The sequence below is a fragment of the Streptomyces sp. NPDC013187 genome, from assembly GCF_042899705.1.
Lineage (GTDB): Bacteria > Actinomycetota > Actinomycetes > Streptomycetales > Streptomycetaceae > Streptomyces > Streptomyces hawaiiensis_A.
In genome coordinates, this window is the sequence record NZ_JBIBAF010000005.1 from 98,772 (window position 1) to 153,979 (window position 55,208).

A 55,208-nucleotide genomic window follows, 5' to 3' on the forward strand; every position below is an offset into this window, starting at 1 on the left:
AAGCGGCTGGCCCAGGGCATGGTGGACGCGCAGCAGTCGGAGATCTCCCTGATGGCCGACATGCTCAAGGAACGCGGCGCGGCGCCGCGCCCGTAGGGGCACCGGGGGCGGGGCGCGTAAGCCTCAAATCGCCCCGCCCGGCTGCTTCTTGGGCTCTTCTTGGCCTGCGTAGGGCGGTTCTTGGCCTGCGTAGGGCGGTTCTTGGGCTGCGCCATTCCCTGGCATGAACGGTTCATCGCGAGAGTGGCGACCGTCGAGTGATCCACTCGCGACGAACCGCACAGGGGGTTCCATGAGATCCAATCGCGCCACGGTGCGCGCCGGGGTGAGCTTGGCGGCGACACTGCCGATGCTCGCCGGTGCGCTGGCGCTCGGCATACCCGCGGCCCACGCCGCCGACCACCCGCTCCGCGACCTGCTGGCCGGGACCCGGCCCGCGTGGGCCACGGCCAAGGCGGACAAGGGCGCCACCTCCGACGCCACCCGGGTCTCGGCCCGGGTCTACCTCGCCGGCAAGGACGCCGCCGGCCTCGCCGCCTACGCGAAGGCCGTCTCCGACCCGGGCTCGGCCTCGTACGGCAAGTACCTGACGGCCAAGCAGGCGCAGGCCCGCTTCGGCGCGACCCCGGCCCAGGTGGCGGCCGTGAAGTCCTGGCTGACCGCCGCCGGCCTGAAGGTCACCGGCGTCACGCGGCACTACGTCTCCGTCAGCGGTGACGCGGCCGCCGTCGAGAAGGCGTTCGGTACCCGGCTGCACAACTTCGCCAAGGGCTCCAAGACCTACCGCGCCCCGGCGAGCACCGCCTCCGTGCCGCAGAGCCTGGCCGACGCCGTCCTGACCGTGACCGGGCTGGACAACGCGCCGCACATGGCCACGCACGACGATCAACTGCCGCCGCCGGACACCGTGTTCCGCAACGCCGGGCCGTTCTCCTCCTACTACGGCTCCAATACCGCGAGCACGCTCCCGAGCGCGTACGGCAAGAAGATCCCGTACGTGATCAAGGGCTACACGGGCAAGCAGCTGCGGGCCGCCTACGGCGCGGGCACGCGCACCGGCAAGGGTGTCCGGGTCGCCATCACGGACGCGTACGCCTCCCCGACGATCGCCTACGACGCCGGCACCTACGCCAAGCGCAACGGCGACGCGGCGTGGAAGACGGGCCAGCTGCACCAGGCCCTGCCGAAGAAGTACACGAACACGAAGGACTGCTCGGCCTCCGGCTGGTACGGCGAGGAGACCCTGGACGTCGAAGCCGTGCACGCGGTCGCACCGGCCGCGGACGTCACCTACGTCGGCGCCGCCTCCTGCATGGACGACGACCTGCTCGACGCGCTCGGCAAGGTCGTCGACAAGCACCTGGCCGACATCGTCTCCAACTCCTGGGGCGAGGTCGAGGCCGCGCAGACCCCCGACCTCGCGGCCGCCTACGACCAGGTCTTCCAGCTGGGCGCGGTCGAGGGCATCGGCTTCTACTTCTCCTCCGGCGACGACGGCGACGAGGTCGCGAGCTCCGGGACGAAGCAGGTCGACTCCCCGGCCGACTCGGCGTGGGTGACCGCCGTCGGCGGCACCTCGCTGGCCGTCGGCAAGAACGACGCGTACCTCTGGGAGACCGGCTGGGGCACCGACAAGGCGAACCTGTCGGCCGACGGCAAGAGCTGGACCGACTTCCCCGGCGCCTTCACCTCCGGCGCGGGCGGCGGCACCAGCAAGACCGTCGCCGAGCCCTCCTACCAGCAGGGCGTGGTGCCGGACGCGCTGGCGAAGGCCAACAGCGCGGGCGGCAACCGGGTCGTCCCGGACATCGCGGCGATCGCCGACCCGAACACCGGCTTCCTGGTCGGGCAGACGCAGACCTCGCCCGACGGCAAGACGCAGGCGTACAGCGAGTACCGCATCGGCGGCACCTCGCTCGCGGCCCCGACGATCGCGGCCATCCAGGCCCTGGCGCAGGAGGCCCGCGGCGGCAAGGCGATCGGTTTCGCCAACCCGGCGATCTACGCCAAGGCCGGCTCCAAGGCCTACCACGACGTCACCGACGACCCGACGGGCTCCGGCCTCGCCGTCGCCCGGGTCGACTTCGTGAACGGCTACGACGCCACCGGCGGTCTGTCCACGTCCGTGCGCAGCCTCGGCAAGGACAGCTCGCTCGCGGCCGTGAAGGGTTACGACGACGTCACCGGCGTGGGCTCCCCCGCGAACGGCTACGTCGAGTCGTACCGGCTTCGCTGACCTCCGTCGGCCTCCGCCGACCTCCGCAAGGGGACATGGGGTGGTGTGGGGTGACCCACACCACCCCATTGTGTCGCTCTGACGATTACACTGGACGGCGTGCCTCAACTACGTCTCGCCCTGAACCAGATCGACGCCGGCGTGGGCGACCTCGCCGGTAACACCGAGTCGATCGTCCGCTGGACCCGGCACTCCGCCGAACAGGGAGCGCATCTCGTCGCGTTCCCGGAGATGGTGCTGACCGGGTATCCCGTCGAGGACCTGGCGCTCAGGTCGTCCTTCGTCGAGGCCTCCCGGGTGGCGCTGCGCGCTCTCGCCGCGCGCCTGGCCGAGGAGGGTTTCGGAGAGCTGCCGGTGATCGTCGGCTACCTCGACCGCAGCGCGACCGCCCAGCCGAAGTACGGACAGCCGGCCGGCGCGCCGCAGAACGCCGGGGCGGTGCTCCACCGCGGTGAGGTGGTGCTGAACTTCGCCAAGCACCACCTGCCGAACTACGGCGTCTTCGACGAGTTCCGCTACTTCGTGCCCGGCGACAGCATGCCCATCCTCCGGGTGCACGGCGTGGACGTCGCCCTGGCCATCTGCGAGGACCTCTGGCAGGACGGCGGCCGCGTCCCCGCCGCCCGTTCGGCGCAGGCCGGCCTGCTGGTGTCCATCAACGCCTCCCCCTATGAGCGCAACAAGGACGACACGCGCCTGGAGCTGGTCCGCAAGCGGGCCCAGGAGGCCGGCTGCACCACGGCGTACCTGGCCATGATCGGCGGCCAGGACGAGCTGGTGTTCGACGGCGACTCGATCGTGGTCGACAAGGACGGCGAGGTCGTGGCGCGCGCCCCGCAGTTCTCCGAGGGCTGTGTGGTCCTGGACCTCGACCTGCCGGCGGCGTCTCCCGACGCCCCCACGGGCGTGGTCGACGACGGTCTGCGCATCGACCGCGTGGTGCTCTCGGAGGAGCCGCTGCCCGCGTACGAGCCCGAGCTCACGGGGGGTTACGCGGACCGCCTGGACGACGACGAGGAGGTCTACTCGGCGCTGGTCGTGGGCCTGCGGGCGTACGTCGCGAAGAACGGCTTCTCGTCGGTCCTGATCGGCCTGTCCGGCGGTATCGACTCGGCGCTGGTCGCGGCGATCGCGTGCGACGCGGTGGGCGCGCGGAACGTGTACGGCGTGTCGATGCCCTCGAAGTACTCCTCGGACCACTCCAAGGACGACGCGGCCGAACTGGCCCGTCGCACAGGCCTGAACTACCGGACCGTGGCCATCGAGCCGATGTTCGACGCGTACATGGGCGCACTGGGCCTGACGGGTCTGGCCGAGGAGAACCTCCAGTCGCGCCTGCGCGGCACGCTGCTCATGGCGATCTCCAACCAGGAGGGCCACATCGTCCTGGCCCCTGGCAACAAGTCGGAGCTGGCGGTCGGCTACTCGACGCTCTACGGCGACTCCGTCGGGGCGTACGGCCCGATCAAGGATGTGTACAAGACGTCGGTCTTCCGCCTCGCCGAGTGGCGCAACCGGGCCGCCCGGGAGCGTGGCCAGACCCCGCCGATCCCGGAGAACTCGATCTCCAAGCCCCCGAGCGCGGAACTGCGCCCGGGCCAGGTGGACACGGACTCGCTGCCCGACTACCCGGTGCTGGACGCGCTCCTGGAGCTGTACGTCGACCGGGACCGGGGCGCGGACGAGATCGTGGCGGCCGGCTTCGACGCGGAGCTGGTCGCGAAGACGCTGCGGATGGTCGACACGGCCGAGTACAAGCGGCGCCAGTACCCGCCGGGCACGAAGATCTCCCCGAAGGGCTTCGGAAAGGACCGCCGGCTGCCGATCACGAACGGGTGGCGGGAGTCGCTCTGACGGACCAGGGTCGGGAGGGACGGCCACCGGCCCGGCATCCCGAGTCCGGCGGTCTCCGGCGCCTCACGGTGCGGGAGACCGCCGCGCTCGCCGGGACCCGACTTCGACCTGCACCCGGGAGCACGCCATGAGGATCCATCTGACCAGTGTCTTCGTCGACGACCAGGCCAAAGCCCTCCGCTTCTACACCGAGGTCCTCGGCTTCGTGAAGAAGTACGACGTCCCGGTGGGCGAGACGGACCGCTGGCTGACCGTCGTCTCCCACGAGGATCCCGGCGGCACGGAGCTGCTGCTGGAGCCCGCCGGCCACCCGGCCGTCAAGCCCTACCGCGACGCGCTCGCAGCCGACGGCATCCCGGTCGCCCAGTTCGCCGTCGACGACGTCCGCGCCGAGTACGAGCGTCTCAGCGGCCTCGGCGTCCGCTTCACCCAGGAGCCCCTGGACATGGGCCCTGTCACCACGGCCGTCCTCGACGACACCTGCGGCAACCTGATCCAGATCGCGACCCAGCCGCAGGAGTAGGGCGGCTGCGCGCCCGGCGGTTTCGCCGAACTCGGTCTACGGCCCACGCACTGACAGGTGGTCACGTAGCGTCGGCCCGACCGAAGAGGGGGTTGATCATGAGTGAGCGCGTTGTTCCGGCGCGTGTCCTGGCCGCCGAACGCATCGCCGTCGAGGCGGGATTCACCAAGAGCTGCATCCGGGAGGTCGGCAGGCTGCTGAGGACGGCCGCCGCCGCCAAGCCCGGCGGGATCGTCGCCGAGAGCGGCACCGGGTCGGGGGTGGGGACCGCCTGGCTGCACAGCGGTCTCGGGGAGGGCGCGCGGCTCGTCACCGTGGAACGGGACGAGGAGCTGGCCCGTCGCGCGGCCGGGGTGTTCGCCGACGACAGTCGCGTCAGCGTGCTGACCGGGGACTGGCGGCTGCTCGAACGGCACGCGCCGTTCGACGTGTTCTTCTGCGACGGCGGCGGCAAGCGGGACGATCCGCACAGGGTCGTCGAGCTGCTCGCCCCCGGCGGGATTCTCGTCCTGGACGACTTCACCCCGTCGGCCGAGTGGCCGCCCCGGTTCGAGGGCGCGGTGGACGAGCTGCGCCTGTTCTACCTCACCCATCCGGACCTGGACGCGACCGAGGTCCTCACCACGCCGACCGGTTCGGCGGTCGTCGCGGCGCGGCGGGCGTCCCGGTAGACGACGAGCGGCGGTCTGTGGGTCTTGTCCCCTGGGCCGCCGCCTGTCGAACAACGGCAGCCCGTGGGGTCGCCCCACGGGCTGCCGTGCGCCGGAAGCCGTCAGTTGTGCACCGGTTCCGCCTCCTGCGGGACGTGGCTCGCCACGATCCGCTCGCGTCCGGTGGCCGGAACCCGGCGCCGGTCCACCGCGTAGGCCAGCGACGCCACGGCGAGTCCGAGAACGGCGAGGGCCACACCGGCCAGGGCCGGGGACGTGACGCCGAAGCCCGCGGCCAGGGCGAGGCCGCCGATCCAGGCGCCGCCGGCGTTGGCCAGGTTGAAGGCGGCCTGGTTGGCCGAGGAGGCCAGGGACGGGGCCGAGGAGGCCTTCTCCATGACCATGAGCTGGAGCGGGGAGCCGGTGGCGAAGGCCGCCATGCCGAGCAGGATCACGGCGACGGCGGCCGTGGCCTCCGTGCGCATCAGCAGCGGGAACAGCGCCAGGACCGCCACCAGCGAGGCGAGGCAGCCGAACAGCGTGCCGCGCAGGGAGTGGTCGGCCAGGCGGCCGCCCAGCAGGTTGCCGGCGGTCGCTCCCACGCCGAACAGCGCCAGCAGCAGGGTGACGCTGGCGTCGGCGTAGCCGGCGGCGTCCGTGAGCATCGGCGTGATGTAGCTGTAGGCCGAGAAGAGGGCACCGAAGCCCGCGACGGTCGTACCGAGCGACAGCCAGACCGGCAGGGAGCTCAGGGCGGCGAGCTCGCCGCGCAGCCCCTTGGCGGTGGTGTGCTCGTGGTCCCGCGGGATGAGGAGCGCGAGCGCTGCGATGGCCACCAGGCCGATGGCGCTGACGCCGAGGAAGGTCGCCCTCCAGCCGAGGTTCTGTCCCATGAGGGTGGCGACCGGCACGCCCAGGACGTTCGCGACCGTCAGGCCGAGGAACATCAGCGAGACCGAGCGGGCCTTGCGTTCGGGGGCGACCATGTTCGTCGCGACGACGGCGCCCACGCCGAAGAAGGCACCGTGCGGCAGGCCGCTCAGAAAGCGGGCGGCCAGCAGCCAGCCGTTGTCCGGCGCGAGGGCCGACAGGGCGTTGCCCACGACGAACAGGCCCATCAGGCCGGTCAGAACCGTGCGCCGGGACATCTTGGCGGTGACCGCGGCCAGCAGCGGGGCGCCGATGACGACGCCCAGCGCGTACGCCGACACCAGATGGCCGGCGCTGGGTATCGAGATGTTCAGGTCGTCCGCGACGTCGGGCAGCAGCCCCATCATCACGAACTCGGTCGTACCGATGCCGAAGGCGCCCACGGCAAGGGCGAGCAGGGCCAGGGGCATGAAGGAGCCTTTCGAGACTTGCTTGGAGATCCGTACGCGTATGTTCAAGTACGGAACAAAGTCTCGCAGGCGCACTATTCCACGCGGTGTCGCCGAGGTTGCGGATTTCTGACGGAACTGTCCTGACCAGCGGTTTTCAGGAACCGCTTGTGGTGACACTCACACGGGCGGCGACCGGCAGATGGTCACTGCCCGTCTGCGGAAGGGTCCATGAGCTATCCGGCTTCAGGCCCCGGACCATGATCTGGTCGATGCGCGCCATCGGGAACGACGCGGGCCAGCTGAAGCCGAAGCCGTTGCCGGCCGCGCCCTGCGTGGAACGCATCTGCGAGGTGACGGCGTTGAGCGCGCGGTCGTTCATCGTGCCGTTCAGGTCGCCGAGCAGGACCACGTTCTTCAGCGGTTCACGGGCGATGGCCTCGCCGAGGTAGTCGGCGCTCCGGTCGCGCTGCCGGGCCGTGAAGCCGGCCTCCATCTTCACGCGCACCGACGGCAGATGGGCGACGTAGACCGCGACCTGTCCGGCCGGGGCGGTCACGGTGGCGCGCATCGCGCGGGTCCAGCCCATGTCGAGGTCGACGTCCCGCACACCGGTCAGCGGGTACTTGCTCCACACCCCGACCGTGCCCTGCACCGAGTGGTAGCGGTACGTCGGCGCCAGCGCCTTCTCGTACGTGGGGACCGCGGCCGGCGTCAGCTCCTCCAGGGCCAGCACGTCCGCGCCGGAGGCGGCCACGTCACGGGCGGTACCGGCCGGGTCGGGGTTGTCGGCGTTGACGTTGTGCGTGACCACTGTGAGGTCGCCGCCGGTCGCGGTCTTGTCGCTGAGCTGGCCGCCGAAGAGGTTCAGCCAGACCACGGACGGCAGCAGCACCGCGATCAGCGCGGTCGCGGACCTGCGGACCAGGGCGAGGACGAGCAGCACCGGGACGACGAGGCCCAGCCAGGGCAGGAACGTCTCGGTGAGGCTGCCCAGGTTGCCGATCGTGTTCGGGATGCGCGAGTGCAGCACCATGACCAGGGCCAGCACCACCGCGCCCGCGGCGACGAACAGTCCGCGCCGCCAGATCCGCGGGTCGCCCCGCCAGGAGCCCGCCAGCCGGTCGAACAGGCGCCGAAGCCGGGCTCCCCGGTGCTCGGGCCCCGAGCCGCCGTTGTCCGTCTCCGTCATGTACGCCTGCTGCGCCATACCGTCGCCTCACTGCCTGCCGTGCACACCATCGCCCCCGTGTCCTTACGACCCTAGGGGATGATCCGTTCCGTTCCCGCCGTCCCTCGACGGCCGTACGGGGGCCATGACGTCCGAGCCCCCGAGGAGAGTTCCGGTCCCGCCCGCCGAAAGCGCCGTCTGTGACGAAACGCGCACACTCACCCGGGCCGGTGGGAGCCGGAACTGACGGGGCGTAGGCCTTCGAGGAGGGTGTCGACGACCTGGTCGGCGAGGTCGTCGGGGAGGTCGGCGTCGGTGTGCAGCACGGCGCGGAGGAGCATCGGGCCGACGAATATGTCGTTCAGCAGTTCGAGGTCGAGATCCGTGCGCAGTTCGCCGTTCTCCTGGCCTCGGCGCAGGACCTCCAGGCCGAGCCGGCGGCGCGGGGCGACGACGGTGGCGTGGTACGCCGCCCAGAGTTTCGGGCTGCTCTTCATCTGGGCCTGGACGCTGTGCAGGATCGCCGAGGAGCGGTTGGCCAGGCCGCGCCGGCGCACCTGCTCCAGCAGGACCACGAGGTCGTCGCGCATGGAGGTGCCCGGGAGCGGCGGGTCCTGGGGCTCGGCGGCGCGCACGACATCGACGAAGAGTTCCTCCTTGCCGCTCCAGCGGCGGTAGATGGTGGCCTTGCCGACGCCCGCGGTGCGGGCGATGCGCTCGATGGACAGCTCCGCGAGCGGGACGCCCTCCTCCAGGAGCTTCATCACACTTTCGATGATGGCGCGCTCGACGGCCTCGCTTCTGGGACGTCCCCTCGCGGGACCGTCGTGCGGGGGGTGCCGTTCGGCGAGGCTCACGTCGCTGCTTCCTTTCCTGACCCGGCGGCCGTTCCGTGCCGCGCGGGAGGTGAATTCTCCCGCAGGCCTACGACCTGGTGTGCGACAACTCCTGTTCCTCCTCGGCCCCCTGGGCCGCCGCCGGCTTGCCCGGCAGGAACAGCGCCACCACGACCGCGCCGAGCACGGCGACGCCCGCGCCGCACAGGGCGGTGATGTGCATGGCGTGCAGGAACGCGTCGTGGGCCGGGGCGACCAGGGACTCGCCCCGCGGGCCCAGCTTGTCCGCGATGCCGAGCGTGGCCTCGATGGACTCCCCCGCGGTGTGCCGCAGCGCAGGGGGGAGGGCGCCGAGCTTGTCCTCGATGCCCGTGCGGTACGCCGTGGACAGCACCGAGCCGAGGACGGCGATGCCGAGGGCGCCGCCGACCTGCCGGAAGGTGTTGCTGAGCGCGGAGGCGGAGCCGGCCTTCTCGCGGGGCAGCGCCTGCATGACGACGACGCTGACCGGCGTCATGATGTGCGCCATGCCGGTGCCCATCAGGAAGAAGATCACTTCCAGGATCCAGATGGGGGTGTCGGCGTCCAGGGCGGCGAAGGCGGCCAGCATGGCCGCGATGACGAGCAGACCGGCCGTGGTCGTGGCCTTGTTGCCGATGCGGTCGACCACCAGCCGGGCGCGCGGCGCGAAGATCAGCTGGGCGGCGGCCAGCGGCAGCATGAGCAGACCGGTCTGCAGCGGCGAGTAGCCGCGCACGCTCTGGGTGTAGAAGACGGAGAAGAAGGTCACGCCCATCAGGGCGAAGAAGACCAGCGCGATGGCGGCGATGGCGGCCGAGAAGACCTTGTCCCCGAAGTACGTGACGTCTATCGACGGATGGTCGCTGCGCTTCTCGAACACGACGAACGCGACGAGTACGGCGAGACCGGCGCCGATGGTCGACAGCACGGTGGCGTCGGTGAAGTCGGCGAGCTGGCCGCCCTCGATGATGCCGTAGACGAGCAGGACCAGGCCGACGACGGACAGCACCACGCCGACGGGGTCGACCCGGCCGGGGTTCGGGTCGCGCGAGTCGGGCACCAGCCAAAGCATCAGCGCGAGTGCGAGCAGCACGATCGGCACGTTGATGAGGAAGACCGAGCCCCACCAGAAGTGGTCGAGCAGCACGCCGCCGGTGATCGGGCCGATGGCGATGGCGAGTCCGACGCCGCCCGCCCAGATGCCGATGGCCTTCGGCTGCTCCTCGCGCTCGAAGACGTTCATGAGGACGGCGAGGGTGGCGGGCATCACGAACGCGGCGCCCAGGCCCATCACCGCACGGAAGGTGATCAGCTCGCCCGGTGAACCGGAGAAGGCGGCGAGCGCCGAGCCGATGCCGAACACGGCGAGGCCGCCGAGCAGCACCTTCTTGCGGCCCAGCCGGTCGCCGAGCAGCCCGGCGGTGAACAGCAGGCCCGCGAAGACGAGGGTGTAGGCGTTGATCGCCCACTCCAGCTCGCTCTGCGTGGCGCCCAGGCCGGTGGGGGCCGGGGTGGAGATCGTCTTGATGGCGACGTTCAGGATCGAGTTGTCGAGTACGACGATCAGCAGGCTCAGCATCAGCACGCCGAGGATCGCCCAGCGGCGCCGGTGCACCGCTTCCGGTACGCGCGGGCCGGTGGGGGCGGCCGGTTCGGCAGGAGTAGTCATGGCACCGAGCCTAGAAGCATTACGATACGAGACCGTCTCGTATTGGAATTCTCTTACCGGGATCTTACGCGGCATCCGCGTCCGGGCCCCCGGTCGACGCGCGGACGGAACTCACAGGGGCTCCCCTAGCCCTCGATGGCACGAGGTGCCACCATGGACGTGGTCCGGGGACGCCGTCAGGGCGCCTCGAGATGACGTGTTAGGAGCCGTGCAATGACGCAGCTTCCGGCTGCCCAGACAGCTCAGAAGAAGTCCGCCGACGGCGGCAGGGCGCTGTACGGGGGCAAGGGCACCCGCCGTATCACCGTGCGCGACATCGCCGCCGCCAAGGAGCGCGGCGAGAAGTGGCCGATGCTCACCGCGTACGACGCCATGACCGCGTCCGTCTTCGACGAGGCCGGGATCCCGGTGATGCTCGTCGGCGACTCGGCGGGCAACTGCCACCTCGGGTACGAGACGACCGTACCCGTCACTCTCGACGAGATGACGATGCTGTCGGCGGCGGTCGTACGGGGCACCTCCCGTGCCCTGATCGTCGGCGACCTGCCCTTCGGCTCCTACCAGGAGGGTCCGGTGCAGGCGCTGCGCTCGGCGACCCGGCTGGTGAAGGAGGCGGGCGTGCAGGCCGTGAAGCTGGAGGGGGGCGAGCGGTCGCACGAACAGATCCGGCTGCTCGTCGAGTCCGGCATCCCGGTCATGGCCCACATCGGGCTGACCCCGCAGTCGGTCAACGCCATGGGCTACCGCGTGCAGGGGCGGGGTGAGGAGGCGGCCCAGCAGCTGCTGCGGGACGCCAAGTCCGTGCAGGACGCGGGGGCGTTCGCGGTGGTGCTGGAGCTGGTTCCCGCGGAGCTGGCCGCCGAGGTGACGCGGGTGCTGCACATCCCGACCGTCGGCATCGGGGCGGGCCCCGAGACCGACGCGCAGGTGCTGGTGTGGACCGACATGCTCGGTCTGACCGGCGGGCGGGTGCCGAAGTTCGTGAAGCAGTACGCCAACCTGCGTGAGGTCATGGGCGACGCGGTGGAGGCGTTCGCCGACGAGGTCGTCGGTGGAACGTTCCCGCAGGAGGAGAACTCCGTCCACTAGGAAGTCACAGAGAGTCACAGAAAGCCACAGCGGTACCACGGACAGCCCGTCGATCTTCCCCCAGTCGACGGGCTGTCCCCTTTCTCCGGGACCACCGACACAGGTGTCGGCGGCTTGTCGGTGGTTTGTCGGTGGGGCCTGAGAGCGTCTGTCTCATGACGCGAATCGACACGCAGACCAGCGGCGCCGCTGTGACCGTGCGGGGGCTGGTGAAGCACTACGGGGAGACCAAGGCTCTGGACGGGGTCGACCTGGAGGTGCGGGAGGGCACCGTGATGGGGGTGCTCGGGCCGAACGGGGCCGGGAAGACGACCCTCGTGCGGATCCTGTCCACCCTGCTGGCGCCCGACTCCGGGCAGGCCACGGTGGCCGGGTACGACGCCGTACGGCAGCCGCGGCAACTACGGCGGGTGATAGGACTCACGGGCCAGTACGCGTCCGTGGACGAGAAGCTCTCGGGCTGGGAGAACCTGTACATGATCGGGCGGCTGCTCGATCTGCCCCGCAAGGAGGCCCGGGCCCGTGCCGACGGGCTGCTGGAGCGCTTCTCGCTGACCGAGGCGGCCAAGCGGCCGGCGGCGACGTACTCCGGGGGGATGCGGCGGCGGCTGGACCTGGCCGCGTCGATGATCGGCCGGCCGGCCGTGCTCTTCCTCGACGAGCCGACCACCGGCCTCGACCCCCGCACCCGCAACGAGGTGTGGGACGAGGTGAAGCGCATGGTCGGCGAAGGGGTCACCGTGCTGCTCACCACCCAGTACATGGAGGAGGCCGAGCAGCTCGCCTCCGAGCTGACGGTCGTCGACCGCGGCCAGGTCATCGCGGGGGGTGCGATCGAGGCGCTGAAGGCGAAGGTCGGCGGCCGGGCGCTGCGGATCCGCCCGGCCGACCCCGCCCACCTGCGGCCGCTCGCCGGCGCGCTGGACGAGCTGGGGATCACCGGGCTCGCCACCACGACCGTCGACACCGAACGGGGTGACGTCCTCGTGCCGATCCTCAGCGACGAGCAGCTGACGGCCGTGGTCGGCGCGGTCACCGCGCGCGGTATCACGCTCTCCTCCCTCACCACCGAACTGCCCAGCCTGGACGAGGTGTTCCTGTCCCTCACCGGCCACCGTGCCAGTGCCCCGCAGGACGCCGTGCCCGCCGAAGACCTTCAGGAGGCCGCCGTATGAGCGCCGTCACCGTGAACGACGCCGCCGCGGACGCCCGTATCCCGCTGCGCGGCCATCTGCGCCACACCGGGGCCCTGATCCGCCGCAACCTGCTGTGGATCCGCAAGGACCCGGAGTCGATGGCCGACGCACTGCTGATGCCGGTCATCTTCACCCTGCTGTTCGTGTTCGTCTTCGGCGGCTCGATCGGGCAGGCGCTGGGCGGCGGGCAGGACCGGTACGTGCAGTACGTGATCCCGGGCATGATCGCGATGATGAGCATGACGCTGTCCCAGGGCGTCGGCACCGGCTTCAGCCAGGACTTCAACTCCGGTGTCATGGACCGCTTCCGGTCCCTGCCCATCGGGCGCGGTTCGGTGCTGTTCGCGAAGATCTCGGTGGAGCTGCTGCGGATGCTGTTCGCGACCGCCGTGCTGATGATCGTCGCCGTGGCCGTCGGGTTCGAGATCACGAACTGGCCGGGGCTGTTCGCGACCGTGGCCCTGTCCACGGCGTTCGCCTCGTCGATCATGTGGGTGTTCCTCACCCTGGGCGTGATCCTGAAGAACGCGCAGTCCGTGCAGGCGATGGGCTTCCTGGTGCTCTTCCCGCTGCAGTTCGGCTCGTCGATCTTCGCGCCGACCACGTCGATGCCGGGCTGGCTGCAGGCCTTCACCGACTACAACCCGCTGTCCACGCTCGCGGACGCCGCGCGCGGTCTGATGGTGGGCGGACCCGTCGCCCACGACCTGTGGGTGACGCTCGGCTGGTCGGTGGCCATCACGGCCGTGATGGCGCCGATCGCGATCCACAAGTTCCGCACGAAGAGCTGACCGGACGCGCCCGGTACGCGTCACAGTAGGGCGGCGGCCTCCTCGGGGGAGAGGCCGCCGCCCTGCGCGTACGCGGTCTCGTACGCCCGGTCGCCGAGGACCGCACGCGCCCTTCGTTCCGCCCGCTCGCGGGCCTCGCGCTCCTGCCGTGGGGAGACGTGGCCGGGCGGCAGCAGGGCGTCGGCGGCGCCGAGGCAGCGGGCCGCGTCCGCGGCGCGGCGCCCGCCCTCGTGGGCGGCCAGGGCTCCGGCCCCGACGGTCAGGTACACGGCGCGCATATAGGGTGCGATGGCCGCCGACAGCGGGTCGGCGGCACGCTCCAGTGCCCTGCGGACCCGCTCCAGGCACTCGTCGTAGCGTTCCTCGACGGCGTCCAGCCAGGCCTCCGCGCCGAGGATGAACGCGTCGAAGACGACGAAGTCGGCGATCCGGAAGTCCTGGCGCAGCCGCCGCAGTTGCTCGCGGGCCTCGGCGAAGCGGCCCGTCGTGCCGAGCCGGCCGGCGAGGAACAGCCGGGCGGCGGGCATGGCCTCGCTGTGCGAGTCCTCGCGCTGGGCGATCACCTCGCGCAGCAGCCGCTCACCCCGCTCGCCGTCACCCGCCTCCAGCAGCGCGCTGCCCAGCCGGGCGCTGAGCACCGCCGCCTGGGCGCGGGCGCCGAGGCGCTCGGCGTGGGCGATGGCCGCCTCGTAGTCGGCGGCGGCCAGGGCGTAGTGGCCCTTGCGTTCGTGGGCCTCGGCGCGGGCGGAGAGCGCCTCCGCGGTGCCCCAGGCGTCACCGAGGCGCCGGAAGATCTCCAGCGCCTCGTCGGCGTCCCGGGCGGCGTCGCCCGCCCAGTCGGAGCGGTTGGCGGTGAAGTTGGCCCGCATCTGCAGGCCGGAGGCCAGCTCCCAGTCGAAGCCGGGGGTGTCGCGGCAGGTCTGGATGAAGACGTCCATGATGACGCGCAGCCGGTCCATGTCGCCGGTCAGCATCACGGCGAAGAACCAGAGCAGGCCGGGCATCCGGCAGTTCTGCGGAAGACCGGGCTCGTAGGTGGCGGCGATGGTCCGCAGCTTCTGCTGGGACCGGTCGTTCTGCCAGGCGTCCAGCTCGGTGTCCATGCAGGCCAGATGGGCGAGGTGGATGCCGCGCCGGGCCTCCCACAGCACCTCGCCGGTCATCGGGGGCGGGGCGTCGGTGCAGCGCTCCCACACCGCGGTGGCGGGACGGACGGGCTCGGTGAAGGGGTCGGGGCCGAGCGCCATGACCTCGCGGCACCAGGTGCGGGCCTCGACGCGCAGGTCGCGCATCTGCCAGTACCAGACGAGGGACAGCACCAGGCACAGGGCCTCCTGCTCGTCGCGCAGGACCACGGCGTGGCGCAGGGCGATCCGCAGGTTCTCGTACTCGCGCTCCAGCCGGTGGACGGCGGCGAGCTGGCCGGCGCCGCGCAGCAACGGGTCCGTGGTGCGGGCGAGTTCGCGGAAGTACGTCAGGTGGGCGCGCTCGGCGTCGGCGCGCTGCCCCGACTCGTCCAGCCGTTCGGCGGCGTACTCGGCGACCGTCTCCAGGAGCCGGTAGCGCATCTCCCCGTCGGCGCAATCGCCGGGCGGGGCGGCCACGACCAGGGAGCGGTCGACGAGGGAGGCGAGCGCCTCCAGGGCGGCCGGTCCGCACACCGCCTCGGCGGCGGGCAGGTCACAGCCGCCGGCGAACACCGACAGCCGCCGCAGGACGTCCCGTTCGTCCTCGTCGAGCAGGTCCCAGGACCAGTCGACGACGGCTCTGAGGGTCTGCTGGCGGGGCAGGACCGTGCGACTGCCGGAGGTGAGGAGACGGAAGCGGTCGTCGAGCCGGTCGGCGATCTGGCGGGGGGTGAGCATCCGCAGGCGGGCGGCGGCCAGTTCGATGGCCAGCGGCAGGCCGTCGAGGCGCCGGCAGATCTCGGCGCACGCCCCGGGGTCGTCCTCGGTGCGGAATCCGGGCCGGGCCGCCGCGCCCCGGTCGGCGAGCAGCCGCAGCGCGACCGGCTCGGGCAGCGGCTCCACCGGGCGCAGCAACTCCCCCGGCACGCCGAGCGGTTCACGGCTGGTGGCCAGGACGGTGAGGTCGGGGCAGCGTGCCAGCAGCTCCTCGGCGAGGCGGGCGGCGGCGTCGGCGACGTGCTCGCAGTTGTCGAGGATCAGCAGCATGCGGGGCCGGGAGCAGTGCTCGGCGAGCCGCTCGACGGGATCGTCGAGCCGGTCGGCGACGGCCGCGCGGATGCCCTCGGCGCCCGCGCCGTACAGCACGGTCTCGCGGGCGCCGAGGGCGGTGAGCACGGCCTCGGGGACGGCGGCGGGGTCGTCGACCGGGGCGAGTTCGGCCAGCCACACGCCGCCGGGCATGGCCTCGCGCACGGACTCGGCGGCCTCCTGCGACAGGCGGGTCTTCCCGGCGCCGCCGGGCCCGAGCAGGGTGACCAGCCGGGCTGTCGCGAGATCCCCGCGGATGGTCTCGATGTCGGTTTCCCGGCCGATGAAGGAGGTGAGGCGGGCCCGGAGATTCCCGGCGGACCTGCCCGGCCCCTCGGCCGCGGGCAGGGGTGCGGGGGTGTCGCCGAGGCGAAGCAACTCCGCGTGCAGGGACCGGAGTTCCGGCCCCGGGTCGGCGCCGAGGCGGTCGGCGAGGAGGCGCCGCACGTCCTCGTAGGCGTCCAGTGCCTCCGCCGCACGGCCGGCGTCCCGCAGGGCGCGCAGCCGCAGGGCCTGCAGCGGCTCGTCCAGGGGATGCCCGTCGCACAGGGCGGTCAGTTCCGGCAGGGACTGCTCGGCCTGGCCGAGAGCGAGGGCGGCGGTGTGGCGTGCGCGCAGCACGTCCAGGCGGCGGGTGTCCCGGCGGGCCGCCTCGGCGGTGCGGTCGGGCAGGTCGGCGAGGGCCGGGCCGCGCCACAGGGCGAGGGCGTCGTCGAGGACCACGGCGGCCTTGGCGGGGTCGCTGTCGGACAGCGCCCGCAGCCCCTCGCCGGCCAGCCGCTCGAACCGGTGCAGGTCGACGTCGTCGGGCGGGGCGGTGAGCCGGTACCCGCCCTCGACAGAGGCGACCGCGTCCGCGCCGAGGGTCCTGCGCAGCCGTCCGACCAGCGCCTGCAGCGCCCCCGGCGCGTCGGCGGGCGGCTGCCCGCCCCACACCTCGTCGACGAGCAGCCCGGCGGGCACGGTTCGTCCGGCCCGCAACGCGAGCACGGTCAGCAGCGCGCGCAGCCGCGCCCCGCCGATCGGAAGGGCCGTCCCGTCGTCGCGGAGCGCCTGCGTGGTGCCGAGGATGCGGTACTGCACGGGCTCATTGTCTCCGTTGGTACGGGGGCGGTCACGGCGATCGACGGCACGGCGGGGCGTTCGCGGGCCGGTGCGGAGTCTCCACGCTCGGCAGCACCAGGCAACACCCCCGGCCGGGGCGGCGGGCCCGGCCGGTGAGCCTCAGGCCCCACAGGGCGCTCGCAAGCCGGTACGAAGGCACCACACCCGGCAGCACCGGGCACCGCCACCGGCCGGGGCCGCGGGCCCGGCCCGGGGGCCTCAGGCTCCACGGCGCGCGGTGTCCGGGCGGCCTCGTCTCCCCGGCCTGCTCAGGCGCTCCAACAGGGCCGTCAGGTCCGCCGCCGGGATGCCGCGGGTCTCCGCGCCGGGTTCCGCGTCCTGGGAAAGGCCCCGTGCCTCGCGGACGGCCTGGGAGAGCGGGGAGTCCGTGTCCGGCACGTCCAGGGTCACCACCAGCCCCGACTCGCGCGAGCGCCGCCCCCGCCCGTCGGCCGCCCGCTCCGCCTCGGTCTCCTTGAACCACGTCGGGCACCGGTCCACCAGCCGCAGCCCGCGCTCCCCCGCCACCGGCTCGTAGGAGCGCGATCCGGGCGCGGTCTCGGCCCAGGTCTGGGTCAGCACCTGCACGGCCCGCACCAGCCCGCCGGCCTCGGGCCACTTCGCGCCGTGCCGCTCGACGGACAGCAGCCCGGCCGACCGGGTCGGGCTCCCCGGTTCCGGGCGCAGGTCATCCTCGGCGTCGGGGTCCGCTCCCAGTGCCACCGGCAGGCCGGACTCCTCCCGCACCATCCGCACCCCGCCCACGTCCTCCACGGGCCCGGCCACCTCGGTGAGCTGGTCGTACCAGCCGCCGCCCAGCACGGTGTCCGGGTCCACCAGCAGCAGCGGCCAGCTCACCTCGTCGCCCACCGAGAAGATCGTGCCGCAGCACTCCATCTGCCAGTCCTCGTAGTACACGTGCCACAGCCCCATTCCCCCACCCTCCCCGGAACCGACCGCCCCGCGCGAGACGTTTTTCACCTGCGCCCGGTACCGTCGGGCCGTCCCACCCCGTGTCGATGAGTGCAGGGAGCCCCATGACCACCGCCACCACCCGCCACAGCGAGCGGCGGATCAGCCCCGTGTTCGTCGGCATCCTCGCCGTGACGGCGGTCACGGGATGGGCGACCTGGACCGGGTTCGCCGAGCAGCCCGGCGTCGCCGTGTTCCTGTTCGTGACGGCGGCGTGGATCGTGTCGCTGTGCCTGCACGAGTACGCGCACGCCCGCACCGCCCTGCACAGCGGCGACATCTCGGTCGGTGAGAAGGGCTACCTGACCCTGAACCCGCTGAAGTACACGCACGCGCTGCTCAGCATCGTGCTGCCGGTGATCTTCGTGATCATGGGCGGGATCGGCCTGCCCGGCGGTGCCGTGTTCATCGAGCGGGGGCGGATCCAGGGGCGCTGGAAGCACAGTCTCATCTCGGCGGCGGGTCCGCTGACGAACGTGCTGTTCGCCGTCGTCTGCACCGCCCCGTTCTGGCTGGACGCGCTGGACGGCGTGCCGAACGACTTCCGGTTCGCGCTGGCCTTCCTCGCGCTGCTCCAGGTGACGGCCGCGCTGCTGAACTTCCTGCCGGTGCCCGGGCTGGACGGTTACGGCGTGATCGAGCCCTGGCTGTCGTACGGCATCCGCCGCCAGGTGGAGCCGTTCGCGCCGTTCGGCCTGCTGTTCGTGTTCGCGCTGCTGTGGCTGCCGGCGGTGAACGGCGTCTTCTTCGACGTGATCGACACGATCCTGAAGTCCCTCGGGATCAGCGACTTCGAGACTTACTGCGGTCAGGAGCTGTACCGCTTCTGGCAGGGCTCGAACGAGTTCTGCCAGGCGGCCCCGTGACGAAAGCGGTCAGTGCGTGACCGACCTCTGCGCCCTGGCGCGCTTCAGGTAGTACCAGGCCATGTTCGACGAAAGTCCGGCGAGCAGCACCCACACGATCCCCAGCCAGCTGCCCTCCACGAAGGAGACCACGGCCGCGGCCACGGACAGGACGCAGACGATCAGGGCATAGAGGGCGAGGCGGGGCATGGGGTCGACTCCTGTCGGGGGACACTGCGGCACTGCTGATGCCGTCCAGTGTCCCCCATGCGTCTCACCGGCTCACACGTCGGTGACGCGGAGCCCCGCGTGCGCCTTGTAGCGGCGGTTGACGGAGATCAGGTTGGCCACCAGCGACTCCACCTGGTGGGCGTTGCGCAGCCGCCCGGCGAAGACACCGCGCATCCCGGGGATGCGACCGGCGAGGGCCTGGACGATCTCCACGTCCGCCCGCACCTCGCCGAGCACCATCACATCGGTGTCGATCTCGTCGATCTCCGGGTCCTGGAGCAGCACGGCCGACAGGTGGTGGAAGGCGGCCGTGACCCGGGAGTCCGGCAGCAGGGCGGCGGCCTGCTCGGCGGCGCTGCCCTCCTCGGGCTTGAGGGCGTAGGCGCCCTTCTTGTCGAAGCCGAGCGGGTTGACGCAGTCGACGACGAGCTTGCCCGCCAGCTCCTCGCGCAGGGACTCGAGGGTCTTGCCGTGGCCGTCCCACGGCACGGCGACGATCACGACGTCGCTGCGGCGCGCGGTCTCGGCGTTGTCGGCGCCCTCGACGCCGTGACCGAGCTCGTCGGCGGCGGCCTGGGCGCGCTCCGCGGCCCGCGAGCCGATGATCACCTTCTGGCCGGCCTTGGCGAGCCGGTAGGCCAGGCCCTTGCCCTGCGGTCCGGTCCCGCCGAGCACCCCCACCACGAGTCCGGAGACGTCGGGCAGGTCCCAGGGGTCCTTGGCGGGCGCCTTCTGGGTGTTGTCGGTGGCAGCACTGTCGGTAGAGGTCATGGCCCCGACTCTACGACCGCGCCGTCGCGCTGTGCGGCTCAGGTCGGCTGCGTCAAGGGCACCAGCCGGAAGGGTTCTCACCAGGGCGCGGGCGCCGGGCGCCGGGGCGTCGTCGCGGGTGGTGAAGCAGACCCGCCCGAAACCGGCGTACCCCTCCTGTCCGGCGCCGGAGGGGACGCCGGGTCCGGTCTTCGGCGGGCTCCACCGGTCGTTCGACGGTGGTACAGGTGACCGGTCGGTCTCCCCGGCCCGGGCGAATGCGGAATGAACTGGACGTCACGAGTGGCCGCTCGGGGCAGGATGCGGCCCCATGGATGCGGTACGGGTCGCGTTGCTGCGGGAAGTGCTCGCCGGGACGGAGTGGCTCCAGGCCACACGGCGGTTCGCCGGGGCGCTGCGCGGCTCGGTGGTGTCGCACGGGGGCGGGCTGCTGCTCGTCGGCACGCGGGAGTACGAGCCGTGGCATCTGGCCGCGCACCTGGTGGACGAGGCCGCCTGGTCGGGCACGCCGGAGCTGACCCCGACACTGGTACGGCACGACGCGCGCCCCTGCGATCCGGCGCACCTGGCGGTCGGTCTGGGCCGGCTGGAGGCGGCCCGGCGGGGCGAAACGCTGCTGGTGGTCGCCCCCGAGGGGCCCGCCGCGCCACTCCTGGAGCGGGTGTCCGACGCCCGTCGCGCCGGTGCGACGGTCCTGGCCCTGGGCCCCGGCCCGGGCGAGTTGCCGTCCATGGCGCACGAGACCCTGGCCGTCCCCGACGGCTCGGAGCTGGACCTCGACACGGTGCAGCACCTGGTCAGCGCGGCGGCCGGGGAGAACGCCCTGCCCACCCCGAGGGGGCGGCGCCGGCTGCGGGACCGGGTGGCGCGACTGGCGGAGCACCTGACGGCACCGCCACCGGCCCGCTGGTGACCTCCGGGCGTCCCCCGGCCGGCCTCGCGGGCGCCCGGCACATCACGAACGCCCGGGGCGCGCGGCCCCGGGCGCCGGTGGGATCAGCTCTCTTCGTCGCGGCTGCCCGCCGGTGCGTCGTGCCACTTGGGGTCGTTCTCCCACTGGAGGTTGCGCTCGCGGGCGGTCGCCATCGCGTGTTCGGCCTCCGTGCGGGAGGCGTACGGCCCGAACCGGTCCTTGTTGGGGCACTCCGGCCCCTCCTCGACCTTCTTGTGCTCCAGGCAGTAGTACCACTCACCCGGCTTGCCGACCGTGCGCTTCTTGAACAGGGCCATGACCAGCTCCTCTCGCCATCGTCATGTTCCCCCATGGCCGCTGGTTAGACTCGCTGGCATGTCTGGCCAGTCGCTGCTCGTCCCGGGGGAGCTGTCCCCCATCCGTTCCGTGCCCGGAAACATCCGTCGCCCCGAGTACGTCGGCAAGCCCGCGCCGACGCCGTACACCGGACCGGAGGTGCAGACGCCCGAGACGATCGAGGCGATGCGCGTGGCCGGCCGGATCGCGGCCCGGGCGATGGCGGAGGCCGCGAAGCTGATCGCCCCCGGGGTGACCACGGACGAGCTGGACAAGGCGGCGCACGAGTACATGTGCGACCACGGCGCCTACCCCTCGACGCTGGGCTACCGCGGCTTCCCCAAGTCGCTGTGCACGAGCGTCAACGAGGTCATCTGCCACGGCATCCCGGACTCGACGGTCCTGCGCGACGGCGACATCGTCAACCTCGACGTGACGGCGTACATCGGCGGTGTGCACGGCGACAACAACGCCACCTATCTCGTGGGTGACGTCGACGAGGAGTCGCGGCTGCTGGTCGAGCGGACCCGGGAGTCCCTGGAGCGGGCGATCAAGGCGGTCAAGCCGGGCCGGCAGATCAACATCATCGGCCGGGTCATCGAGTCGTACGCCAAGCGCTTCGGCTACGGGGTGGTCCGGGACTTCACCGGGCACGGCATCAACTCGTCGTTCCACTCGGGCCTGATCATCCCGCACTACGACAGCCCGCACGCGACGACGGTCATCCAGCCCGGCATGACGTTCACGATCGAGCCGATGCTGACGCTGGGCACGCACGAGTACGACATGTGGGACGACGGCTGGACGGTCGTGACGAAGGACCGGAAGCGGACGGCCCAGTTCGAGCACACGCTGGTGGTGACGGACTCGGGCGCGGAGATCCTCACGCTGCCGTAGCCCCGCACCCCACCCGCGCCCCCACACCCCTGCACGGCCCGCTCTCCCGTAGAGGGCGGGCCGTTCCCTTCCCGTCGGAGGTTTTTACCGACACCGCGTCGGGAAAAGTGTGCGCATGGAATCCTTCTCGACGCTCCTTCGGACGGCTTCCCGCGAGCAGCACGAGGAGGTCAGGGGCTCGACCTTCATCGGCGATCTGCTGGGACGCAAGCTGGGGGTCGACGCGTTCGCGCGCTACACCGAGCAGCTGTGGTTCGTGTACGGGGCGCTGGAGTCCGGCGCCCGGCGACTGGCCGCGGACCCGGTGGCCGGCCCGTTCGTCCGTCCTGAGCTGTTCCGCATGACGGCACTGGAGCAGGACCTGGAGCATCTGCGCGGCCCCGGCTGGCGGACGACGGTCACTGCGCTGCCGGCCACCCTGGAGTACGCGGAGCGGATCAGCGCGTGCGCCCGCACCTGGCCGGCCGGTTACGTCGCCCACCACTACACCCGCTACATGGGTGACCTCTCCGGCGGGCAGATCATCCGCGACACGGCCGAGAGGACGTGGGGCTTCCCGAGGAAGGGCGACGGGGTGCGCTTCTACGTCTTCGAGGGGATCCCCAACCCGGCCGCCTTCAAGCGGACTTACTGCGCGCTGCTGGACGCGCTGCCCGGTGACGAGCTGGAGCGGCAGCGGGTCGTGGCCGAGTGCAAGCGGGCGTACGGGCTGAACAACGGGATGTTCGAGGCGCTGGGTGCGGAGTTCCCACTCACGGCGTGAGCGGGCGGGGCCCCTTCGCGCGCGGCGAGGGGCCCGCTTCCGGCTCGGGAGAATGCGTGCTCGGGCGCCGACCGGGCCGTCGGTGCCCGGTCACGCCCCGGAGAGCCCCTTCACCGCCCGCCCCCTTCCCCTGGGGCGCGGTCCGTGCGGCTCAGCGTTCGAGGTGGACCCGCCCGCCGACCTCGGTCCATCCGCCCGGCTGGGGCGCGGTGAGGATCTGTGAGCCCGCGCCCTGGGTGATGTTGAGGGCCCGGCCCAGCCGGTCGGTGAGCAGCAGGGCGGCGGCCCCCGTCGCCTCGTCCTCGTCGATGCCGTCGCCCCGGCCGGGGAAGGCTCGGGCCCGGATCCGCCCGGCCGGCTCGTCCTCCCAGGCCCAGGCGTACACCCACTCCCCCGGCGGCGGCACGGCCAGGTCGTCGACCTCGGCGGCGCCGCCGTACTGCCGCAGCGTCCGCGGCGGCACCCACTCCGCCCGGGCCTCGATCCAGCAGAACTCCCCGTCCTGCCGGGCCCCGGCCACTCCGGCGGGCGTCACCAGTTCGGGAACGTCGAGCAGCCATGCCGTCCCGACACAGGGATGCCCGGCGAAGGGCAGCCGCAGGGTGGGCGTGTAGATGTCGATCACCCCGCGCTCGGGGTCGTCGACGAACACGGTCTCGCTGAACCCGACTTTCGCCGCGAACGCCTGCCGCTCGTCCCGCTCCGGCATCACGGAACCCTCGCGCACGACCCCGAGCTCGTTGCCGTATCCACCGTTGGGCCCGCAGAAGACGCGGAGCACGTCGTAATCAGTCACGAGGGGAATTCAAACATCGCCCGACACGATCAGACATCCTCGTGATGCGGCATGATCGCGCCCAACCGGGCCGGGCCGGGCCGGCGCACGCCCGGGGTCAAGGGGTGCGCGCCGGTGGCGTTGAGGCGGGATGGTGTGTGGTCCGGCACTCGTCGCAGCCCATGCGCACCGGGCCCCGCTCCTGTGCGCCGGTCGTGTCGGGGCAGGCAGGGGGCCGCGAGCCATCGAAACGCGACCTTTGACCTTCCCTTGACCCGATCATGGGGGCGATTTTGAGCCACTTAAGTAATCCTTATGTGCCCTTAGGTGAGCCTCACCTTCCTCTCTCCTGGAGCCCACATGCGACCCGCCCGTCCCGCTTCCGTCGTCATCGCCGCCGCGGCGGCCCTCGCCGCCGTCACCGGCTGCACCGAGAAGAGCGACGCCAAGGACGGCGACCACGTGATCAACGTGACGGCGACCGACGACAAGTGCCAGGTGTCGAAGAAGGAGTTCCCGGCCGGGCACGTCGAGCTGGCCGTCGAGAACAAGGGCTCCAAGGTCACCGAGGTCTACGTCCTCTTCCCCGACGACCGCGTGGTCACCGAGCGGGAGAACATAGGCCCCGGCACCAAGCAGCGGGTCACCGCCGAGGTGAAGGCCGGCGACTACCAGATCGCCTGCAAGCCCGGCATGAAGGGCGACGGCATCCGCCAGGCCGTCAAGGCCACCGGCGGCAAGGCCGTCAAGCGCGATCCGCGCCTGGACAAGGCCGTCGCCGCCTACCGCGCCTACGCGCAGGCGCAGGCCGACGAGACCCTGCCGAAGGCCGAGGCGTTCGCGAAGGCCGTCAAGGACGGTGACATCGAGGCGGCGAAGAAGGCCTACGCCCCCTCCCGCATCGGCTGGGAGCGCACCGAGCCGGTCGCCGAGTCGTTCGGCGACATCGACCCCAAGGTCGACGTCCGCGAGGACGGCCTGGAGGACGGCCAGGACCCGGCCACCGACTGGACCGGCTGGCACCGCCTGGAGAAGGCCCTCTGGCAGGACAAGAAGATCGGCACCCGCGAGAAGGACCTCGCCGACCTGCTGATCAAGGACTTGAAGGACTGGCAGAACCGGGTCGGCAAGGCCGAGATCACCCCCACCTCCATGGCCAACGGCGCCAAGGAGCTCCTCGACGAGGTCGCCACCGGCAAGGTCACCGGCGAGGAGGAGCGCTACTCGCACACCGACCTGGTCGACTTCAAGGCCAACGTCGAGGGCGCGCAGAAGTCCTACGACCTGCTGAAGCCGGTCGCCAAGGAGAACGACGCGGCCCTGGTCACCGAACTCGACGAGCAGTTCGCGGCCCTGGACAAGCTGCTCGACCAGTACCGCCCGAACACGACGTCGTACGACTTCACCTCCTACGACAAGGTCGGCAAGGCCGACCGCAAGGAGCTCTCGGACGCGGTCAACGCCCTGGCGGAGCCGCTGTCGAAGCTCGCCGCGGCCGTGGTCAAGTAGCGGAGGCCCCGATGACGGACAGCAACTCCTCCTCCCCCAGCCGCCGTTCCCTGCTCGGCTGGGGCGGGGCGGGCCTGGCGCTCGGCGCGGCGGCGGCGGGCGGCGCTGTGGCGATGGCCCGTACCGAGGACGACACCGAACCGGCCGGGTCGGCGATCGCCTTCCACGGCGCGCACCAGGCGGGCATCGCCACCCCGGTGCAGGACCGCCTGCACTTCGCCGCGTTCGACGTGACGACCGACGACCGCGAGGCCTTCGTCCAGCTGCTGAAGGACTGGACGGCGGCCGCCCGGCGCATGACGGCCGGACACGCCGTCGGCGAGGGCGCGTTCGGCGGCCTGGCCGAGGCGCCGCCGGACGACACCGGTGAGGCGCTCGGCCTGAAGCCCTCCCGCCTGACCCTCACGATCGGCTTCGGCCCCTCCCTGTTCGGGAAGTTCGGCCTCACGGACCGGCGCCCGGAGGCCCTGGTCGACCTGCCGAAGTTCGCGGGCGACAACCTGGACAAGAACCGCAGCGGCGGCGACCTGTGCATCCAGGCCTGCGCCGACGACCCCCAGGTCGCCGTGCACGCCGTTCGCAACCTGGCCCGCATCGGCTTCGGCAAGGTCGTCATCCGCTGGTCGCAGCTCGGCTTCGGCAAGACCTCCTCCACCACGCCCGAGGCGCAGACGCCGCGCAACCTGATGGGCTTCAAGGACGGCACCCGCAACATCGCGGGCACGGAGACGGACCGCCTGAAGAAGTTCGTCTGGGTGGACGAGAAGGACGAACCGGCCTGGATGGCGGGCGGCAGCTACCTGGTGGCCCGTCGCATCCGCATGCACATCGAGACCTGGGACCGCACCTCGCTGCAGGAGCAGGAGGACATCTTCGGCCGCGACAAGGGCGAGGGCGCCCCGGTCGGCAAGGCCAAGGAGCGCGACGAGCCGTTCCTGAAGGCGATGAAGCCCGACGCGCACGTCCGGCTCGCGCACCCCGACAGCAACCACGGGGCGACGATCCTGCGCCGCGGCTACTCCTTCACCGACGGCACGGACGGCCTCGGCCGCCTGGACGCGGGCCTGTTCTTCCTGGCCTACCAGCGCGACGTCCGCAAGGGCTTCATCCCGATCCAGCGCAGTCTGGCCGCGGACGCGCTCAACGAGTACATCCAGCACGTCGGTTCGGCCCTGTTCGCCGTCCCGCCGGGCGTCCGCGACAAGGACGACTGGTGGGGCCGCACGCTGTTCTCCAAGGAGGCCTGAGCCGGTGTTCTCCAACTACCTGATCGGTCTGCGCGAGGGCCTGGAGGCGAGCCTCGTCGTCTGCATCCTCATCGCCTACCTCGTCAAGACGGACCGCAGGGACGCCCTGAAGCCGATCTGGGCCGGTATAGCCGTCGCGATCGCCCTCGCGTTCGGCTTCGGCTGCGCCCTTGAATTCGGCTCCCAGGAACTGACGTTCCAGGCCCAGGAGGCGCTCGGCGGCTCCCTGTCGATCCTCGCGGTCGGCCTGGTGACGTGGATGGTGTTCTGGATGCGCCGCACGGCCCGCCACCTCAAGTCCGAGCTGCACGGCAGGCTGGACGCGGCGCTCGCGATGGGCACGGGCGCGCTGGTCGCGACCGCGTTCCTCGCGGTGGGCCGGGAGGGCCTGGAAACGGCCCTGTTCGTCTGGGCGTCGGTCCACGCGGCGAGCGACGGCACACCGCGTCCCCTGCTGGGCGTCGCCCTGGGCCTCCTCACGGCGATCGCCCTGGGCTGGCTGTTCTACCGCGGCGCGCTGCGCATCAACCTGGCGAAGTTCTTCACGTGGACCGGCGGCATGCTGGTGGTCGTCGCGGCCGGCGTCCTCGCCTACGGCTTCCACGACCTCCAGGAGGCCGACTTCCTGCCCGGCCTCACCGACAAGGCCTTCGACATCTCCGGCACGATCCCCCCGGACAGCTGGTACGGCACGCTCCTCAAGGGCGTCCTCAACTTCCAGCCCGACCCCACCACACTCCAAGTCACGGTCTGGCTCCTGTACTTGATCCCGACCCTGGCCCTCTTCCTGGCACCGACCCGCACCACCGCGAAAACTCCGGTACGCGACGGGGCGTGACAACCCACCGCCCCTACCGCCAAGGCCAGGTAGGCCCGCAACCCAGCGGCACGCATGCCCGCAGCCGGGGCGAGCGGCACGGATGCCCGCGGCTGGGGCGAGGCACGACGCTCCCGCACCCGCCGGACGACGCAAGGGGCCGTGTCGGGGGGTGTCCGCCCGCAGCGGTTGGCGCGTCAACGCCAGTCAGTCGGTAGGCAAGTCGATCGCGCCGTTCCGAGGACGGACACCCCCCGGCGCGGCCCCGACCCACACCCGCCGTCACGCGAAGACGCGCGCCCCACCCGGCGACGGACGAAGGCGTATACCCCCACCCGGCGACGGACGAAGGCGTATACCCCCACCCGGCGTCGGACGAGGCAGACGCCCACCCCACCCCCGGCCCGACCGCCGGAGGCACCCGGTAGGGTTCGCCTCCGGAAAGGGGAAGGTGAAGGTACCCGATGAGCAGGGATCGCGACCCTCGAACGCTCCGCAGGCCCGCCCGGAGCGCCCTCATAGCAACCTCGGCGACCGCTTTGTCGCTGACGGCCAGTGGATGCGTCGTCGTGCACGGCGAACGGGAGATCCTCCCGTCCACGACCCGCGCCGAAGCCGCCCAGGCCCTCCAGGAGTTCACGACCGCGTACAACGAGGCCGACAAGGCCTACGACGGCACCCTGGACGCCGACCACACCACGGGCGCCCTCGCCGACATCGACTCGGCCCGCCTCAAGGCCGGGAAGGCGAACAACCCGGGCGGCAACCCGCGCCACACCCCGCTGGAACTGACGGACGCGAAGTTCACGATCCCGAAGAAGGCCGGCTGGCCCCGCTGGTTCGTCGCCGACGCGGCCGGCAACAAGGGCGGCACCGCCCGCTGGCTCCTGGTCTTCACCCGCAGCAGCCTGGACGACCCCTTCCAGGTGGCGTACCTGACACTCGTCGCCCCGGACAAGGTCCCGCAGTTCGAGAAGGACGCCGACGGCTGGGCCGAGTCCGTCCCCGTGAACTCCACCGACCTGGCCACCGCCCCCGGCGACCTGAGCCGGACGTACGCGACGTACCTGAAGAGCGGCGGAGAGACCTTCGCGGACGGCGCCCACACCAGCCAGTGGCGTGCCCTGCGCGAGAAGAACGGCAAGAAGCCCGGCATGGTCACCCAGTACATCGACGAGCCGCTGACGAACGGCGACTACGCACCGCTGGCGCTGCGCACGACGGACGGCGGGGCGCTGGTGTTCTTCACCACCCGCCACTACGAGAAGCAGACCGCGTACGCGGGCACGTCCGTCCCCGCCCCCAACAAGGACGTCCTGGCCCTGACGAAGGGCGAGATCAAGCAGTCCCTCACGATGGAGTTCGTCTCCAACGAGGTGGCACTGGACCCCAAGGGCCCGGGCAAGATCACGATTCTGGGCAGGATCCAGGGACTGACCTCGGCGGAGGGCTCGTAAGCCACGCGTCGCGAGCCCGGCCTCGTGAGCCCGGCCCGGCCGCCGGCGGGCTTCAGTGCCGCAAGGGCCAGGCCGCCTCGCCGGCCCGGCCGGTGTCCTCATCCACATAGCGCCCACAGACCTCCGTGAGCACCTCCAGCAGGCTCAGTGGGTCCGGCAGCTCGTGCTCGGGCCCGCGCACCCACCGCACCGCCTGCTCCTCACCGGGCAGCCGCGCCGGCGGTACGAGGACGTAGGAGCCCCGGCAGTGCCAGCGCAGCCCGGGGTGCTCGTCCATCGTCTCGGGGTGGCAGTCCAGTTCGCACGGCCACCACTCGTCCTCGTCCTCGGGCGTACCGCGGGTGAGCGTGAAGAAGAGGAGGCGGCCGTCGTCGCTCTCGGCGACCGGCCCGACCTCGACACCGGCGGCGAGCAGCCGCTCCAACGCGTCGCGACCGGCATCGAGGGGCACGTCGAGGACGTCGTGCACCATGCCGGTCGCGGTGATGAAGTTGGCCTGCGGCTGATGGCGGGCCCAGCGCTCGATCTGGGCGCGGTCGGTGGTCGACTGCGTCTGCCAGGCGAAGGACACCGGGTGCCGGGCGGGGGTGGGACAGCCGACCCGGTCGCAGGAGCAGCGGTAGCCGGCCGGGTGGGCGGCGGGCGCGAGAGGCAGTCCCGCGCCGGCGGCGGCGAGCAGCAGGGCCTCACGGCCGCCGTCCCCGGCGGTCTCCTTCGGCCGGCGCCCGGCGCGCAGCCACTGGGTGAGTTTGCCCTGCAGGCCGGTCCGGCCGCCGAACTCCGCGCTCATCTATCCCCTCGCCTCGCCGTCGTGCCGAACAGCATGCCTCATCGTCCCATCTTCCCGCTCACCGGGGGGCCAGTGCCCACATCCAGGACAGGTGGGACGCACCGCGCACCGGGCGTCGGACGGGACAGACGGGACGCATCGCATACCGGGCGCCGGAGGGGACAGACGGGACGCATCGCGCCCTGGGCGTCGGAGGGGAGGGGAACGAACGAGCCCCGCTCTCCACCGCGATCGGGTGTCATTGTCTGCTTTGCCATGACATGGCGCCCTACCGTGGTCGTCATGGTCACAAGGATCGCGTTGTCGGGTCTGGCCTCCGTGGCGTCCGTGGTCTCGCTGTTCCCGTCGGGGCCCGGCGTCCGTGCCCCGGCCCCGCTGGAGTGGGGCGCGGGCCCGCTGACCGTGGCGGCCCTCCCCCGGATCACGTACGTCGCGCACCGCGGCGGCGCCCGTGAGGTTCCCGAGAACAGCATGGCGGGGCTGGCGACCGCTTACGAGCGCGGGACGGCGCAGGTGCTGGACTTCGACACGCGACTCCTGCGCGACGGCACGCCGGTGGTGTTCCACGACGAGACGCTGAACCGCACCACCTACCTGGGCGGCGCGGTGCGCGGCCTGGACTCCCGGGAGTGGCAGGGCGTACGGCTGCGCCCGAAGGACAGGCTTCCGGGGAGCTGGCGGTCGGAGCGGCCGCCGACGGTCGCCGAGGTGCTGGATCGTTTCGGCGGGCGGATCGTGCTGATGCTGGAGGCGAAGGACCCGCGCAGCCTCGACCGGCTGGCCGAGCTGATCCGGGCCCGCGGCCTGACCCGCTCGGTGTTCGTGAACTCCAACGACCCCGAGGTGGCCCGGCGCGTCCATCGCCTCGGCCTGCTCTCGCAGTTGTGGCGCTCGGCGCAGCAGTTGCGCACGGACCGCCCGGAGCGCTGGCGGTCGTTCGTGGACCTGCTGGACGTGGATCACCGGGCGCGCGACGCGGATCTGGCGCGGGCGGTGAACTCGGGGATCGCGCGGGTGTGGGCGCACACCGTGGTGACGGATGCGCAGCGGGACCGGGTGCTGGCGCTGGGCTGCGACGGTGTGATCACGGACGCGCCGGGGCGCCTCGCCCGGACCGCTCAGCGCGGGGCCAGGCCGTGAAGGGCGTAGTCGACGAGGGTGTCGGTGTACTCGTGGGAGATCGGGCCGGTGCGCTGGAGCCAGCGCTGGGCGAGCGGCGAGATGAAGAACTCCAGGGCGATGCGCGGGTCGATCTCCGGCCGCACCTGGCCGGCTTCCTGGGCGGCGCGCAGCCGGTTGATGTAGAGGTCGAGTGAGGGCTGCATCAGCTTGGCCACGAGCTCGCGCCCAAGTTGCTCGTTGACGACGCCCTCGGCGGCCAGCGCGCGGGACGGCACGTCGAACCTGGGGTCGTTCATCTGGTCGACGGTGGCGCGCAGCACGCCCTTGACGTCGGCGGCGAGGTCGCCGGTGTCCGGGAAGGTGTACGGCGCCGGCCCGGCCTCGTCCAGGGACCGCTCGGCCAGGTCGAGGAACGCCTCCATCAGGACGTCCGCCTTGGAGGACCACCAGCGGTAGATCGTCTGCTTGCCGACACCGGCGCGGGCGGCGATGCCCTCGATGGTGGTCTTCGGATAGCCGACCTCGACGACGAGCGCGAGAGCGGCGTCGTAGATGGCCCGGCGGGACTTCTCGCTGCGCCGGGTGGAGTCGGGGGCGGGCCTGGAGGGGGCGGGCCTGGAAGGAGCGGGGGCGGAGGGGGCGGGCGTGCCGGGAGCGGGCTTGCCGGGAGCGGGCTTGCCGGGAGTGGGCTGGGTGGACTTCTGGACGGCCATGCGCCGAATTTATCAGGTTGACAAGACGGACCGTCTCGCGGACAGTGAAGCGCATGTACGAGACGAACCGTCTCGTCACCTGAAGGCGATGACCACGGAAGGAACCCGAGATGACCCGAGGCGGAGCCGGAAACATGCTGGGCGTCGGCGGATCGCGCAGGAACCTCGGCCGCAGGGAGCTGCGCGGCGGTGGCCGGGGCGGCCGGATCGGCGGCGGTCTCGACCCGCAGGCCCAGAAGCGCGAGTTGCTGCGCAAGCTCCAGGAGAAACGGCAGCAGCAGGACACGCAGGAGGGGGGCACGGCGGGCACGGCGTCATGAGCCTCCCCCGCGCGGGGGAGAGCGGACCCCCGCGCGCGGGATCCTCCCGGGTGGTCCGGCGGATGTACTGAGGCGGTCGCGGCCCGCGACCGGCGGACACCCGCCCCATGGACACCCGGGAGGACTCGGCTCATGACCGCATGGACCAGACGACGGCTGCTCACCACGGCGGCCACGGCCCTCCCGGCGGCGGGCCTCGCCACCACGGCGGCCCCCCTCGCGCGGGCGGCGGCCACGACCCGCCCCGGAGACGTCGACATCACCGACGCCTTACGGGCACTGCCCGGACTGCGCCTGGTCGAGGAGCGGCACGACGCCGAACCGGGATACCGGCACTTCGTCCTGGGTCTGCGCCAGCCGGTCGACCACACGAACCCGGCCGCCGGCACCTTCGAGCAGCGCCTCACCCTGCTGCACACCGCCGCCGACCGCCCCACCGTGCTGTTCAGCACGGGCTACCACGCGGTCCTCACCCCACGCCGGACCGAACCGGCGGTCCTGCTCGACGCCAACCAGCTCCAGGTCGAGCACCGCTACTTCGGCACCTCACGCCCGGCGGACCCCGGCTACACCCACCTCACCGTCCGGCAGGCCGCCGACGACCACCACCGCGTCGTCCGGCTCTTCCGCCGCCTCTACCCCGGCGCGTGGATCTCCACGGGCGGCAGCAAGGGCGGCATGACGAGCGTCTACCACCGCCGCTTCCACCCCTACGACGTGAACGGCACGCTGGTCTACTCGGCCCCCAACAACGTCGACGACCACGACGACTCCGCGTACCTCCGCTTCCTGGAGACGGTCGGCACCCCCGCCGCCCGGGAGGCCCTCAAGGCGGCCCAGCGGGCCATCCTGCTGCGCCGGACCGAGCTGGTCGCCCGCTACGAGGCCTGGGCGGCCGCCACCGGCGACACCTTCCGGCTCGTCGGCAGCGCCGACAAGGCACTCGAGATCGCCGTCCTGCGCGTGCCGTTCATGTTCTGGCAGCGCGGCACACCGGCCGACATCGCCGCGATTCCCGGCCCCGGGGCGACGGCCGACGAGCTGTACACCTGGCTGGACGACACGACGGGCCTCGCTCTGTACGCGGACACGACGGCCCGGAACTACATCCCGTACTGGTACCAGATCGGCACTCAGCTGGGGTACGGCAGCCTCCCCACCGCCCACCTCTCCGACCTGCTCCGCCATCCGGGCGCCGCCGAGCCGCGCAGTTTCGTCCCCCGGGACGTCCCCCTGGACTTCGACCGGGCCGCCATGCCCGACATCGACCGCTGGGTCCGGCGGCGCGGCAGCCGGCTGCTGTTCGTCAACGGCACCCAGGACCCCGCGGTCGCCGAGCACTTCCATCCCGGGGGGCCGGACTCACGGCTGCTGTGGGTGCCGGGCGGCAATCACGGCGCCGACCTCGCGGACCTGTCCCCCGCCGACCGGGCGTCGGCGGAGGACATGCTGGCCCGCTGGGCGAGTTGAGCGCGGGCGTACCCGACAGAAGCTCAGGAGGGCGGCCAGGCGTCTCCCCAGTCGGCGTCCCGGGCGGCCTTGTACAGGTCGCCGTGGCGTTTGGTGACGGTGGCGCGACGGAGGGACGGTTCGCTCTCACACAGGTCGAGGAGGACCTGGCCCTTGCGGATCTGGGGGCGGCGGACGACCCGGGAGGGAGCAGGGTCGACGGGGAAGCGGGCGGCGGCTACGTACGCGAACTTCTCGTCCTCGTAGGCGAGGGAGCCGCCCTTGACCTGGCGGTGCAGGGAGGAGCGGCTGACCCGGGCGGAGAAGTGGCACCAGTCCGTGCCGGGGGCGATGGGGCAGGCGGCGCTGTGCGGGCACGGGGCGGCGATCCGGAAACCGGCGGTGATCAGCCGGTCCCGGGCCTCGATGAGGCGGGCGTAGCCGTCGGGGGTGCCGGGTTCGACGATCACGACGGCCCGGGCGGCGGCCGCGGCGGCGTCGACGAGGGCGGTGCGGTCCGCGGCGGTCAGCTCGTTCAGGACGTAGGAGACGGTGACGAGGTCCGTGCTCTCCAGGGTCAGCGCCGCCCCGATCCGGGAGCGCTGCCAGCGGACGTCCCGCAGCTCCGGGTTGGCCGCGGCGATCTCGCGTCCCAGGGCGAGCGCGGGTTCCGCCCAGTCGAGCACGGTGACGGGCCGCTGCCCGCCCCAGACCGCGCTCACGGCCCAGGCGGCGGCACCGGTGCCGCCGCCGAGGTCGGTGTGCCCGCCGGGCACCCACTCGGGCGCGGCCTCGGCGAACGCCTCCAGCGCGGAGCGCACGGCCTCGAAGGTCGCGGGCATCCGGTAGGCGGCGTAGGCGGCGACATCGGCCCGGTCCCGGAGGATGGGGGCGTCGGTCGGGGTGGCCCCCCGGTAGCTGGCGATCAGCCGCTCGACCGCCTGCGAGGCCTGCCGGGGCGGCAGCCCGTCGAGCAGACCGGCAAGGGCGGCACGGAGGTTCTCGGCCGGGGGTGCGGGGACGTTCACCCGGCGATTCTACGAGGCGGGCGAGGGGTGCCGGGTGGCGCGCGTTCCCGTCACTCACCGGGGACGCTGCTCACGCGCCCGGCCGGCGCCCCTCCCCCGGCGCAAAGATCACCGCACCGCCCGCGCCACCCGTGACGCCGCTGCCGCTCGCGGGGCGTTGTCCGGGCGGCGGCGGCGCGGGTGGACCGCGTTGGTGAGCAGGATGAGGAACGTGTCCGTGGCCGGGTCCAGGACGAGGGACGTGCCCGTGAAGCCGGTGTGGCCCGCCGCGCCGCGGCCCGCCAGGTCACCCATGAACCACGGCTGGTCGAGGGAGAAGCCCAGGCCCGGCGGGGTGAAGAGGAGCTCGACGAAGTCGGGGCCGAGGATGCGGGCCGGGCCGTACGAGCCGCCGGCGAGGAGGGCGCGGCAGAACACCGCGAGGTCCCGGCCGGTGGAGAACAGGCCCGCGTGGCCGGCCACGCCCCCGAGCGCCCACGCGTTCTCGTCGTGGACCTCGCCCCGCAGCATGCCCCGGTCCGCCTTGGCCCAGGGCCGCCGCTGGTCCTCCGTCGCCGCGGCCCCCGGGCACGGCCCGAAGTCCGTCGCCGTCATGCCCAGGGGCCGGGTGATGCCGTCGCGGACGAGGACGTCGAGCGTGCGGCCGGTGATGCGCTCCAGGACGTACTGCAGGAGCAGCGTGTTCAGGTCGGAGTAGCAGTACGTGCCGGGCACTCCGACCGGCGGCTCCGCCCGGAGCGCGGCCAGCCGCTGCGCGTCGTCGGCACAGTCGTACAGCGGGAGTTCGGGCCGCAGCCCGGAGGTGTGCGTGAGCAGCTGCCGTACGGTGATGCCGTGCCGGGCGGCGGCCGTGAAGTCGGGCAGATACGCCCCGACCCTCGCGTCGATGCCGAGCGTGCCCCGCTCGATCTGCTGCACGGCGGCCACGGACGTGAACAGTTTGGTGAGGGACGCCAGGTCGAAGGGCGTGCCGACGGTCATCGTGACCCGCTGCTCCGGGGGCAGCTCCACTCCGGCGTCGGTGTCGGGATCGTAGGCCGCGTAGCGCACAGCCCAGCCCGCCGCCTCCTCGACCGCGATCACCGGGCCGCGTCCGACGACGAGGACCGCGCCCGGTGCCCAGGGGCGCTGCCCGGTGGTGAGGACGTGGACCTCCCGGACGAGGTGACGCAGTTCCCCCGGATCGAGTCCGGCCCGCTCCGGCGTGCCGCTCCGCAGTCTGGGTGCGCTCAGCTGACTGCCCCCTCAACGTTCGCGCGGCTGCTCTCCTGCTTCCAGGGTCGGCACATTCCCATGAAGCAGGCCAGTGCCACCAGTGCGGCGGCCAGTTGGACGACGGCCATCGGGAGGGCGGTGTCCTCCCCGGCGACGCCGACGAGCGGGGAGGCGACCGCGCCGATGAGGAAGGAGGACGTGCCGAGCAGGGCCGACGCGGAGCCCGCCGCGTGCTTGGTCCGCATCAGGGCGAGGGCCTGGGTGTTGGGCAGGGTGATGCCCATCGCGGACATCAGCACGAACAGTGCGGCGGCGACGGGCACCAGGCCGACCTCGCCGAAGACGCCGAGGGACATCAGCAGCAGCGCGGTCGCGGCGCCGATGACGATCGTGAGGCCGATGCCCAGCACCCGGTCGAGGCTGACCCGGCCGACCAGGATCTTGCCGTTGATCTGGCCGACGACGACCAGTCCGACCGAGTTGACGCCGAACAGCAGGCTGAACGTCTGCGGGGAGGCGCCGTAGATCTCCTGGATGACGAACGGGGACGCCGAGATGTAGGCGAAGAGGGCGGCGAAGGCGAAGCCGCCGGTGAGCATGTAGCCGGCGAAGGCGCGGTCGGCGAGCAGGCCGCGCATCGCGCGCAGGGCCTCGCCGACGCCGCCGCCGTGCCGCTCGGCGGGCTCCAGCGTCTCGGGCAGCCTCGTCCAGACCAGGATGCCGATCAGGACGCCGATGACGGTGAGGACGACGAACACGCCCCGCCAGTCCGTCACGCGCAGGACCTGCCCGCCGATGAGCGGCGCCACGATCGGGGCGACGCCCGAGATCAGCATGAGGGTGGAGAAGAAGCGGGCCATGGCCATGCCGTCGTAGAGGTCACGGACGACGGCCCGGGCGATGACGATGGCGGCGGCGCCCGCGAGACCCTGGGCCAGCCGGAAGGCCACCAGCGTTTCCACGGTGGGCGCGAGCGCGCACAGGACGGTGGCGACGACGAAGACGGCGAGCCCCGCGAGCAGCGGGCGGCGGCGGCCCCAGCGGTCGCTCATCGGCCCGACCACCAGCTGCCCGAGCGCCATGCCCGCCAGGCAGGCGGTGAGCGTGAGCTGGACGGTCGCGGCGGGCGCGTGCAGGGAACGGGTGACCTCCGGCAGGGACGGGAGGTACATGTCCATCGCCAGTGGGGGCACGGCGGTCAGGCTTCCCAGGAGGAAGGTGACCAGGAGCCCGGTGCGGCGGTGCGGTGTGCGGTCGGGCCGCTCCGTCCCGGCTGCGGCCTCCTGCGCGGTGTTCGATATGGACGCCCCACCCTCGGGCATGAGTCCCTCCCTCTCCGAGTCGATCGCCACCTATGCTCTCAGCTCGTACGGACTGCTCGGGGTCACAAGGTGAAGGCGGGGCGGAATGACGGCGGACACGGTGCGGTGGGGAATCCTGGCGACCGGGGGTATCGCGGGCGCGTTCACCGCGGACCTGATCGACCTGCCGGACGCTGAGGTCGCGGCGGTCGCGTCCCGGTCCGAGGAGTCGGCGAAGGCGTTCGCGGAGCGGTTCGGAATACCCCGGGCCTACGGCGACTGGAACGCGCTCGCCCAGGACGAGGACATCGATGTCGTCTACGTCGCCACACCGCACACCGCCCACCGGACCGCCGCCGGCATGTGTCTCGCGGCCGGGCGGAACGTCCTGTGCGAGAAGCCCTTCACGCTGAACGTGCGCGAGGCCGGGGAACTCGTCGCGCTGGCGCGGGAGCACGGGCGCTTCCTGATGGAGGCGATGTGGATGTACTGCAACCCGCTGGTACGGCGGCTGAAGGCACTGGTCGACGACGGGGCGATCGGCGAGGTGCGCAGCGTTCAGGCGGACTTCGGGCTGGCCGGGCCCTTCCCGCCCTCGCACCGGCTGCGCAACCCGGAGCTGGGCGGCGGCGCGCTGCTCGATCTCGGCGTGTACCCGGTGTCGTTCGCGCAGCTGCTGCTCGGGGAGCCGTCGGACGTCGTGGCGCGGGCCGTGCTCTCGCAGGAGGGTGTCGACCTCCAGACGGCGGCGGTGCTCTCCTTCGACAGCGGCGCCCTCGGTTCGGTGCACTGCTCCATCGTGGGCGGTACGGCGACCTCGGCCTCGGTCACCGGTTCCAGGGGCCGGATCGACATCCCGCACGGCTTCTTCTTCCCGGACCGGTTCGTCCTGCACCGGGACGGCCGCGATGCCGAGGAGTTCACGGCCGACCCGGCGGACGGGCCCCGCAACAGCATGCGCCACGAGGCGCTGGAGGTGATGCGGGCCGTGCGCGCGGGTGAGACCGAGTCCCCGCTGGTCCCGCTCGACGGCACGCTCGCCGTGATGCGCACGCTGGACGCGATCCGGGAGCGCGTCGGCGTCCGCTACCCCGACGAGACGGGCGAGCCGGAACTCACGCTCGCCTGACCCCCTCGTCCCGCTGGAGCCACGGGCGTGCTCCCGTACGCTGCGGGCCCATGAATGCCAAGGACAATGCGATCGCGGTGGTGACCGGGGCGGGTTCCGGTATCGGCCGGGCGGTCGCCGTGGAACTGCTGCGCACGGGCTGGTCGGTGGCGCTGGCGGGCCGACGCGAGCAGACGCTGGAGGAGACGGCGGCGCTGGCGCTCGGGAGGGCGACAGCGGGCACGGCAGAGGGCGACGCCTCGGGCTCGGCCGCGGGCGCGTCTCTCACTGTGCGGACGGACGTCTCACGCCCCGAGGACGTGAGCGCCCTGTTCGCCGCCACGGTGGAGCGCTTCGGCCGGGTCGACCTGCTGTTCAACAACGCGGGCACCTTCGGTCCCGGTGGCGTGCCGGTCGAGGAACTGCCCTACGAGGCCTGGCGGCACGTGGTGGACACCAACCTCAACGGGGCGTTCCTGTGCGCGCAGGCGGCGTACCGGCAGATGAAGCAGCAGGCCCCGCAGGGCGGCCGGATCATCAACAACGGCTCGATCTCCGCGCACACACCCCGCCCGATGTCGGTGGCCTACACGGCGACGAAGCACGCGCTGACCGGCCTGACGAAGTCCCTCTCCCTGGACGGACGGCCGTACGGGATCGCGGTGGGGCAGATCGACATCGGCAACGCGGCCACCGACATGACGTCCCGTATGCGGACGGGAGCGCTGCAGGCGAACGGCGAAGTGGCCCCGGAACCGGTCATGGACGTCGCGGACGTGGCCCGCACGGTGCGGCACATGGCCGAACTGCCGCTGGAGGCGAACGTGCAGTTCGCGACGGTGCTGGCGACGGCGATGCCGTACGTAGGCCGCGGCTGAGCGCGCGACGAAGCCCGGCAGAAGTCGTCAACTCGTCAACCTGCACAAACGGAATAGGAACCTCCGCCCCATTGCGGCCGGTAGGGAGCATATGCTCAACTCTCCTACACGAAAGCTTCACAGTTGGAGTGGAACGCTTCCGTTGGCCAATTCCAGGGGGGAGGCGGCAGTCGTTCCACGGCACCGGGTGGGGGTGGACTCCGCGAGGGACCGCGGAGTACGCACCGGTGCGCGTGGAACGACTGCCGCTCAGTTCCGGGACCCGGCGCCGTCCTGCCGGTGACCGTCACTCCCGATGCCGTCCCCTCGCCCGCCCGGGCGCCATGCGCCGGCGCAGTGCCCAGGCGCCGCCCGCCAGCAGCGCCACCGCCGTCCCGGCGCCTTCCACGAGCCGCCCCGTCGAGGGCCCGTCCGCGACCCCGGCAGTGGCGGCGGGACCGCTCCTCGGTGAGGTCTCCGCCCCCTGCCCCGCGCTCACCGGCTCGACCAGCACACCCACCGGCCGTGCCGAAGCACCGTGCGAGAAGCCCCAGTCGAGCAGTGCGGCGGCCTCCTCGTAGACGGCGTCGGCACGGTCGGCGGGGTGCATCACGGTGACGAGCAGGGTGCGCCCGGCCCGCGTGGCCGCACCGGTGAAGGTGTTGCCGGCGTCGCTGGTGTAGCCGTTCTTGACGCCGATCAGCGCCGGGTACGCCCGCAGGCCCCACGTTCCGCTCAGCAGCCGGTCGGTGTTCTGGATCTGGAACGTCTTCCCGCCCCCGGCCGGGAAGTCCGCCGTCCGCGTCCGGCAATAAGCGCGGAAGCCGGGGTCGCGCAGCCCCTGCCGCGCGAACAGCGTCAGGTCGTACGCCGAGGACAGCTGCCCGGGGTGGTCGAAGCCGTCCGGGCTGACCACGTGCGTGTCCAAGGCCCGCAGTTCCCGCGCCTTGGCCCGCATGTCGGCGACGGTCTTCGCCACACCGCCGTTCAAGTGGGCGAGCACGTGCACGGCGTCGTTCCCCGAACGCAGGAAGACGCCCTGCCAGAGCTGGTCGACGGTGTACGTGGTCCCGGCCCGGATACCGACGAGGCTGGAGCCCGCCGGGATGCCGGCCAGATCGGCGGCGGTGACGGTGTGCCGGCCGCCGCGCGGGAACCGGTCGAGCACCGTGTCGGCGAACAGCATCTTCAGCGTGGACGCGGGCGGCAGCCGCCGGTGCGCACGGCAGGCGGCCAGCACCTCACCGCTGTTCTGATCCGCCACGAGCCAGGAACGGGCGGTGAGCCGCCGGGGCAGCCCGGTCGTGCTGCCGACCTGCACGGTGTCGCGGCCCAAACGGTCACCGCCGAGCACGGAAGGGGCGGCGGAAGCGGGTGCGGCGGCGACCGGGACGGTCGCGGCGAGGGCGAGCAGGGAACGTCGGGACAGCCGGACTGAGTCACGCATTCGGCGACGTTACGAAGCGGAATCCCGCGCGCGTGCACGGAACGTTCAAAGACTGGCCCAAGGTCCGTCAATGATCACCCCCCGCACGAGAGGACCGAGGCGACGGTGATCAGCGCCCGAGCAGCCGGTCGACCTCGGCCAGCTGTGCGTCGGTCAGAGCCCCCTTCTCCAGCGCCCCCGCGTTCTCCTCCGCCTGGGCGACCGACCGGAAGCCGGGGATGGGCACCGTGTGCGAGCTGCGCGCCCACAGCCACGCCAGGGCGCCCTGGGCGGGCGTACGGCCCTCGCTGGTGAGGACGTCCCGGAGGGCGTCGACGCGGGCGAGCCACTCCGGTTCGGCGCCGGACCCGTCACCGAACCCGCGCAGCCAGGCCGGGGGCCTGCTGCGGATGTCCCCGGCCTCCAACGGCTGCCGGTCCCGGCGCTTCCCGGTGAGCAGCCCCATGGCGAGCGGACTGCGGTTGATACTCGCGAGGCCCGTCTCCTCGCACAGCGTGAGCATCGCGGGCGCGTCGTCCAGGACGTTGAGAGCGTGCTGGACGGCGGCACAGTGCGGCCCCTCGGCGAACACGGCGGCGCGTGCGGGGTCGTCGGTGCTCCACGCGTAGGCCCGTATCAGCCCCTCGCGGACCAGTTCCTCGCACGCCTCCCGGAGCAGGGCGGCCTGTTCGGGATCGGCGTCGGAGAGGTGGAACTGGTAGAGGTCGACGTAGTCGGTGTCGAGCCGGCGCAGAGAGGCGGTCAGGGCGCGACGCTGATACACCGGAGAGTCGTCGCTGCCGGTCAGGGTACGGGTCTCTTCGTCGAACACGTTGCCCCATTTGGTGGCGACGACGACGTCGGCCCTGCGCTTGCCGAGGGCTCGCCCCAGCACGCGTTCGCTGTGCCCGACGCCGTAGGTGTCGGCGGTGTCGAAGAAGGTGACGCCCAGGTCGAGGGCGCGCCGCACCGCCCGCACCGACTCCTCGTCGTCGACCTTTCCCCAGCCGAGCGGCTGCCCGTCCGCGGCTTGCCATTCCCCGCCGATCGCCCAGCACCCGAAGCCGAGTGCGCTCACCTCGACGCCGCTGCGCCCCAGCGGCCGTGTGGTCTCCATGCGGGAGACGCTAGGAGTTGGAGCGCACGCGAGGACAAGCCCCTGCGGGTAAAGGAACTCAGCCCGCAAACGGAATCCGAGGCCGTAAACGGAATCTCAGGCCTGCCCGGTCTCGAAGCGCGTGATCCTGCCGTCGTCGTCCACCTGGAAACTCCACCGGGTACGCATCTCACCCCAGGTGTCGTTGCTGTAGCGGGCGAGGAGGGAGCGGCCGCCGTTGGACTCGTTGTCGACCTCCATGTGGCCGTGGGAGGAGAAGATCTCCCGGTCCACCCAGTCGTCGAGGTCGCGGTCGGAACCGTCGTCGGTCATGGTCGCGCCCGGCGCGAGGAGCTCCATGAAGCTCTCGCGGTCGTGGTTGTTCACGGCGGTCACGAAGGCCCGGACGGCCGGATCGCTGAGACGCGTGGTCTGAATCGTCATGCGAGCAGCCTCGTACCGGCCACGGTCCCACGCCACCGGTGCCACCCGAACGGCGTCCCGGACGGGTCCGCGGGGTGTCGTGGGGCGTGAGGGGTGCGACGGTGGAAACGCGAAGAGGGGCGTTCCTCTGTTCCTGCTGCCGCTGCCTGCTGCCTGCTACTTGCTACCTGCCACGGGAGACGACGTGAGGCGTGACGACCGACGTGATCTGGGTCTGCTGCTGCTCCGGCTGGGGGCGGGCGGTGTGCTGGCGGCGCACGGCACGCAGAAGCTGTTCGGCTGGTTCGGCGGCCACGGCATCGAGGGCACGGGCCAGTTCATGGAGTCCGTCGGTTACGCCCCCGGCAAGGCGAGCGCGACGGCGGCGGGCCTCGCGGAGACGGGCGGCGGCACGCTGCTGGCCCTGGGCCTGGCGACCCCGGCCGCGGGGGCGGCGGCGGCCGGCGCGATGGCGGGCGCGGCGGCGGTGCACACCCCGAACGGCTTCTTCAACCAGGGCGGCGGCTACGAGTACGCGGCGACGCTCGGCCTCACGGCAGCGGGCCTGGCCATCACCGGCCCGGGCCGCTTCTCCCTGGACCACCTCTTCGGCCACGCGGTGAACCGCGGCTGGATGATCCCAGCGGCCTTCGCGGCGACGGCGGCGGGCACGGCGGTGGTGGTGGGGGCCAGGACGAGGCGGCTGCGGAAGGCGAAGGAGGGCGAGCAGGAGGCGTTGTTCGAGGAGGAGTACATGGAGTAGGGGGCGGAGAGGCCGGGACCCGGCGCTGTCAGTGCCACATGGCAGGCTGCGCCCCCATGAACGAACAGCCCCCCGCCCCTGAACTCTGGTCCAACATCGACGCCTTGTACGAGTGGCTCGACGCCAACCGCCCGGTAGAGGGCCGCGAGGGCCTCCTCCTGCGCATCCTGAAACTCTCCGAGGAGGTCGGCGAGGTCTCGCAGGCGGTGATCGGGGCGACGGGGCAGAACCCGCGCAAGGGGGTCACGCACACCTGGGAGGACGTGGAGGCGGAGTTGTGTGATGTCGTCATCACGGCGCTCGTGGCGTTGCGGACCCTGACGCCGGAGGCGCGGGAGGTCTTGGCACGGCACCTGGAGCGGGTGACACGACGGTCCACGGCGCACTCGGCACAGGCGGACGTTCCTCGTCAGTCGCTCTGATCACCGGGCAACGCGCAAGAGCCCACCCTTTCCTGGCCCGGCCGGGTGCCGTCGACGGGATCCCGGTCCTGCCTTCACAGCGCGTCCACCCCGCTCACCTTCCACTCGTCACCCGTACGGTCCATCGTCATCCGCACCCGGTTCTGGTCCACGCGGGACCCCGACACCTGAGTGCTCTCGGTGACCTGGTTGACGAAGAGCAGGACGACGACCTTGTCGGGGGAGGCCGAGACGACGGAGGCGGCCGGGGCGCCGCCGGAGCCGGGGGCGGCGACCCTCGCCTTCACGACGCCGTGGTACTTCTCGGCCGTCGGGGCGACCACGGTCTTCGTGGTCTTGCCGTACTCGTCGCGGAAGTCGCCGGTCAGGTGGGCGCGGGCCCGTGAGAAGTCCTTCTCCAGGTGGCGGTAGTCGTACGACAGGACGATCGGTGCCGCTGTGCGCGCGGCCGTGAGCGCCTCGGTCCGGGCGGTCTCCGTCAGGCGGCCGTCGCGGTACTGCCGTCCCAGCGCGGCCAGCGCGACCAGGCCGGCGACGAGCAGGACGGCCAGGAGCAAGGTGAGCAGCTTCCGTCGGCCGCCGGAGCCGGGCTCGCTGCGCTCCTGCGGCCCTTCCTCCCCGAACGACTCCGGCGACGGCTCCGGCGGGTCGTCCCAGCCGTGCTTCGGGGCCTCGATGAGGACGGTGCGTCCGGCGAGTGGCCGCTCGGCCCGGCGCGGGGACTCCTCGTGGGCGGCCGTCACCGCGCCCCCTTCGCGGTGGCCGCGCTCCGCGCGCTTCGCCGCCGCGCGGGCGGCGGCCGTCATGGTGCGGCGGGTGCCGGGACCGGGGGCGCGGCCGGTGGTCGTCTTCGGCATGGTGGTACTCCTCGTCGGTGCTTGTCGGTCGGCGAATCGGCCCGTGGATCAGCCGACGAACTCGACGTCGGACGTCAGCCAGCGGCCGTCCTTGTGTACGAGGTCGAGCTGGAGCCGGTAGGTGCGCGCCTCTCCCCCGGGCACGGCGGTGTTGGTCACCTTGCTGTCGGCGACCACCAGCACACGGGCCGAGTTCTCGTCGGAGCGGACGATGCCCGCCTCCAGGACCTGGCCTTGGGACACGGACTTGTTCTGGGCCACCAGCTTCGTCAACTGCTCCGTCTGGGCGGTGAACTGCTTCTTGAAGTCGCCCGTCGCGCCCGCCAGGACATTCGCGCTGTCGCGGTCGTAGTGCCGGTAGTCGAGGGAGGTGAAGTTCAGTGCCGACTGGCGGGCCGCGGCCAGGATGCCCTGGCGTCGTCGGTCCGCCTCGTTCGTTTCGTAGATTCCGAAGGCCAGCCAGAGCGCCAGTGCCGTGGTGACGACGGTCGCCGCGACGAGTCCCGCCGTCATCACTCGGGGTCGTACCTGCCTCATGCCATGGGGCCGACGAGCAGCCATTGCCACGACTCCTTTCCGAACACGGCCTGCTGGCCGCCCGTCGAGCCGATCTCGACGTCGTTTCCGTCCGGGCCGGTGGTGGTGCCGGTCTCCGGGTCGTACGGGGTGACGTACGCCGCCTGGTTCGCTCCCCCGCCGGAGGCCGACGCGCCCGGGGCGTTCTGCGCGCCCCGTACCGACGACTGGCCGCCGCGCGGGAGAGTGCAGCGGGCGCCGGTGTTCGCCTCGCGGGTGCTGGTGTCCGCCGGGTCGCGGCGTGCCGTGCCGTACCCCTGCGTGCAGGCCGGCGGGTCGTCGGCGTTCAGTACCAGGCCGAAGTGGGTGGTGCCGTCGCCCGGAACGACCGTGTAGCTGCCCGCGACCATCAGCGGGAAGGTGACCAAGGCCTGCTCCACACCGGGGAGGCGGGCCAGCGTGACCTGGCCGCCGCTGATCAGGTTGGCCAGCAGGACCGACAGCTGCGGCCCGGCCGACTTCAGCAGCGAGTTCAGCTCCTGCGCCGCCGGCCGCGCGTTGCCGATCAGCTTGCGCAGGTCCCCGTCACTGGACTTCAGCTGGGCTGACAGCAAAGCCAGATCGCGCGCGAACGACTTGATCGAAGAGCCCTGGTCGGCCTGCGTCTTGAGGACCTTCCGTGAGTCCTCGATCAGGGCGATCGTCTCCGGCAGCGCCTCGGACGCCGACTCGACCAGGGTGTTGCCCGAGTCCACCAGGCGGCCCAGGTTCGGGCCGGTGCCGGCGAACGCCTTGCCCAGTTCGTCGACCGTGACCCCCAGGTCGTCCTTGCCGACCGAGTTCACCAGGCGGTCCAGGCCGAGGACCATGTCCGTCGTCGACAGCGGCACCCGCGTGCTCTCGCGCGGAATCGTGCTGCCCTCCAGCAGGTACGGGCCGCGGGAGGTGCGGGGCTGGAGGTCGACGTACTGCTCGCCCACCGCCGAACGGTTCGCCACCACGGCCAGCGTGTCCGCCGGGATGCGCGGCGCCCCGTCCTCGATGTCGAGCGTGACCGAGACGCCGTCCGGGCCGGTCAGGCGCAGGGCGCCCACCTTGCCCACGGGCACCCCGCGGTAGGTGACCTCGGCGCCGGGGAAGACGCCTCCGGAGTCGGCGAAGTCGGCCCGCACGGTGTAGCCGCGGTCCAGGACCTCGTCCACCAGGCCCGTGTACTCGGCGCCGACGTACGACACCCCCACGGCGGTGAGGGCGGCGAAGGCGATCAGTTGCGCCTTGACCGTACGGGTGATCACGGCTGGACCCCCTTCAGCATCAGCTCGGCGAGTTCGAGGTCGATCCCCTCGGGCCAGTCGCCCCGGGTGCGGTGGCCGCCAAAGCCGTAGCCGGCGGTGCACACCGGCGGGCACAGCGGGTCGTCGCCGCCCGAGGGTGCCGACGGCACGCTCGGACCGCTCGGCAGCGCGGTGGGCTTCGGCACGTCCGGCAGATCCGGTGCCTGGGGGAGATCCGGTACGTCCGGCAGGTCCGGGGCCTCGGGAAGCTCCGGTGTCCGCGTGTCCCCGCCGTTCCCGCCGCCCGGCTCGTCCGTCAGGTTGCCGTAGATCCCGGGCAGATCGAGGTCCGCCGTGATGTGCAGGTTGACGTAGTCGCCCTTGATGGCGTCCACCACGTTGCGCGGGAACGGGTACGTCGTCAGCAGTTCCAGGGAGTTGGGCAGGTCGCTGCCCGCCTTGTTGAGCTGTCGCAGGATCGGCCGCAGCCGCTTGAGGTTGGCGACCGTGTCCTCGTGGGAGGCGTTGACCACCTTGGTGCCGGTCTTGCCCAGCTTGGACAGGGCGGTGAGCATCCTCGTCAGATCGCGGCGCTGGTCGGCCAGGACCTTCAGGGCGGGCGGCATCGTGTCGACGGCCTCGGCGATCGTCGTCTTCTCCTTGCCCAGCCGTTTGGCCAGCCGGTCCACGGCCTTCAGCGCGCGGACGATGTCCTGGCGCTGGCCGTCCAGGCCGCCGATGAAGGTGTCGAGTTCCTTGAGCAGGGACTTGACCCGGTTCTCCCGGCCTTCCAGGGCCTTGTTCAGCTCCGTGGTGATCGTCTTGAGCTGGGCCACGCCGCCGCCGTTGAGCAGGGCGGACAGCGCGGACAGCACCTCCTCGACCTCCGGGTTGCGGCCGCTGCGGGACAGGGGGATCACGTCGCCGTCGCGGAGCCGGCCGACCGGTGTGCCTTCCGGCGGCGCGGCCAGCGCCACGTACTTCTCGCCGAGCATGCTGGTCTGCCGCAGCCCGGCCACGGCGTTGGCGGGCAGCTTCACCGAGTCGGCGACCCGGAGGCGGACCCTCGCGTGCCAGCCCTCCAGCTCCACCTTCTCCACCGCGCCCACGGTGACGTTGTCGACCTTGACCGCCGACTGCGGCACCAGGTCGAGGACGTCGCGGAACTCGACGGTGACGTGGTAGGCACGGCCGTCGTCGGCGGCTCCGCCGGGGAGCGGGACGTCGTACCAGCCGTTGAACTCGCAGCCGGACAGGAGCACCGTTCCGACGGCCGCCCACGCGACGGCCCCGCTCCTGCGCGGGGGCCTCATGCGCTCGCCCCCAGGATTCCGCCGAGGGTGCGGTCGACCGTGCCGGTGCCGGAGGTGCCCCGGGGCACCTCGGGCAGGGAGTCGAAGAGGTCCCTCAGGTCCGCGCAGTCGGCCTTCTCCCCGGTCGTCTTCAGGATCGAGCACAGCAGTGCGGCCGGATCCTGCGGATGATCCGGGTTGTTGCGGGTGTCGAGGGTGCCGGCGGCGGGGTTGTAGGCGTTGTTCAGGTTCGACATGCCCGTCGGCGCGACCTCCAGCAGCTCCTCCAGCGCCGCCCGCTGGGTGACGAGCACCTTGGTCACCTTGCTCAGGCCCTCCACGTTCGACGTCAGGGACTTCTTGTTCTTCTTCACGAAGGCGGACACGTCACCGAGGGCCGTGCCGAGGTGCTTCAGCGCGGCCGCCAAGTCCTTGCGCTCGCCCGCGAGTTGCCCGGCGACCTTGGCGAGGCTGCTGTTGAACGACCGCACGCTCTTGTCGTCCGCCGCCAGCGCCGCCGTGAACACCTGAAGGTTGCGGACCGTGCCGAACAGGTCCGTGCGGCCGTCGGACAGGGTCGTGACCGCCTCCGAGAGGTCCTCCACCGTCTGGTTCAGGTTCTCGCCCTGGCCGTCGAGGTTGTCGGCGCTGACGCCGAGCAGCCGTGACAGGGCGCCGTCCTTGTTGGCGCCCTCGGGTCCCAGCGCCTCGGCCGTGGTGTGCAGGCTGTCGAAGACGCGGTCCAGTTCGACGGGCACGGCCGTGCGCGACTCGGGGATCTCGTCCCCGTCCCGCAGGACCGGGCCGCTCCGGTACACCGGCAGCAGCTGCACGTAACGGTCGCTGACCACCGAGGAGTTGATGATCGCGGCCTGTGCGTCCGCCGGGACCTTGCGGTCCGCGTCGTACTCCAGCTCCACCCGCACCCGGCCGCCCTCCGGCGTGATCTTCTTGACCTCGCCGATCCGCACGCCCAGGACGCGGACGTCCGAGCCGGGGTAGATGCCGACGGTGCGGGGGAAGTACGCCGTGACGCGGGCCGGCTCGGTCCGCGGCCACAGGACGTAGGTCAGCGCGGCGACCAGGGCCAGGACGGTCAGCAGGGCCAGGCTCTTCTTCCAGCGGTTCCTCACCGCGCACCTCCTGTCCCCGTCCGCGGCACCACCGGGGCGGCGACCAGGTTCTGGACGTAGGAGTCGAACCAGCGGCCGTTGCCGAGGGTGTTGGTGAAGACGCGTACGTACGGAGCCAGGAGCTTGATGCTCCGCTCCAGGCCGGCTTGGTTGCGTTCGAGCATCTTCACCACGGTGTTGAGGCCCTTGAGCGCGGGCCCGATCTCCTTGTCGTTGTCCTGGACCAGGCCGGAGAGCTGGATGCCGAGCGCGGCGGAGGTCTTCAGCAGCTTGTGGATCGCCGCACGCCGCTTGCTGATCTCCTTGAACAGCTTGTCGCCGTCCTCGACGAGGGCGGTGAAGTCGCCCGACCGGTCGGCGAGTACGCCCGTCACGCCGTTCGCGTGGTCGAGGAGCTCCCCGAGGGCCTTGTCGCGCGAGGCCACGGTCCGGGAGATCTTCGACAGGCCCTTGATGGACTCCCGTACCTCCTGCGGTGAGTCCTCGAAGGTCGTCGAGATGGTGTCCAGTGCCTTCGCCAGCTGCTCGGTGTCGACCTTCTCCGTCGTGGTGGTGAGATCGCTGAACGCCTGCACGACGTCGTAGGCGGGGACGGTCCGCTCCAGCGGGATCTCGCTGCCGGGCTCCAGCCGGCCCCGCCCCCTCGGGTGCAGGGCGAGGTACTTGGCGCCGAGGATCGTCTTGACCCGGATCGACGCGCCGGTCCCGGTGCCGAACGCCGGCTCGTCCTTGATCTTGAAGGTGACCTTCACGTGGTCGCCGTCCAGGTCGACCTCCTCGACCTTGCCGACCTTGACCCCGGCGATCCGCACCTCGTCGCCCGGCTTGAGACCGCCCGCCTCCGCGAAGGCGGCGCTGTACGTCTCGCCGTCGCCGATCACCGGCAGGCGGTCGGCGTTGAACGCGGCCACGGTCAGCAGGGCGAGGACGGTGAGTCCGACGGCGCCGATGACGATGGGATTGCGTTCGCGGAAGGGGCGGAGGTGCGGACGGCGCAGCCGTATCCTCGGCAGCTTCGGCGGGTCGACGCGGACTTTGACCAGCGGCTGTGGACGCGGCTTGCGGCGGGGCAGGAGCCGTACCTCCGGCAGCCGTACCCTCGGCAGCTTCGGCGGTTCCACCCGCACCTTGACCAGTGGCTCCGGACGGTGCTTGCGGCTCATGCCCCGCACCTCGCCCTCGCCACGTGCATCTCGGGCGTGAGCACCTGCTTCGTCTTCGGCAGCACGATCCGGCCGTCGAAGTCGCACAGGTAGAAGTTGAACCACGAGCCGTAGGACGCCGTCCCCGTCAGCTCGGTGAGCTTGTTCGGCAGCCTCTTCAGCACGCCCTCCACGGTCTTCTCGTTGTCGTTCAGCGTCCCGGTGAGGTCGGTCAGTTCCGCGATGTCGTCCTTGAGCGGCGGGCGCGCGTCCTTCAGCAGGCCCGAGGTGGCCTCCGTCAGGTCGCCGATGCTCACCAGCGACTCCCCGATGGGCTTGCGGTCGGCGGACAGGCCGGAGATGACCCGGCGCAGCTGCTTGAGCAGTCCGGAGAAGCGGGCGCCGCGCTTGTCGAGCGTCTTCAGCACGGTGTTGAGGTTGTCGATCACCGAGCCGATCAGCTTGTCGCGGCCGGCCAGTGTCGTGGTGAGCGACGCCGTGTGCGTCAGCAGGCTGTTGACCGTGCCGCCCTCTCCCTGAAGGGTCTTGATGATCTCGGTGGCCAGCTGGTTGACGTCCTTCGGGCTGAGCGCGGCGAACAGCGGCTTGAAGCCGTTCAGCAGCGCGTTCAGATCGAGGGCGGGCTGGGTGCGCGCGAGCGGGATCGTTCCGCCGGGGCGCAGCCGGGTGCCGTCGCCGGCGCCCTCGGTCAGCGCGACGTACCGCTGACCGACCAGGTTGCGGTAGCGGATGACGGCGCCCGTGCTGGTGAGCAGCGGCCGGTCCCGGCTGACCGTGAAGGTGACCTCGGCCAGCGTCCGGTCCTTGATCCGGATGCCCGCGACCTCGCCGACCCGCACCCCGGCCACCCGGATGTCGTCGCCCTCCTCCAGGCCGGTGACGTCGCTGAAGACCGCGCGGTACTCGTGCTCGGGCGTGAGGGAGATGTTCACGATGGTCGCGGCGAGCAGGGCCGTCGCCACCACCGTCACCAGCGCGAAGAGACTGAACTTGATCAGCGGAGCGGCGGTCTGCCGGGCACCCGTGGTGCTCATGCGACGCTCACCGCCGTCCCGCGCGCCATCGGCCCGAACAGCAGCGTCGCGACCGGCGGCACCTCGTCAGCAGGCACACCCAGCACCGGTGCCACGAGCGAGCCGACGGCCCGCTGCTCTGCCCGGGTGGCGGAGACGCCGAGGGGGCCGCCCGAGGCCGTACCCGGCTCTTTGGAACCGTCGTCGAGGCGGGCCCCGGGCGCCGGCACCGGAGGATGCGGCAGATCACGGCAGTCCGGGCCCGACCGCTCGCCGTAGCGCGGTTCCTCACCCGGTTCGTACGCACCCCGCGGCCGCACGACCTCCAGCGTGATGTGCATCTTCCCGCCCCGGAACGCCTCCTCGGACGCCTTCTCCTGCCGGACCAGGCCGGCCAGCAGACAGGGGTACTGGGGGGAGTAGCGGACGAACAGCTCCAGCGTGGGGCGGGAGACCCGGCCGAGGGTGATCAGCCGGTCGCCGTTGGCGTCGAGGAAGTCGTCGGCGGTGCCGGCGACGGTCGCCGTGGTCGTCAGAGCCGCCGCCAGCCGGTCCTTCTGATCGACGATCGTGCGGCTGGTGGTGACGGTGTTGCGCAGGATCTCCATCAGGTCGGGCGCCGCGTCGCCGTACATCTCGGCGACGTCGGCGAAGCGTGCGATGTCCTCTTTCAGGGACGGCAGGTGCGGATTGAGGCGGCGCAGGTAGGCCTCCACTCGCGTGAGGTTGTCGCCGATCCGGTCGCCGCGTCCCTCCAGGGCGGTGGCGAACGCGGAGAGCGTGGCGTTGAGCTTGCCGGGCTGCACGGTCCGCAGCAGGGGCAGCAGGTCGTTCATCAGTTGCTGGACCTCGATGCCGACGCGGGTGCGGTCCTGGGTGATGACGTCCCCGGCGCGGATGGGCCGGGCCGCGGAACCGCGCGGTGCGATCAGGTCGACGTACTTCTCGCCGAACAGCGTCTTGGGCAGCAGGCGCGCGCGCACGTCGGACGGGATATGGGCGACGTGCTCCGGTTTCAGCGCGATGTCGAGCGTCGCCTTCGTCCCGTCGGCCCGCACCTCGCGCACCTCGCCGACCAGCAGCCCGCGCAGCTTGACGTCGGCGCGCGGATCGAGCTGGTTGCCGAGGTTGTCGGCCTCCAGCGTGATCCGCACGACCGGCGTGAACACCTGCCGGTAGACGGCGACGGACAGGGACAGCAGCAGCGCGAGCACGGCGATGAAGACGACGCCGTACAACCTCAGTCGCAGCACCCTCATTCGGCGGCTCACCCCGCGATCCGTACGGTCGTGCTGGCGCCCCAGATCGCCAGCGACAGGAAGAAGTCCAGGACGTTGATCGCCACGATCGAGGTCCGCACCGCACGGCCCACCGCGACGCCGACCCCCGCCGGGCCGCCGCTCGCGTAGTAGCCGTAGAAGCAGTGCACCAGGATGATCAGGACGGCGAAGACCAGCACCTTCCCGAAGGACCACAGCACGTCCACCGGGGGCAGGTACTGCTGGAAGTAGTGGTCGTACGTGCCCGTGGACTGCCCGTAGTAGCCGGTGGTGATGGTGCGGGCGGCCAGGTACGAGGAGAGCAGGCCGATCACGTACAGCGGGACGACGGCCACGAACCCGGCGATCATCCGGGTAGTCACGAGGAACGGCAGCGAGGGCACGCCCATGACCTCCAGCGCGTCGGTCTCCTCACTGATCCGCATCGCGCCGAGCTGGGCGGTGAACCCGGCGCCGACGGTCGCGGAGAGGGCGAGCCCGGCCACCAGCGGGGCGATCTCGCGGGTGTTGAAGTACGCCGAGAGGAACGCGACGAAGTTGGAGGTGCCGAGCTGGTTGAGCGCGGCGTACCCCTGCAAGCCCACTTCCGTGCCGGTGAAGAACGACAGGAAGGCGATCACACCGACCGTGCCGCCCACGACGGCGAGCGCGCCCCGGCCGAAGCTCACCTCGGCGAGCAGCCGCAGGATCTCCTTCTTGTAGCGGCGCAGGGTGCGGCCGGTCCAGGCCAGCGACCGCCCGTAGAAGGACAGCTGGGCACCCAGCTCCTCCAGACGACTCAGCAGCGCCATGTCTCAGCCCTTCTGGGGAACGACTTGGAAGTACACGGCGGTCATCACGAAGTTCGTCACGAACAGCAACATGAAGGTGATCACCACCGACTGGTTCACCGCGTCGCCCACACCCTTGGGCCCGCCCTTCGCGGTCAGCCCCTTGTAGGAGGCGACGATCCCGGCGATCGCACCGAACACCAGCGCCTTGACCTCGGCCGCCCACAGGTCGGAGAGCTGGGCGAGCGTGGTGAAGGAGGCCAGGTAGGCGCCGGGAGTGCCGTTCTGGAGGACGACGTTGAAGAAGTAGCCGCCCGCCACGCCGACCACTGACACCAGGCCGTTGAGCAGCACCGCCACCAGCATCGACGCCAGCACGCGGGGAACGACCAGCCGGTGGATGGGGTCGATGCCCAGCACCTGCATCGCGTCGATCTCGTCGCGGATCTTCCGCGCCCCGAGGTCGGCGCAGATCGCCGTGCCGCCGGCGCCCGCGATCAGCAGCGCGGTGACGATCGGCGAGGCCTCGCGCAGCACGGCGAGCACGGAGGCGGCCCCGGAGAAGGACTGGGCGCCCAGTTGCCGGGTCAGACTGCCGATCTGGAGCGCGATGACCGCCCCGAAGGGGATGGAGACCAGGGCCGTCGGCAGGATCGTCACGCTCGCGACGAACCACGCCTGCTGGATGAACTCCCGTGCCTGCAAGGGCCGTCGGGGGATCGTCCGGACGACGTCCAGCGCCATCGCGAAGAGGCTGCCGGAATGCCGCAGCGCTCCGGCCGGTGACAGGCTCATGCGCCGGCCACCTCCTTGTGGTGGAGCCGGGCCTCGCGCCGTGCGATCGCCTGCCAGCGGGGCGGGCGGGTGATGCCCGGACCCGGCAGCAGGCGGGGAGTCAGCTGCTGCACGCGCGCGCTGTCGTCGATCTGCGCGAGCTCCTGCTCGACCTGCGCCGCGTCCTTCTCCTCCGCCATGCCGATGGGGCCCTGCATCCGGCCGTTCAGGAACTGCCGTACGACGGGCTCGTCGCTGGTCAGCAGCTCTGCGCGCGGCCCGAACATCACCAGTTCGCGGCGGAAGAGCAGCCCGATATTGTCCGGCACCTGGCGGGCCGAGGCGATGTCGTGCGTGACGATCAGGAAGGTCGCGTCGATCTGGGCGTTGAGGTCGACGATGAGCTGGTTGAGGTAGGCGACGCGGACCGGGTCCAGGCCCGAGTCGGGTTCGTCGAAGAGGATGATCTCCGGGTCCAGGACGAGGGCCCGGGCCAGCCCGGCGCGCTTGCGCATCCCGCCGGAGATCTCGCCGGGCAGCTTCCCCTCGGCGCCGATCAGCCCGACCATGTCCATCTTCTCCAGCACGATGCGCCGGATCTCGCTCTCGGACTTACGGGTGTGCTCGCGCAGGGGGAAGGCGATGTTGTCGTACAGGTTCATCGAGCCGAACAGCGCGCCGTCCTGGAACAGCACGCCGAAGAGCTGGCGCACCTCGTACAGGTCGCGCTCGCGGAGCTTGGTGATGTCCCGGCCCTGGATCGTGATCGAGCCGCGCTCCGGCTTCAGCAGTCCGACGAGCGTCTTGAGGAACACGGACTTGCCCGTGCCCGAGGGGCCGAGCATGACCGAGACCTCCCCGGCGGGCAGCGTCAGCGAGACGTCCTGCCAGATGACCTGGTGACCGAAGGACTTGGTCAGCCCTTCCACACAGATCTCGACACCCATCCGGTCCACCCTTCAGCCCGTGGAGCAGTGCCCCTGGAGCAGCTCTGACATCTGCTCTACGGGGAGGGGCGGAGGGTCCGTCGCTGGTGTGGCGGATTTTTTTCGGGCGGGTTTCCGGGCGGTGCTTTCGGGTCGGTTTCGGGGCAGCGCTCTCGGGTCGGTTTCGGGGCAGCGCCTTCGGGCGGTGCCGGGCAGCGCTACCGGGTCGGTTTCCGGGCAGCACCTTCGGGCGGGGCCGGGCAGCACCCTCGGGGCGGTGCCCGGCAGCGCTACCGAGCAGGTTCTCTGCGGCGCTACGGAAGCGGGCTCGCCGTGAGCTCGGGGAACGAGGTGGACGGCGCGTCGGATGTCTCGGAAGCTTCCGGGACGGCCGTGGCCGCCATGTCCGACGGCACGGCGGAGAACTCCACCGGCAGGTCGGGGACATCGGGCACCTGCGGGACCTCCGGCGCGGACAGCCCGGGCAGCGGGGCCGCCGGGACCTCCGGAACGTCCGGGACCTCCGGAACGTCCGGGACCTCCGGAAGGTCCGGGACCTGCGGAAGGTCCGGGACCTGCGGAACATCCGGGACCTGCGCGACGACCGGGACCTCCGGCAGCGACGGCACGGACAGCGGAAGGAACGAGTCGCCGGCGGGAGCCCCGGGCGCCCCGCGCTCGCCTGCGACAGCCGTGGGCTCAGTGCTCCGAGGCGTACGGCCCTCGTCACCGCCGTCCGGCCGCATCACCTCCGCACCCGGAGAGGCGACGACGGGCCGAGGCACCGCACCGCCCCCGCCTCCGCTGCCGTCGAGGGCGTACGGCAGCACGAACCCCGCCACCGCCAAGGACGCCGCCGTCGAGGCGACCGCCACGGCCTGGGCTCTGCCGACCCCGCGCGGCCGCCCCCACCCGATCAGGAACAGCGCGAACCCGAGCGTGGCGGCCAGCGACTGCCGCAGCGTCCGCCGGGCCCGGGCCAGCAGCGACTCGACGGTCCGGTAGCTCAGCCCCATCCGGACGGCGACCTGGCCGACGTCCAGGTCCTCCGACTTCAGCCGCAGCGCCTCGGCCTGCCGCGCGGGCAGCTCACCGCTGCGCACCGCCAGCCACTTCGCCTCGGCCCGGTCGCACACAGCCTCCTCGACGGGCACCGGACCTGGGGCGATGAGCGTCGGGCTGGTCCGCACCTCGGCCTCGCGGTTCATCTGCCGGTAACGGTCGACGCACAGGCGCATCGTCACCGTCGTGAGCCAGGCCGCGAGCCGTTCCTCGTCCAGGTCGGGCCGCTCGGCGGCGCGCAGCATCGCCTCATGCACTGCGTCCTCGGCGTCCTCCGCACTCATCGACCTGCGCCGGGCGACCTTGAGCAAATGCTCGCGGTGGCTCCACATGTGGCGCCACCGCTCGTCGGCCGCGTGCATCTCCACAGGTGTCTCTGCGGGCATGTCCGTCGCCATGAGGACCCCTTCGCGCTCACCCACCGGCCTCGTGCTGTCCGGCGGGGGGCGACATTACCGCCCAGTATCGGCGGTTGTGGAGGGGGAGACGGTCATCGAGTCCGCGCTGTTACTGGTGATCGGGGCGCCGCTGGGCAGCAGGTTCTCGCCGGGGAGCTCCATGTCCGGGTCGGGGACGGGGAGTTGCGTCTCGTCCGGCTTCTCGGGTTCGGTGGCCGGGCCGGTTCCGGCCGGGGCCGGGGAGCCGGGGGTCGACGGCGTACGGGACGGCGGGGCACTCGGCCGGGCGGAGGGTGTGCGCGACGGCTTCGGTGCGGCGGCCGGCCGCGACGGCTCCGGGCGTGCGGAGGAAGACCCGACGGAGCCGTCCGGCACCACCCGGTGCCCTTCCATGAAGTACGTGTACCAGGCCCTGACCGTGCGCAGATACGCCACCGAGTGGTTGTAGCCGAGGATCGCCCGGTCCAGCTCGGCGGGGACGGAGAGGTCCCGGCCACCGGCACACAGAT

Annotated in this window: 54 protein-coding genes (2 of these 54 cut by a window edge); 23 read left to right on the plus strand and 31 right to left on the minus strand. The window is 71.9% G+C overall.

All coding sequences use genetic code 11. The features are described from left to right. The 5 genes from ACFY5B_RS11630 to ACFY5B_RS11650 form a co-directional block, all read left to right on the plus strand. Nucleotides 1–96 carry the 3' end of a DUF305 domain-containing protein gene (locus ACFY5B_RS11630; protein WP_389967880.1) on the plus strand. Its footprint begins 525 nt before the window's first position, so the window shows 96 of its 621 coding nt (coding positions 526–621); the start codon falls outside the window, past its left edge; its stop codon occupies nt 94–96. Nucleotides 97–292: 196 nt separating this feature from the next. Beyond that, nucleotides 293–2,236, plus strand: a complete 1,944-nt coding sequence (locus tag ACFY5B_RS11635) for a protease pro-enzyme activation domain-containing protein (protein ID WP_389967882.1) — start codon at nt 293–295, stop codon at nt 2,234–2,236. Between the two features lie 99 nt (nt 2,237–2,335). Continuing rightward, nucleotides 2,336–4,090 carry an NAD+ synthase gene (locus ACFY5B_RS11640; protein ID WP_389967884.1) on the plus strand — a complete coding sequence of 585 codons (1,755 nt, stop codon included), beginning with the start codon at nt 2,336–2,338 and terminating at the stop codon, nt 4,088–4,090. Nucleotides 4,091–4,217: 127 nt separating this feature from the next. Continuing rightward, nucleotides 4,218–4,613, plus strand: coding sequence for a VOC family protein (locus tag ACFY5B_RS11645; protein WP_389967886.1), 396 nt, complete (start codon nt 4,218–4,220; stop codon nt 4,611–4,613). A gap of 98 nt (nt 4,614–4,711) precedes the next feature. Beyond that, nucleotides 4,712–5,284, plus strand: coding sequence for an O-methyltransferase (locus ACFY5B_RS11650; RefSeq protein WP_389967888.1), 573 nt, complete (start codon nt 4,712–4,714; stop codon nt 5,282–5,284). 101 nt (nt 5,285–5,385) lie between these two features. Here ACFY5B_RS11650 and ACFY5B_RS11655 read toward each other — a convergent pair whose 3' ends face one another. From ACFY5B_RS11655 to ACFY5B_RS11670, 4 genes are all read right to left on the minus strand, one after another. Beyond that, on the minus strand, nt 5,386–6,603 hold the full coding sequence (locus tag ACFY5B_RS11655) for an MFS transporter (protein ID WP_389967890.1): 1,218 nt from the start codon (nt 6,601–6,603) through the stop codon (nt 5,386–5,388). 136 nt (nt 6,604–6,739) lie between these two features. Beyond that, a complete protein-coding gene (locus ACFY5B_RS11660; RefSeq protein WP_389967892.1) occupies nt 6,740–7,792 on the minus strand; it encodes an endonuclease/exonuclease/phosphatase family protein in 1,053 nt (350 codons plus the stop codon). Nucleotides 7,793–7,971: 179 nt separating this feature from the next. Continuing rightward, nucleotides 7,972–8,610: a TetR/AcrR family transcriptional regulator gene (locus ACFY5B_RS11665; protein WP_389967894.1), complete on the minus strand. Its 639-nt coding sequence runs from the start codon at nt 8,608–8,610 to the stop codon at nt 7,972–7,974. Nucleotides 8,611–8,677: 67 nt separating this feature from the next. Next, nucleotides 8,678–10,279, minus strand: coding sequence for an MFS transporter (locus tag ACFY5B_RS11670; RefSeq protein ID WP_389967896.1), 1,602 nt, complete (start codon nt 10,277–10,279; stop codon nt 8,678–8,680). 213 nt (nt 10,280–10,492) lie between these two features. Between ACFY5B_RS11670 and panB the strand changes: the two genes are divergently transcribed. The 3 genes from panB (at nt 10,493) to ACFY5B_RS11685 (ending at nt 13,355) form a co-directional block, all read left to right on the plus strand. Next, nucleotides 10,493–11,368: a 3-methyl-2-oxobutanoate hydroxymethyltransferase gene (gene panB / locus ACFY5B_RS11675; protein WP_389967897.1), complete on the plus strand. Its 876-nt coding sequence runs from the start codon at nt 10,493–10,495 to the stop codon at nt 11,366–11,368. A gap of 155 nt (nt 11,369–11,523) precedes the next feature. Further along, on the plus strand, nt 11,524–12,543 hold the full coding sequence (locus ACFY5B_RS11680; RefSeq protein WP_389967899.1) for an ATP-binding cassette domain-containing protein: 1,020 nt from the start codon (nt 11,524–11,526) through the stop codon (nt 12,541–12,543). Continuing rightward, nucleotides 12,540–13,355 (plus strand): ABC transporter permease, encoded by an 816-nt coding sequence (locus ACFY5B_RS11685; protein WP_389967900.1) that lies wholly within the window; start codon nt 12,540–12,542, stop codon nt 13,353–13,355. Before ACFY5B_RS11680 ends, ACFY5B_RS11685 begins: the two co-directional genes overlap by 4 nt. Before the next feature lie 20 nt (nt 13,356–13,375). Here the strand turns inward: ACFY5B_RS11685 and ACFY5B_RS11690 are convergent, their stop codons facing one another. Then, on the minus strand, nt 13,376–16,654 hold the full coding sequence (locus ACFY5B_RS11690) for a BTAD domain-containing putative transcriptional regulator (RefSeq protein WP_389967901.1): 3,279 nt from the start codon (nt 16,652–16,654) through the stop codon (nt 13,376–13,378). A gap of 240 nt (nt 16,655–16,894) precedes the next feature. Then, a complete protein-coding gene (locus ACFY5B_RS11695) occupies nt 16,895–17,608 on the minus strand; it encodes a DUF6578 domain-containing protein (RefSeq protein ID WP_389967902.1) in 714 nt (237 codons plus the stop codon). A 104-nt stretch (nt 17,609–17,712) separates the two neighbouring features. Here ACFY5B_RS11695 and ACFY5B_RS11700 point away from each other — a divergent pair, with 104 nt between their 5' ends. Further along, nucleotides 17,713–18,513, plus strand: a complete 801-nt coding sequence (locus tag ACFY5B_RS11700; protein ID WP_389967904.1) for a site-2 protease family protein — start codon at nt 17,713–17,715, stop codon at nt 18,511–18,513. A gap of 9 nt (nt 18,514–18,522) precedes the next feature. Here the strand turns inward: ACFY5B_RS11700 and ACFY5B_RS11705 are convergent, their stop codons facing one another. Both ACFY5B_RS11705 and npdG read right to left on the minus strand, forming a co-directional pair. Then, entirely contained in the window at nt 18,523–18,702 is a 180-nt protein-coding gene (locus ACFY5B_RS11705) for a hypothetical protein (RefSeq protein ID WP_389967906.1), read from the minus strand. Nucleotides 18,703–18,774: 72 nt separating this feature from the next. Continuing rightward, nucleotides 18,775–19,494, minus strand: coding sequence for an NADPH-dependent F420 reductase (gene npdG / locus ACFY5B_RS11710; RefSeq protein ID WP_389967908.1), 720 nt, complete (start codon nt 19,492–19,494; stop codon nt 18,775–18,777). Between the two features lie 310 nt (nt 19,495–19,804). On the opposite strand from npdG, the gene ACFY5B_RS11715 reads away from it, so the two are divergent. Continuing rightward, nucleotides 19,805–20,407, plus strand: coding sequence for a hypothetical protein (locus ACFY5B_RS11715; RefSeq protein WP_389967910.1), 603 nt, complete (start codon nt 19,805–19,807; stop codon nt 20,405–20,407). Nucleotides 20,408–20,490: 83 nt separating this feature from the next. On the opposite strand, the gene ACFY5B_RS11720 is transcribed toward ACFY5B_RS11715, so the two are convergent. Next, entirely contained in the window at nt 20,491–20,724 is a 234-nt protein-coding gene (locus tag ACFY5B_RS11720) for a hypothetical protein (RefSeq protein WP_366713345.1), read from the minus strand. Between the two features lie 58 nt (nt 20,725–20,782). Between ACFY5B_RS11720 and map the strand changes: the two genes are divergently transcribed. Next, nucleotides 20,783–21,640 (plus strand): type I methionyl aminopeptidase, encoded by an 858-nt coding sequence (gene map / locus ACFY5B_RS11725; protein WP_352100545.1) that lies wholly within the window; start codon nt 20,783–20,785, stop codon nt 21,638–21,640. A 115-nt stretch (nt 21,641–21,755) separates the two neighbouring features. Beyond that, nucleotides 21,756–22,403 (plus strand): heme oxygenase (biliverdin-producing), encoded by a 648-nt coding sequence (locus tag ACFY5B_RS11730; protein ID WP_389967912.1) that lies wholly within the window; start codon nt 21,756–21,758, stop codon nt 22,401–22,403. A gap of 151 nt (nt 22,404–22,554) precedes the next feature. Here ACFY5B_RS11730 and ACFY5B_RS11735 read toward each other — a convergent pair whose 3' ends face one another. Further along, the gene (locus ACFY5B_RS11735) at nt 22,555–23,199 is read right to left on the minus strand and encodes a PhzF family phenazine biosynthesis protein (RefSeq protein ID WP_389967914.1); all 645 of its coding nucleotides are present in this window, start codon (nt 23,197–23,199) and stop codon (nt 22,555–22,557) included. A gap of 339 nt (nt 23,200–23,538) precedes the next feature. Between ACFY5B_RS11735 and efeO the strand changes: the two genes are divergently transcribed. The 4 genes from efeO (at nt 23,539) to ACFY5B_RS11755 (ending at nt 28,208) form a co-directional block, all read left to right on the plus strand. Then, nucleotides 23,539–24,687, plus strand: a complete 1,149-nt coding sequence (gene efeO / locus ACFY5B_RS11740) for an iron uptake system protein EfeO (protein ID WP_389967916.1) — start codon at nt 23,539–23,541, stop codon at nt 24,685–24,687. Between the two features lie 11 nt (nt 24,688–24,698). Next, nucleotides 24,699–25,934 carry an iron uptake transporter deferrochelatase/peroxidase subunit gene (gene efeB / locus ACFY5B_RS11745; protein ID WP_389967918.1) on the plus strand — a complete coding sequence of 412 codons (1,236 nt, stop codon included), beginning with the start codon at nt 24,699–24,701 and terminating at the stop codon, nt 25,932–25,934. 4 nt (nt 25,935–25,938) lie between these two features. Next, on the plus strand, nt 25,939–26,772 hold the full coding sequence (gene efeU / locus ACFY5B_RS11750) for an iron uptake transporter permease EfeU (RefSeq protein ID WP_389967920.1): 834 nt from the start codon (nt 25,939–25,941) through the stop codon (nt 26,770–26,772). A gap of 443 nt (nt 26,773–27,215) precedes the next feature. Next, the gene (locus tag ACFY5B_RS11755; protein ID WP_389967921.1) at nt 27,216–28,208 is read left to right on the plus strand and encodes a hypothetical protein; all 993 of its coding nucleotides are present in this window, start codon (nt 27,216–27,218) and stop codon (nt 28,206–28,208) included. Nucleotides 28,209–28,260: 52 nt separating this feature from the next. Here the strand turns inward: ACFY5B_RS11755 and ACFY5B_RS11760 are convergent, their stop codons facing one another. Continuing rightward, nucleotides 28,261–28,998, minus strand: a complete 738-nt coding sequence (locus ACFY5B_RS11760) for a bifunctional DNA primase/polymerase (protein WP_389967923.1) — start codon at nt 28,996–28,998, stop codon at nt 28,261–28,263. A 282-nt stretch (nt 28,999–29,280) separates the two neighbouring features. Here ACFY5B_RS11760 and ACFY5B_RS11765 point away from each other — a divergent pair, with 282 nt between their 5' ends. Then, a complete protein-coding gene (locus ACFY5B_RS11765; RefSeq protein WP_389967924.1) occupies nt 29,281–30,138 on the plus strand; it encodes a glycerophosphodiester phosphodiesterase in 858 nt (285 codons plus the stop codon). Here ACFY5B_RS11765 and ACFY5B_RS11770 read toward each other — a convergent pair. Next, nucleotides 30,117–30,833 (minus strand): TetR/AcrR family transcriptional regulator C-terminal ligand-binding domain-containing protein, encoded by a 717-nt coding sequence (locus ACFY5B_RS11770; RefSeq protein WP_389967926.1) that lies wholly within the window; start codon nt 30,831–30,833, stop codon nt 30,117–30,119. The two genes, ACFY5B_RS11765 and ACFY5B_RS11770, sit on opposite strands and share 22 nt — an antisense overlap. A gap of 110 nt (nt 30,834–30,943) precedes the next feature. Between ACFY5B_RS11770 and ACFY5B_RS11775 the strand changes: the two genes are divergently transcribed. Both ACFY5B_RS11775 and ACFY5B_RS11780 read left to right on the plus strand, forming a co-directional pair. Continuing rightward, entirely contained in the window at nt 30,944–31,153 is a 210-nt protein-coding gene (locus tag ACFY5B_RS11775) for a DUF6243 family protein (protein WP_389967928.1), read from the plus strand. A 132-nt stretch (nt 31,154–31,285) separates the two neighbouring features. After that, a complete protein-coding gene (locus ACFY5B_RS11780; RefSeq protein WP_389967930.1) occupies nt 31,286–32,623 on the plus strand; it encodes a S28 family serine protease in 1,338 nt (445 codons plus the stop codon). A 23-nt stretch (nt 32,624–32,646) separates the two neighbouring features. On the opposite strand, the gene ACFY5B_RS11785 is transcribed toward ACFY5B_RS11780, so the two are convergent. From ACFY5B_RS11785 to ACFY5B_RS11795, 3 genes are all read right to left on the minus strand, one after another. After that, entirely contained in the window at nt 32,647–33,630 is a 984-nt protein-coding gene (locus ACFY5B_RS11785) for a small ribosomal subunit Rsm22 family protein (RefSeq protein ID WP_389967932.1), read from the minus strand. Nucleotides 33,631–33,738: 108 nt separating this feature from the next. Then, entirely contained in the window at nt 33,739–34,848 is a 1,110-nt protein-coding gene (locus ACFY5B_RS11790) for a serine hydrolase domain-containing protein (protein ID WP_389968489.1), read from the minus strand. Between the two features lie 11 nt (nt 34,849–34,859). Next, entirely contained in the window at nt 34,860–36,167 is a 1,308-nt protein-coding gene (locus ACFY5B_RS11795; protein ID WP_389967934.1) for a multidrug effflux MFS transporter, read from the minus strand. 85 nt (nt 36,168–36,252) lie between these two features. On the opposite strand from ACFY5B_RS11795, the gene ACFY5B_RS11800 reads away from it, so the two are divergent. Beyond that, the gene (locus ACFY5B_RS11800) at nt 36,253–37,275 is read left to right on the plus strand and encodes a Gfo/Idh/MocA family protein (RefSeq protein WP_389967936.1); all 1,023 of its coding nucleotides are present in this window, start codon (nt 36,253–36,255) and stop codon (nt 37,273–37,275) included. A 50-nt stretch (nt 37,276–37,325) separates the two neighbouring features. Continuing rightward, complete coding sequence (locus tag ACFY5B_RS11805) at nt 37,326–38,132, plus strand: SDR family oxidoreductase (RefSeq protein ID WP_389967938.1); 807 nt, start codon at nt 37,326–37,328, stop codon at nt 38,130–38,132. A 286-nt stretch (nt 38,133–38,418) separates the two neighbouring features. On the opposite strand, the gene ACFY5B_RS11810 is transcribed toward ACFY5B_RS11805, so the two are convergent. The 3 genes from ACFY5B_RS11810 to ACFY5B_RS11820 all read right to left on the minus strand — a co-directional run bounded on the left by ACFY5B_RS11810 (nt 38,419) and on the right by ACFY5B_RS11820 (nt 41,077). Then, a complete protein-coding gene (locus ACFY5B_RS11810) occupies nt 38,419–39,558 on the minus strand; it encodes a D-alanyl-D-alanine carboxypeptidase family protein (protein WP_389967940.1) in 1,140 nt (379 codons plus the stop codon). Between the two features lie 109 nt (nt 39,559–39,667). Beyond that, on the minus strand, nt 39,668–40,654 hold the full coding sequence (locus ACFY5B_RS11815; RefSeq protein WP_389967942.1) for an aldo/keto reductase: 987 nt from the start codon (nt 40,652–40,654) through the stop codon (nt 39,668–39,670). Nucleotides 40,655–40,750: 96 nt separating this feature from the next. Then, a complete protein-coding gene (locus ACFY5B_RS11820; protein WP_389967944.1) occupies nt 40,751–41,077 on the minus strand; it encodes a nuclear transport factor 2 family protein in 327 nt (108 codons plus the stop codon). Nucleotides 41,078–41,261: 184 nt separating this feature from the next. Between ACFY5B_RS11820 and ACFY5B_RS11825 the strand changes: the two genes are divergently transcribed. Further along, complete coding sequence (locus ACFY5B_RS11825) at nt 41,262–41,819, plus strand: DoxX family protein (protein ID WP_389967946.1); 558 nt, start codon at nt 41,262–41,264, stop codon at nt 41,817–41,819. Nucleotides 41,820–41,875: 56 nt separating this feature from the next. Next, a complete protein-coding gene (locus ACFY5B_RS11830) occupies nt 41,876–42,241 on the plus strand; it encodes a MazG-like family protein (RefSeq protein WP_389967948.1) in 366 nt (121 codons plus the stop codon). Nucleotides 42,242–42,315: 74 nt separating this feature from the next. Here the strand turns inward: ACFY5B_RS11830 and ACFY5B_RS11835 are convergent, their stop codons facing one another. From ACFY5B_RS11835 to ACFY5B_RS11895, 13 genes are all read right to left on the minus strand, one after another. Continuing rightward, entirely contained in the window at nt 42,316–43,098 is a 783-nt protein-coding gene (locus ACFY5B_RS11835) for a hypothetical protein (protein WP_389967950.1), read from the minus strand. A 48-nt stretch (nt 43,099–43,146) separates the two neighbouring features. Further along, entirely contained in the window at nt 43,147–43,611 is a 465-nt protein-coding gene (locus ACFY5B_RS11840; protein WP_389967952.1) for a hypothetical protein, read from the minus strand. A gap of 20 nt (nt 43,612–43,631) precedes the next feature. Beyond that, nucleotides 43,632–44,909 carry an MCE family protein gene (locus ACFY5B_RS11845; protein WP_389967954.1) on the minus strand — a complete coding sequence of 426 codons (1,278 nt, stop codon included), beginning with the start codon at nt 44,907–44,909 and terminating at the stop codon, nt 43,632–43,634. After that, nucleotides 44,906–46,201: an MCE family protein gene (locus tag ACFY5B_RS11850; RefSeq protein WP_389967956.1), complete on the minus strand. Its 1,296-nt coding sequence runs from the start codon at nt 46,199–46,201 to the stop codon at nt 44,906–44,908. The genes ACFY5B_RS11845 and ACFY5B_RS11850 overlap by 4 nt, the downstream gene beginning before the upstream one ends. Next, nucleotides 46,198–47,313 carry an MCE family protein gene (locus ACFY5B_RS11855; RefSeq protein WP_389967958.1) on the minus strand — a complete coding sequence of 372 codons (1,116 nt, stop codon included), beginning with the start codon at nt 47,311–47,313 and terminating at the stop codon, nt 46,198–46,200. Before ACFY5B_RS11855 ends, ACFY5B_RS11850 begins: the two co-directional genes overlap by 4 nt. After that, entirely contained in the window at nt 47,310–48,476 is a 1,167-nt protein-coding gene (locus ACFY5B_RS11860; RefSeq protein WP_389967960.1) for an MCE family protein, read from the minus strand. Before ACFY5B_RS11860 ends, ACFY5B_RS11855 begins: the two co-directional genes overlap by 4 nt. Next, a complete protein-coding gene (locus ACFY5B_RS11865) occupies nt 48,473–49,510 on the minus strand; it encodes an MCE family protein (protein WP_389967962.1) in 1,038 nt (345 codons plus the stop codon). Before ACFY5B_RS11865 ends, ACFY5B_RS11860 begins: the two co-directional genes overlap by 4 nt. Further along, a complete protein-coding gene (locus ACFY5B_RS11870) occupies nt 49,507–50,748 on the minus strand; it encodes an MCE family protein (RefSeq protein ID WP_389967964.1) in 1,242 nt (413 codons plus the stop codon). The genes ACFY5B_RS11865 and ACFY5B_RS11870 overlap by 4 nt, the downstream gene beginning before the upstream one ends. Before the next feature lie 8 nt (nt 50,749–50,756). Further along, on the minus strand, nt 50,757–51,560 hold the full coding sequence (locus ACFY5B_RS11875) for an ABC transporter permease (protein ID WP_010036859.1): 804 nt from the start codon (nt 51,558–51,560) through the stop codon (nt 50,757–50,759). A 3-nt stretch (nt 51,561–51,563) separates the two neighbouring features. Next, complete coding sequence (locus ACFY5B_RS11880) at nt 51,564–52,334, minus strand: MlaE family ABC transporter permease (RefSeq protein ID WP_389967967.1); 771 nt, start codon at nt 52,332–52,334, stop codon at nt 51,564–51,566. Further along, nucleotides 52,331–53,260, minus strand: coding sequence for an ABC transporter ATP-binding protein (locus ACFY5B_RS11885; RefSeq protein ID WP_389967969.1), 930 nt, complete (start codon nt 53,258–53,260; stop codon nt 52,331–52,333). The genes ACFY5B_RS11880 and ACFY5B_RS11885 overlap by 4 nt, the downstream gene beginning before the upstream one ends. A 293-nt stretch (nt 53,261–53,553) precedes the next feature. After that, nucleotides 53,554–54,699 carry a sigma-70 family RNA polymerase sigma factor gene (locus ACFY5B_RS11890; protein ID WP_389967971.1) on the minus strand — a complete coding sequence of 382 codons (1,146 nt, stop codon included), beginning with the start codon at nt 54,697–54,699 and terminating at the stop codon, nt 53,554–53,556. 54 nt (nt 54,700–54,753) lie between these two features. Next, nucleotides 54,754–55,208 carry the final stretch of a lytic murein transglycosylase gene (locus ACFY5B_RS11895; RefSeq protein ID WP_389968491.1) on the minus strand. It continues 562 nt past the right edge of the window, so only the last 455 of its 1,017 coding nucleotides appear in the window; the start codon falls outside the window, past its right edge; it ends in the stop codon at nt 54,754–54,756.

Excerpts from the sequence above, each read along its gene's own strand:
- ACFY5B_RS11850 (WP_389967956.1), bottom strand. The coding sequence starts at position 46,201 with ATGAGGCCCCCGCGCAGGAGCGGGGCCGTCGCGTGGGCGGCCGTCGGA.
- ACFY5B_RS11835 (WP_389967950.1), bottom strand. The coding sequence starts at position 43,098 with ATGCCGAAGACGACCACCGGCCGCGCCCCCGGTCCCGGCACCCGCCGC.
- panB (WP_389967897.1), top strand. The coding sequence starts at position 10,493 with ATGACGCAGCTTCCGGCTGCCCAGACAGCTCAGAAGAAGTCCGCCGAC.
- ACFY5B_RS11830 (WP_389967948.1), top strand. The coding sequence starts at position 41,876 with ATGAACGAACAGCCCCCCGCCCCTGAACTCTGGTCCAACATCGACGCC.
- ACFY5B_RS11700 (WP_389967904.1), top strand. The coding sequence starts at position 17,713 with ATGACCACCGCCACCACCCGCCACAGCGAGCGGCGGATCAGCCCCGTG.
- ACFY5B_RS11655 (WP_389967890.1), bottom strand. The coding sequence starts at position 6,603 with ATGCCCCTGGCCCTGCTCGCCCTTGCCGTGGGCGCCTTCGGCATCGGT.
- ACFY5B_RS11670 (WP_389967896.1), bottom strand. The coding sequence starts at position 10,279 with ATGACTACTCCTGCCGAACCGGCCGCCCCCACCGGCCCGCGCGTACCG.
- ACFY5B_RS11875 (WP_010036859.1), bottom strand. The coding sequence starts at position 51,560 with ATGGCGCTGCTGAGTCGTCTGGAGGAGCTGGGTGCCCAGCTGTCCTTC.
- efeB (WP_389967918.1), top strand. The coding sequence starts at position 24,699 with ATGACGGACAGCAACTCCTCCTCCCCCAGCCGCCGTTCCCTGCTCGGC.
- ACFY5B_RS11840 (WP_389967952.1), bottom strand. The coding sequence starts at position 43,611 with ATGACGGCGGGACTCGTCGCGGCGACCGTCGTCACCACGGCACTGGCG.
- npdG (WP_389967908.1), bottom strand. The coding sequence starts at position 19,494 with ATGACCTCTACCGACAGTGCTGCCACCGACAACACCCAGAAGGCGCCC.
- ACFY5B_RS11705 (WP_389967906.1), bottom strand. The coding sequence starts at position 18,702 with ATGCCCCGCCTCGCCCTCTATGCCCTGATCGTCTGCGTCCTGTCCGTG.
- efeO (WP_389967916.1), top strand. The coding sequence starts at position 23,539 with ATGCGACCCGCCCGTCCCGCTTCCGTCGTCATCGCCGCCGCGGCGGCC.
- ACFY5B_RS11730 (WP_389967912.1), top strand. The coding sequence starts at position 21,756 with ATGGAATCCTTCTCGACGCTCCTTCGGACGGCTTCCCGCGAGCAGCAC.
- ACFY5B_RS11685 (WP_389967900.1), top strand. The coding sequence starts at position 12,540 with ATGAGCGCCGTCACCGTGAACGACGCCGCCGCGGACGCCCGTATCCCG.
- ACFY5B_RS11755 (WP_389967921.1), top strand. The coding sequence starts at position 27,216 with ATGAGCAGGGATCGCGACCCTCGAACGCTCCGCAGGCCCGCCCGGAGC.
- map (WP_352100545.1), top strand. The coding sequence starts at position 20,783 with ATGTCTGGCCAGTCGCTGCTCGTCCCGGGGGAGCTGTCCCCCATCCGT.
- ACFY5B_RS11715 (WP_389967910.1), top strand. The coding sequence starts at position 19,805 with ATGGATGCGGTACGGGTCGCGTTGCTGCGGGAAGTGCTCGCCGGGACG.
- ACFY5B_RS11635 (WP_389967882.1), top strand. The coding sequence starts at position 293 with ATGAGATCCAATCGCGCCACGGTGCGCGCCGGGGTGAGCTTGGCGGCG.
- ACFY5B_RS11870 (WP_389967964.1), bottom strand. The coding sequence starts at position 50,748 with ATGAGGGTGCTGCGACTGAGGTTGTACGGCGTCGTCTTCATCGCCGTG.
- ACFY5B_RS11720 (WP_366713345.1), bottom strand. The coding sequence starts at position 20,724 with ATGGCCCTGTTCAAGAAGCGCACGGTCGGCAAGCCGGGTGAGTGGTAC.
- ACFY5B_RS11860 (WP_389967960.1), bottom strand. The coding sequence starts at position 48,476 with ATGAGCCGCAAGCACCGTCCGGAGCCACTGGTCAAGGTGCGGGTGGAA.
- ACFY5B_RS11680 (WP_389967899.1), top strand. The coding sequence starts at position 11,524 with ATGACGCGAATCGACACGCAGACCAGCGGCGCCGCTGTGACCGTGCGG.
- ACFY5B_RS11815 (WP_389967942.1), bottom strand. The coding sequence starts at position 40,654 with ATGGAGACCACACGGCCGCTGGGGCGCAGCGGCGTCGAGGTGAGCGCA.
- ACFY5B_RS11660 (WP_389967892.1), bottom strand. The coding sequence starts at position 7,792 with ATGGCGCAGCAGGCGTACATGACGGAGACGGACAACGGCGGCTCGGGG.
- ACFY5B_RS11865 (WP_389967962.1), bottom strand. The coding sequence starts at position 49,510 with ATGAGCACCACGGGTGCCCGGCAGACCGCCGCTCCGCTGATCAAGTTC.
- ACFY5B_RS11765 (WP_389967924.1), top strand. The coding sequence starts at position 29,281 with ATGGTCACAAGGATCGCGTTGTCGGGTCTGGCCTCCGTGGCGTCCGTG.
- ACFY5B_RS11650 (WP_389967888.1), top strand. The coding sequence starts at position 4,712 with ATGAGTGAGCGCGTTGTTCCGGCGCGTGTCCTGGCCGCCGAACGCATC.
- ACFY5B_RS11760 (WP_389967923.1), bottom strand. The coding sequence starts at position 28,998 with ATGAGCGCGGAGTTCGGCGGCCGGACCGGCCTGCAGGGCAAACTCACC.
- ACFY5B_RS11880 (WP_389967967.1), bottom strand. The coding sequence starts at position 52,334 with ATGAGCCTGTCACCGGCCGGAGCGCTGCGGCATTCCGGCAGCCTCTTC.
- ACFY5B_RS11800 (WP_389967936.1), top strand. The coding sequence starts at position 36,253 with ATGACGGCGGACACGGTGCGGTGGGGAATCCTGGCGACCGGGGGTATC.
- ACFY5B_RS11695 (WP_389967902.1), bottom strand. The coding sequence starts at position 17,608 with ATGGGGCTGTGGCACGTGTACTACGAGGACTGGCAGATGGAGTGCTGC.
- ACFY5B_RS11645 (WP_389967886.1), top strand. The coding sequence starts at position 4,218 with ATGAGGATCCATCTGACCAGTGTCTTCGTCGACGACCAGGCCAAAGCC.
- ACFY5B_RS11775 (WP_389967928.1), top strand. The coding sequence starts at position 30,944 with ATGACCCGAGGCGGAGCCGGAAACATGCTGGGCGTCGGCGGATCGCGC.
- ACFY5B_RS11805 (WP_389967938.1), top strand. The coding sequence starts at position 37,326 with ATGAATGCCAAGGACAATGCGATCGCGGTGGTGACCGGGGCGGGTTCC.
- ACFY5B_RS11890 (WP_389967971.1), bottom strand. The coding sequence starts at position 54,699 with ATGGCGACGGACATGCCCGCAGAGACACCTGTGGAGATGCACGCGGCC.
- ACFY5B_RS11770 (WP_389967926.1), bottom strand. The coding sequence starts at position 30,833 with ATGGCCGTCCAGAAGTCCACCCAGCCCACTCCCGGCAAGCCCGCTCCC.
- ACFY5B_RS11795 (WP_389967934.1), bottom strand. The coding sequence starts at position 36,167 with ATGCCCGAGGGTGGGGCGTCCATATCGAACACCGCGCAGGAGGCCGCA.
- ACFY5B_RS11820 (WP_389967944.1), bottom strand. The coding sequence starts at position 41,077 with ATGACGATTCAGACCACGCGTCTCAGCGATCCGGCCGTCCGGGCCTTC.
- ACFY5B_RS11885 (WP_389967969.1), bottom strand. The coding sequence starts at position 53,260 with ATGGGTGTCGAGATCTGTGTGGAAGGGCTGACCAAGTCCTTCGGTCAC.
- ACFY5B_RS11780 (WP_389967930.1), top strand. The coding sequence starts at position 31,286 with ATGACCGCATGGACCAGACGACGGCTGCTCACCACGGCGGCCACGGCC.
- ACFY5B_RS11810 (WP_389967940.1), bottom strand. The coding sequence starts at position 39,558 with ATGCGTGACTCAGTCCGGCTGTCCCGACGTTCCCTGCTCGCCCTCGCC.